The organism is Gordonia sp. YY1 (assembly GCF_009872315.1).
GTDB lineage: Bacteria > Actinomycetota > Actinomycetes > Mycobacteriales > Mycobacteriaceae > Gordonia > Gordonia amicalis.
Window position 1 is genome coordinate 1 of the sequence record NZ_WXYI01000001.1, and the last position, 57,671, is coordinate 57,671.

Below are 57,671 nucleotides of genomic sequence, written 5' to 3' on the forward strand. Positions count from 1 at the left end.
ACCGGCCACCCCGTCGAGGACAACGGCGGATCCTCACGACCCAGCGTCGCCTGGGTGTCGAACGGGATGATGTGGGAGACCGGCGAGAGCTCGCTCATGCCGTAGCCCTGCAGCATGTGCAGGTCCAGACGCTTGGCCACCGCCTGACCGAGCTCGTCATCCAGCGGCGCCGCCCCCGACATCATCGTGTGCAACGACGACAGGTCGTAGTCGTCCACGATCGGATGCTTGGCCAACGCGACCGCCACCGGCGGCGCGATGTAGGCCATCGTCACCTTGTGATTCTGGATGTTCTCCAAGAACTCCACCAGATCAAAGCGCGGCATCACCACCAGAGACGCGCGCGCGGCCAGCGCCGCATTCAGCAACACCGTCATGCCGTAGATGTGGAAGAACGGCAACACCGCGATCACCACATCGTCGGCGGTCATCCCCTGCAACGGCTTCAACTGGGCGACATTGGCCACCAGATTCCGGTGCGAGAGCGCCACCCCCTTCGGATTACCCGTCGTTCCCGAGCTGTAGGGCAGCACCGCCACATGGGTGGCCGGATCGAAGGACACCTCCGGAGCCGGCAGATTCGCGCCCAACAGGTCGATCGCATTCGGATGACCCGACGCGTCCTGCCCCTCACCGTCGAGGACGATCAGGTTCGCCTCCGCCAGACCCACCTCGTCGGCGGCCGCCTTGGCCTGCTCGAACATCGGTGAGATCGTCACCAGCATCTTCGCACCCGAATCCCGCAACTGCTTGGCGATCTCAGGTGCGGTGAACAGCGCATTGATCGTCGTCGCCGTGCCACCGGCGCGCAGGATGCCGTGGAACACCGTCGCAAACGCCGGAATGTTCGGCGACAGGATGCCCACCACGTCCCCGACCCCGATCCCCCGCGACGCGAGCGCCCCGGCCGCGGCCTCGATCTGCCCGACGAGCTGACCGTAGGAGGTCGTCGTACCCGACTTCGAGTCCACCAGGGCGGTACGCGCAAGATCCTCATCGGCGATCGACCCGAACAGGTAATCGAAGACACTCATGTCCGGGATCTCGACATCGGGGAACGGACTCGTGAAGCTCATGGCACCTCCAGTGGTGGGTGGGTTTCGCCTGCGCATCGTATCAACACTCATTGATACGATGTGACCTGGACCTCTTCGTGGACCAGTCTTCCCGAATCGCCTCCGCGGCGTCGAGTATTTCGGGACGAGTCGCGCGGCCGAGAGTTCCCGGGGCGGCAGCCCGGAAACCGCCCCTGAGATCCGCCCTCCCCAGGAAGCGATCGACGATATGTCGACGCCGCTACAGAGGGCGGTTTTCGGGGGCGGTTTTCAGTGGGAGGATTCCTCAGGCGCCGGAGTCCTCCTGGTCGCTGGAGGTCTGAGCCCCCTCGACCACGGATTCTCCTGGGACATAACGCCCTTCGAGCGGCGCGCCGGCCTCGGGCAGCGCCTCCTTGTCGATGAGGTGCTCGAAAGCCAGGAGGTTGCGCAGGGATTCGCCACGCGAGACGCGCCACGCCCATTCGCGCTGGATCGAGGTGAGGAACCCGAGTTCGAGCAGGGTGTTGAAGTCACCGTCGGCCGCCTCGAGCACCTGCCCGAGGACTCGGTCGAGTTCGTCCGAGCCGAGCGCGTCGGCCGAGATCCGGCCGACCAGGTAGATGTCCCCGGTGTTGTCGATGGTGTAGGCGACGCCGTACAGCCGACGGTTGCGCTTGAGCAGGTATCGGTAGACGCCGGCGTGGTTCTCGTCGGGCCGGCGACACACGAAGGCCTCGACCCTGACCCCGTGCTCACTGGCGGTGAGCAGCACCGTCGTCTTGAGCTTCTGCTCACCCGGCAGTTCCAGGATGACGTGGTCGACGTCGGCGCCACCACCGCTCTTCCGCGAGTAGGCGATCTCGTTCTCGGTCAGTGTCTTTTCGAGCAGGTCGACGACCTCGGTGCGACTCACGACATCCTCTCAGCTGGTGAACGGGGTTCGGCGAGACCGTTCAGACGGTCACCCGGTTACGACGCCGACGCCAGCGCCGGCGTACTCGTGCGGGCCCACCCGGGCCTTGCGCCGCCTGTTCGGCCTCTGCGTGGGCGGCATCCGACCGGGCGGCGAACGAGTGCATCGCGTGGCGGTAGCTCTCGATCAGCTGATCAACCGTGTGCTCCCAGGAGAACTTCTCGGCGTGCCGACGGGCGTTGCGGCCGAGTTCGGCCATCCGATCGGTTTGCGCGAGAAGCTTTTCCAGCGCATTCGTCCAGTCACCGACCGCGTGACCGTTGACCAGCACGCCGGTGCGGCCGTCGTCGACGGCGACGCCGAGGCCTCCGACGTTGGCGGCGATGACGGGCGTCCCACAGGCCTGCGCCTCGATGGCCACAAGCCCGAAACTCTCGGAATGGCTCGGCACCGCGACCACATCCGACGCGCGGTACACCTGGACCAGACGGTCCGACGGCTGTGGGGGGAGGAAGGTGACGGACTCGGAGATCCCGAGTTCGGCGACCTGATCCATCAGCGCGGTCGGCCGCTGAAGCCCGGAACCCGAAGGCCCGCCGACGATCAGGAGCCGCAGCTGTCGTCCGGACGCGGACGCGTCCTTGATCAGGGGCGCGATCGCCGAGACCAGTAGGTCGGGTGCCTTGAGCGGCTGGATTCGACCCACGAAGGTCACGATCGTCTCGTCGGGGTCGAGACCGAGGATCGATCTGGCCTCCGCCGACGATCCGGGGGTATAGCACTCGAGGTCGGCGCCCGGCGTCACCACGTCGATGCGGTCGGCGTCGGCGTCGTACATCGAGAGAAGTTCCACCGCTTCGGTTTCGGTGTTCGCGACCAGCCGATCGGCCTCGCCGACCACCTGCTGCTCGCCGATGACCCGCAGCTGCGGTTCGGCGGTGTCGCCCTCGGCCAGTGCGGCGTTCTTCACGGCGGCCAGGGTGTGGGCGGTGTGCACCAGCGGCACACCCCATCGGTCGCGCGCGAGCCAGCCGACCTGTCCCGACAGCCAGTAATGCGAGTGGATCACGTCGTAGTGGCCGGGCGCCTGCGCCGCCTCGGCCCGCAACACCCCCGCGGTGAAGGCACACAACTGAGCGGGGAGGTCGCGTTTGTCGAGGCCCTCGAACGGTCCGGCGACCACGTTACGGACGGTCACGCCCGGAGCGGCCGCGACCGAGTGCGCATCGGACGACGACGTCGCCCGGGTGAAGATCTCGACCTCGATACCGCGCCGCGCCAGCCGGATCGCGGTCTGCCACACGTAGACGTTCATCCCACCCGCGTCACCGGTGCCCGGCTGCGCCAACGGCGAGGTGTGCACGGAGATCAGCGCGACACGCCGCGGCAACGGGCTGGAGGTCATGGCCTCCACCTTAGAGAAATGGCGTCGACGGTGACGCGCGCCCTCCGCTTCCACCAGCGCTCACCCGAGCAGTCCCGCGGCTTCGCGTCCGGCCCGACGATCCCCTACACTGTTTTCGGTAACGATTGTCATTTGCGAAAAAGGGTGTCATGAGGAAATCGCTTCTGGCCGCGGCCGGAGTTCTGTCCGCCGCCGCGCTGGTGCTCACCGGTTGCTCGAGCGACTCCGGGAACGGAGACGGCACCCCGACCGTGGTGACGTCGACCAACGTCTGGGGCTCGGTCGCCTCCGCGGTCGCCGGCGACAAGGCCACCGTCACCGCCCTGTACACCAGCACCGATGGCGATCCCCATGAGTTCGAGCCGTCCGCCGCCGACACCGCGACGGTCGCCGACGCCGACATCCTCGTGATGAACGGCGGTCACTACGACGCCTACATGGAGCAGGCCGCGAAGTCCTCGGACGCGACCGTCGTCGATGCATTCGAACTCGCCGGCAGCGACGAGCACGATGCCGGCGACCACACCGACCATGGCGACGCAGGTCACGACCACGGCACCGAGAACGAGCACGTCTTCTACGACCTGCCGGTGGTCGCGGAGGTCGCCGGCAAGATCGCCGATGCGCTGTCCGAGCAGGACCCGGAGAACGCCGGGACCTACCGTGCGAACGCCGAGACCTTCACCTCCGGCATCGACGGTCTGCGGACCGAGCTCGCCGGCATCCGCAAGGCGCACGACGGCACGAAGGTCGCCCAGACGGAGCCGCTCGCGGGTTACCTGCTCACCGAGGCCGGCCTGGCCGACGCGGCTCCCGCCGGGTTCACCCAGGCCGTCGAGGAGGGTCAGTCGCCGTCCGCCGCGGACCGCGCCGCCATGCAGGATCTCCTTGCATCCCGCGGCGTCGCCGTCCTGATCTACAACGTCCAGGCCATCGACCCGGTAACCCAGGCGATGCTCGACGTCGCGAAATCCTCGAAGGTGCCGGTTGTCGAGTTCACCGAGACCCTCCCGGACGGCGTCACCGACTACCTCGCCTGGCAGCGCGCACAGATCGACGCGCTCGCGGCAGCCCTCGACACCGAGAAGAGGTGACCGCGATGACGGTGGGCACCGACCCGGTGGTGACGTTCTCGGGTGCGCGACTCGGCTTCGGCAACCGCGTGCTCTGGGACGACCTCGACCTGACGATCCGCCCGGGTGAGTTCGTCGCCGTGCTCGGTCCCAACGGCTCCGGCAAGACGTCCTTACTTCGTGTCCTGCTGCGTCAGTACCCTCTCGACAGCGGCGCCGTCGCGACCACCGGCGCGATCGGCTACATCCCGCAGCAACACGCCGATGACGCCGACCCCATGGCGATCCGCGGCCGGGACCTGGTCGGTTTCGGCGTCGACGGCAGCCGGTGGGGTCTCGGCCTGCGCGGCCGGTCGCGCAGGCGCGAACTCGTCGACCGGGCGCTCGCCGCGGTGGATTCGCTCCCCTACGCCGACGCACCGCTCGGCGTCCTCTCCGGCGGCGAACAGCAGCGACTGCGCGTGGCCCAGGCCGTCGTCAGCGATCCCGCCCTCCTCTTGTGCGACGAGCCGCTGGCGAGCCTGGATCCCACCAATCAGCAGGTCGTGGTCGACCTCATCGACCAGCGTCGACGTCAGGCCGGGACCGCGGTCGTGTTCGTCACGCATGAGATCAACCCGATCCTCCCCTACGTCGATCGTGTGCTCTACCTGGTCGGCGGGCGGTTCCGCATCGGCACCCCCGACGAGGTGATGACCACCGAGACGCTCAGCGAGCTGTACGGCAGCGACGTCGAGGTGCTCCGGGTCAATGGTCGACTCATCGTGATCGGCGGCGAGGACGCACACCACTGCGTCGACATCGCCGACGCCGGAAGCCAGTCCGCATGAGCGTGACCTCGCTGGCCGTCGAACGTCGGTTCAGCGACCTCTGGGACTTCTCCGAAACCGTGAACCTGCTCGGCTACGACTTCATGCAGCAGGCGCTGCTCGCGATGATGTTGCTCGGACTGCTCGGCGGGCTGCTGGGACCGCTGATCGTGGCGCGGCAGATGTCGTTCGCGGTCCACGGCTGCAGCGAGTTGTCCGTGACGGGTGCGGCGGCCGCTCTGCTGATCGGCTTCAGTGTCAATCTCGGTGGTGTCATCGGTGCGGTGATCGCGGCCGCGGTATTCGGGTTCCTCGGCAACAAGGCCCGCGAACGCGACTCCGTGATCGGTGTCGTGATGGCGTTCGGCCTCGGAATCGGTGTCCTGTTCCTCGCCCTCTACGGCCGCATCGGTACCGGTTTCGCGCTGCTGACCGGACAGGTCGTCAGCGTCGGGATCGACGGTCTCGTGGCGATCGCGATCACCACCGCCGTGGTCGTCGCGGTGCTGGCGGTGATCTATCGACCGCTCCTGTTCGCATCCACCGATCCGCGGGTCGCGCAGGCGCATGGCGTGCCCGTCCGGACGCTGTCCGTCGTCTTCGCGGTCATCATGGGACTCGCGGCGGCCCAGGGTGTCCAGATCATCGGCGCGCTGCTGGTGATGTCGCTGCTGATCACCCCGGGTGCGGCGGCGGCGCGGGTGACCGCGAATCCGGCTCGGGCTCTGGTGCTGTCGGTCGTCTTCGCCGAGATCGCCGCGGTCGGCGGGTTGCTGATGTCACTCGCGCCGAAACTCCCGGTCTCGGTGTTCGTCACGATCATCTCGTTCGTGATCTACGTCGTGTGCCGCTTCATCGGCTCACGCCGCGTGCACGCCACGCGCTAGTACTCCTGGGCGTCAGTACTCCTCGGCGAACCCCGGATTGCAGCGGGCGCCGATCATGTCCTCTTCGGTGACGACGGGGCGTCCCGGTTCGAGGTTCCAGCTCGGTTTCTCGGGTTCGACGATCCGCGCGAAGCGCCAGTGGCACTCGAACTGCGCCTGCATGCCGGGGGTGTCGGCGCCGGCGTCGAGTCCGACGACCTCCCGCCACGCCGCGGCCATGGCCGTGGGGTCCTGCGTGTACCGCCCGGAAGTGGTCGGGAACACCGAGAGGCTGGGACCGACCTCGGTGTCGGTCCATTCGACGCGTTCGATGAAGGGTGCCCGGTAGACCACCGTCGGAGTGGTCGGCGAGTCGCTCGCCCCGTGGGTCGTCGTGGCCGCCCCCGCCGTGACACCGCTGGGCGTGACACTGCCCGGCGTCGTACTGCTCGGGGTGGCGCTGATCGGGGCACCGGTACCGGCGGGTTCGGTCGAACCACATCCGCCGAGGACGATCGCGACGCCGACACCACCGGCGCAGGCAGAAGCGAAGATCCGCGCCCTCGTTTGTGCCATCGACGTACTCCTCATGACGCCACCCTAGGCGACGAGTAGCCTGCAGCTGTGAGACACCGGCGCACGATGCGGATGCTCGCCGCCGCCCTCGTCGTCGTGCTCGGCGGACTGATCTGCATGACCGGCTGCGCCCTCACCCCGCTGGCCGGTCCACCGGAGTCCACCCAATCCCACCGAGTCCGCGCCACGCCCACCGGCCTCACCCTCGACGGGAAGCCGTGGTGGCCCGTCGGTTTCAACGCCTACCAGCTCGGCACGGACTGGTCGGTCAACACCGGTTGTGGCGCGGAGGTCGATCTCGACGACTATTTCGCGCAACTGCCGCCGCGCGCGCTCACCCGTTTCAACCTGTATTCGTCCTTTGTCGTCGACAAGCGCAGTGGGCTTATGGATTTCGGACCGCTCGACCGGGTCTTCGCGGCCGCTCCCGTCATCGGCAGCTGGTGTTGCCGGTGCTCACGGGCGGATCGGGAGACTGCGGGGACGGCCGGTTCAAGGACCGTGGCTTCTATGTGAACGGCTGGCGCACCCAGAAGTCGCGAAGTCACCAGACCTATGCCGAGTGGGTGCAGACGGCCGTGACCCGGTGGCATGACGAACCGTCGATCATCGGCCGGGAACTGGTCGGCGAACCGGAGGCCAGCAGCTGCGGCACCGCCTGCGACTGGCGGAACCGGGTGTGCCCCGACGACGCCACCGCGGTGCTGCGAGGCTTCTTCGATCAGGCCGGTGCGCACCTCCGTTCCTTCGACGACGCACGACCGATCTTCTCCGGACTGGTGGGTGGCGACCAGTGCGGAATCGCCGGGAACGCCTATGCGGAGGTCGCCGGGTCGAGCGGGATCGATGTCCTCGACTTCCACGACTACAGCTCCGGCACGCACTCCGGACCGCGCGGCAGCAATCTGCCCACACGCATCACCCAGTCGCGTCAGCTCGGAAAACCACTGGTGGTCAACGAGATCGGCGTCGAAGCCGGATCGTGCCTGCCGCTGTCCACCCGGGCGCGGCAGCTCGACGCCATCATCACCCGCCAGCGCGACGCCGGAACCGCGGGCGCACTGCTGTGGTCGTATGTACCCGACCCCGCACCTCGGAATGCACCTACGACATCGGCCCACACGATCCCGCGTGGAAGGTCGTCCGCGACCATGCGCGCTGATCGTCGTCATCTCATGATCTGATAGACACGCCAATCCGGCAGGTCCGCACCGTCGTTGCGCGCCTCGAGGACGAGCGCCCCGATCTGGGCACCGTTCTCGTACATGGTCGGATAACGCTGGTTGATCGCATCGGCCACACCTCGACCCTCGACCGGAGCGGTGAGGAAGTACCTGACACCGAGGTCCGCGGGAGCGTTGAGCCGTTGGGCGAAGTCCCGGTCCGACGGGATGACGAACTGTCGCGGCCGCTCGGACTGCACGACCACCGCGAATCCGTAGACGGTGTCACACAGGACCGAACCGTCCGGTAGGGCAAGCCCGTCGAGGTACTCGGCCAGTGCACGTTCGGTGGAGAACGAACGGACCACCCGTTGCTCGTACGAGGTGTTTCTGCTGAACCGACTGCGGTTGCGGGTTCACCACCGATCCCAGCGCGAACTCCTGCGGGGCGTACTTCGGTGACGTCATCCCCATCGCGGTCACGGGCAGCGCCGACGCCATCACCACGATGGCCACCGTGCACGCGATCGTGTACCCCCCACCGCGATGCGTAGGGCCGCACAGGCGCCGGGTCCGCGTGGGCGCCCGCGCGACGCATCGGGATCGGCCGGCGCAGCGGTACCGACATCAACGCCACGATGGCGGCCAGGAGGATCACCGTCATGTAGAACCGCAGGAAGCCGAAGGTCGAACCCCGCGCGTAGCCGAAGACCTGGAAGGCCAGTACCGCCACGATCATGAGCCCCGGCAACAGGGGTGACAGCCGGTGGCGCCGCGCACGCACGCCGATCAGCCCCACGACGAGGATCGGCAACAGCGGCGCGAGAATGGCCAACTCGGTGATGGAGAACCAGATGGCTTCGCTCGTCGTCGACGATCCGCTGCCGCCGGATTGCGCGATGATGGCGGCGTTGCCGTACTCGGAGGTGAACTGTGCGAACGCGTTCCCGGTGATCAGCCAGCCGGTCGCCGCCCAGGCGAGGAAGGCCAGCGCGCTCGGGGCGACGACGAGGGTGATGTCGACGAGGCTTCGCGACAGACGTTTTCGCCCGTCGCGGCGGCGGTAGGTGACCCATCCGACGACGCATCCGGCGGCCAGCGCGGCCGCCCCGCCGTCGTAGCGGGTGAGGTAGGACAGTGCGAGCGCGATTCCCGCGACGACAAGCTCGTGTACGTCATCGGTGGAGACCCAGCGGATCAGGCGGCGCGACGCCCAGGCGAGAAAGAACAGGTACGGCGCCTCGCTCATCCCGTTGGCGCCGTACAGCACGACCATCGGATTCGCTGCGTAACAGATCGTGAAGACCGCGGCGACAACCGGATCGAGACCCCGATCGCGAGCGATACCCGAGACCTGGACGACCGAACCGGCCATGAACATCGACGACATGATCACCGCCGACAGCGCGTGGGTGGTCATCTCCGGCCACCACGGGCTCAACGCGACGAGGGGCAGTTGCACCACCGCGGTCAGCGGGGTGAAGACGAAGCCGATGGCCGACAGACGCGGTGTCCGGCTGAACAACACGCTCTGCGCCGACTGGACCCTGGACAACGCGTCACCGAAGAAGAGATGCACCTCGGTCGCCAGGTACACCCCGACGACCAGATACGGCAACCAGGCGGCCAGGAAGATCAGGACCCCGACCCGAAGCCGCCGGTTCACGTGGCGCCTCCGGGCTCTTCCCCACTCGTGCCGTGTGCGCCCTGCTCACCGGGATCGTCCGCCGCGGATTCCTGATGGCTGGTCGACAGGCCGTGGAAGGTCTTCTCCCAGTACGACGGATTGACCAGGATCTGCCACATGCCCTTGATGGCCGCGACGCTCATCATCAGCCAGTACAGCGGGATCAGCAACGCCGAGAACAGCAGTTCGCTCCGGTCGTCCTCCCGGATCGCGATCAGGTTCATGTATATCGCCGCACCGTTGCCCAGCAGCATCGAGACGAGCGCGAGGTAGTAGATGGGTCCCGGGAAGAGGTCGACGACGATCAGCGGCTGCCCCGCGATCCACAGCGCGAGGATCAGCCAGAACACCATGTTGACGCACGCGATCACCGGCGTGCCCGCGATGAGCAGCGTGAAGCGGACGAACGCAACGGGTCCGAGGATGTGCCACAGCTTGACCGGGTGACGCATGTGCACGAGCCAGGTCTGCATGCAGCCCTTGTACCAACGGGATCGCTGGCGCACCCAGTTGATGGCGTCGACGTTGGCCTCTTCCAGCGTGATCGAGTCCAGCACGACCGTGCGGTAACCGTGGTCGGCGATCCGCACCCGAGGTCGGCGTCCTCGGTGACGTTGAAGGGCTCCCACGCCCCGATCCGGTCGAGCACATCGCGTTTGAAGTGATTCGACGTGCCGCCCAACGGAATCGGCGCCCGACTCACCATCATCCCGGGCAGCAGGAAGCCGAACCAGATCCCGTAGTCCGCGGTGAACCACTCGGTGAGCATGTTGTCGCGGACGTTGTGGAAGCTGAGCTTGCCCTGGACGCACACGACCGACTCGTCGTCGGAGTTGTTCAGCACGTAGACCGCACGACGCAGTTGCAGGGGATCGGGTTTGTCCTCGGCGTCGAAGATGGTGACGATGTCACCGGTCGCGAAGTGCATGCCGAAATTGCACGCCTTGGGTTTGGTTCGCGGTTGTGCCGGCGGTGTGAGGACCACGGTGACAAGGCCATTCGCCTCGACCCCGCGTGCGGCTTCGATCGTCGGCTCGTCGTCCTCCTCGAGCAGCAGGAGGACCTGGAGCTTCTCGCGGGGGTACTCGATGGTCTCCATGGCGGCGACGAGGTCGCCGACCACTTCGGGCTCACCGTATGCGGGGACGAGGACCGTGTAGCGGGGAAGTTCCTCGTCGGGGATCGACCGGGCCTGCTCGTCGCTGACCCGGATTGCCCCGTTCACCGGTCCCCGCCGGAAGATCACCAGCCGATCGGCGAGAGTGACGACGTAGGCGACGGTCGCCGTCGACACCAGCGCCGCGCAGGTGCCCACCGGGAAGAAGACCATCAGCACGGCGATGACGCCGAGCAGCGTGAACCCGATGATCTTCTGAATCCGGTTGAACGCCACCGATGCCGACATGTCCGCATCGGCCTCGCGCAACCGGTCGACGGCGTCGCGGAGCGCTTCCGCACGGTAGTCCTCGTCGGCGAGCAGTTCGGCGACCGGCCGCCGGGGCCGCGTGCTGCGCGCCACCCCCCGGCGCGTCGGCGTCGCGTTCGTCGATGGTCACGGCTCGGCCCTCGCGACCTCGACGAGTTGTGACCGCACCAGCCCGCCGGCGAGCCCCACCAGGAGATCGCGATCCTTGTACTGCGGGTCGGTGTCGAGGAGAACCGCGTTGCCGCGCAACAGGATCGTCATGAGCGAGGTGAGGTTTTCCAGGAGGGTGATCCGCGGTTCCGGGAAGTACGCCGCCGGCTCGTGATCGTCGACGGCCCAGATCATCACCTGTTGCGTGCGGCGCCCGTTGTTCCACCACCACGAGACCACCGTGTACGTCAGGTATCTCGCATCGTCGACCACGCTCCACATTTTTCCGCGAACCCCGAACGGCAACGCCACGTCGACGGGTTCGTTCGAGCGTTCGTCGGACAGGTCGTAGCGGAAGATGTCGGGATACACCTCGAGCGCGAGCGGTCGCCGGCTGTCGACGCTGTCGACGACGACGCGGCGGGGTCGGGCGAATTTGTCGAATGCCCGTGTCCCCCGGCTCTGGACGAGCACCTGGCGGGTGAGGACCGCACCGGGACCGTACAGGCGGGACACCCAGCCGTAGACGCGAACCGATTCCTGACGCCAGCCCGGTGGGATGTTGAGCTGCCCGCCGATCTCGAGCTGCGGGTATGTGTTGCTCTGCCAGGTACTGCCCACCGGCGGGGTGGGGATGAATGCCAGCAGGATGGCCGCGAGGACCACCACCAGCACGGGCCGCCCGACGAAGCCGACCGTCGGATCCTTGACCTCCCCTCGCACCGGCGGTGACCATCTCCGCCCGCCGCGTCGCCGGTAACTGACCAGCATGATCCCGGAGGTCGCGACGGCCGCGATCAGAGCCGGTCCGGGGACGAGCACATTGCGCGGCGCCTCGAGGGCGTTGAGCACCAGCAGTGCGAGAAGGCCCACCGCACCGGCGATGAGCGCCGCGACCGCCTTGCGCCGCCAGGTACGTCCCACCGCGACGACCGTGGCGGCGACGGCCATCAGCACGAGGGCGAATCCGGCGGCCATCGAGGTGCCGCCAAGCGCCAGCACCAACCCCCGCACCGGGATGGGGAAGATGAGCAGGAACACCAGCCAGGCCCACTTGTAGCGGGAGACCGGCCGCAGACCGAACAGCAGGATCGACGCTCCGAGCACGAACATCCACAGCGCCAGCAGATCCATGTGCGACGTCAGATAGGCCCGCCCGTAGCGCGGCGTGACGAGAAGTTTGCCCGTCACCGCCAGGACGATCACCACGATCCCGACGATCACGTCGGTCTGCCGGTCGTGGATGGGTGGCTCGTCGAAGTCGCGCCACGAGACCCCGACGACGGCGATCAGGCTCAGGACCACCAGCACCGGCACGTACAGGATGAGTGTCTGGGCCCGCAGTTCGTCGATCACCGCCGCGATGGTGTTCCAGAAGCCCAGCACCGTGCACGCCACCAGCAGCACCCACCGGAACGCGATGACCCGCCACGGGTGACCGCCGAACAGCGGCGTCTCGGGACGGGAGAGTGTCGCCATGGCGACGACCCGTGAGGCGGTCACGGCCATGCGCGCTCAGCCCCCGGAAGAGGTCCGCCGCCGGCGCCGCAGCAGGAAGGTCGCCAGTGCTGCCACCGCCACGACACCCACCGCGGCGACCGCGACGATCACCCACGAGGTCCCGGCCGACGACTCGGATCGATCCGGTGCCACTGCGTCGGCGACCACGACGACCGGTTGCTGGCCGGCCACCTGCAGGACGGCGTCGCCCGCGAGCGACGGCCACCGGTCGGGGTCGGCGTCCAGCCAGGTCAGTAAGGCATCGAGGTCGGCCGCGGTCCCGGTTGACGTCGCCAGCAGGACCGACCGTCCGTCCTGCCGCGCGACCTGCAGCGAGCCGAAACGTACGGCCGGGTTGAGGACGACGTTCGAGCGTTCGCCGTCGGCCCCCAGCACCGAGAGCGTGCCCCCGGTCGCCTCGACGGGCAGCGGCAACTCGGGTACCCCCTGCCCGTCGACGGCGACGATCACTATCGGACCGTTCGAGGACATGGCGTCGGCGACCGGCATGACGTCGATGCCGAGTCGGACCGCCGACAGCCGTTGCAGTCCGGTCATCAGCACCACTGCGCGGCGGACGTCGTCGACGCCGCCGTCGGTCCAGGCCAGCGCTGTACGGGGCATGAGTGCCTGCGGGAGGGAGGCGAAGCCGGGCGGCTGCGGCGGGTCGGCGCTCTCGGATCGGACCTCACCGGTCGACGCGAGGCTGAGTGAAGTCCGTGTCCCGGTGCCGCATCCCTCGCCGACGTCGGGATGGTTGTAGGTCACCGTGACCTCGGTGAACCGCGCCAGGAGATCCGGCGGGATGTCGACCCACGTGTTGTACCTGCCGGACGGGTCCGCGGGCACGGAGGCGATCACCCGCGGCCCGACGGTCACCGCGATCTGACCGCCGAGCGGGGTGTAGGTGCCCGACAACTGGACTCGGACGTCCTCGGAAGGTCGTCCCAGTCTCGCCTGGTCGATCCCGAAGGAGATCGACGGCCATCCCGCGGCGGCGGTGACCAGTTGATCGCCGACACCCAGGTCGGCCAGCGTGTTGACCGCCGGCGCGAGTTGCGGTGCGGCAAACGGAGCTCCGGCCACGGCGGCCGAACTGATCGCGATGCTCGACAGTTCCGAGGTGAGGAACTGCACCTGTGTCGCCAGCTCCTCGGGGTTGCCGCCGATTCGCAACACCGGCCATCCTGCTCCCGGTCCGAGGCTCAGGCCGGCCGGCGCATCGATACTGATGACGACCTGCCGTTCGAGCGGGCCGACGGCAGCGGTCGGCCTGGTCTCGTTCCGGGGCAGCGACGCGGTCCGGATGTCGACGGCCGCCGAACCGTAGTTCGCGACCACCGCGGTCGCGAGTTGCACGGCCGCGGCGCCTTCCGCGGGTTTCACATCCTCGGGGACGTAGATGGTCAGGGCGCGCAGGATCGGGGGTAGGAATCCGGCGACTCTCGCCGGTGTCGCCTCGCGTCCGCCGTAGGCCACGACCGCGTTGACGATCCGGAATCGGTTGTCGGCGTCGAAGTCACAGGAACCGGCCGTGCGCAGGTAGGTGCGCAGGACGATGTCGGCGGAATTCCGGTCGAGGCGCACGCCTCGAAGGGGCAGGGCGATCGGCGAATTCACCGCCGGGTCGATCGGCGTCCGCGAGATGAGTCGATCACCTTGCAGCACATCGACATTCCCGCCGGTGACGAACGACGGGAACTGGGCGGTCCCGCGGATCTCGGTGGGGGTGAGGTTCGGCGGCACGGCGAGCGAGAGGCTGACCTCTCCCTGTTGTCCTGGAAAAGCGATCGTCGACGACGAGCCGAGATATCGAAGACTCAACGGCGGTGGCGGGTCACCGGGCGCGGCGGCCGCAGGTGGCGCAGAGAGGGCCCCCACCAAGGCGCTACCCGCGATCAGCAGGCCCGCCAACCCGACGCCCACCGCATGTTTCCAGCGACTTACGCAGGACACGTGCAACTCTCACTTCTCCTCACGTGACCCCAACCACTCACATCACACCACCCCTGAGTACAGAAGCTAACGCAGGGAGTCCGTTTCGATACCTTTTCGCCCGATCTGAGCACCGATGTCGTTGCGAGTCGCGAACGTTCCACGGGGCCGCACCGATGTCTGCGACGATGGCCTCAAAGCACCCGAGAACACCCGACCCGAGGGCCAGCATGCGCCCAGTTCACGTCGGCGACGAGATCGACGGCGGCGTGTATGTGGATGTCGCCGGGACGACGCTGTGGCACTTCATCGAAGGCAACCCTCAGGGCGCCCCAACCGTGCTCCTGCACGGCATCTTCGCCTCGGCGGCGTCCTGGGGCGCGCAGGTCCCCGATTTCCTCGATGCCGGGCTGTTGCTGTTCATGCCCGAACGGCCCGGTCACGGGCACAGTCCCGACACCGACAGCGATTTCACCTGTGCGTCCATCGCCGCACGCACGATCGCCTATCTCGAAACGGTCGTCGGACGTCCGGCGAATCTCGTCGGCTGGGGCGACAGTGCGGCCGTCGCACTCGTCATCGCGCGGGACCGTCCCGATCTGGTGAACCGCGTGGTGGCCGTCGGCGGTTACCTCAATCCCGGTGGTCGCCGGATCGACCGATTCGTCGAACTGGTGATGGACCGCAATCCGGTGACTGTCGAGTACCTGCGTACCCACCACGACGAGATATCCCCCGATGGTCCCGAGCACTTCACCGTCGTCTACGACAAGACGATCCGGATGCTCGCCTCCGAACCCGACTATGCGGTGGCCGATTTCGCCGACGTACCGGCATCGGTGCTGCTGGTGGTCGCCGATCGTGGGCTGGTACGCATGGAGCACGCGCTGGAGATCGTCCGAACGCTGCCGCACGCTCGGCTCGCGGTGCTGCCGGGGACCCACATCCTCCCGGTGGAGGCACCCGAAACGTTCAACCCACTGGTGCTGTCGTTCCTCGCGGCCGATCCGCCCACCGAGTGGCTAACGGAGTGACCGGTCGCGTCGGCGGTCAGGCCTGCGATGGTGCGTGCACCCGGTTCCAGGCCTGGCGCCGCAGGGTGTCGGGATCGGTGACGACGCGGTCCGGGTCGTTGATGACCAGGACCTTCCGCTCGGCGGTCGTGTAGGCCGGCCAGCCGAGACCGGGGTCGCCGGTGCGGGCGAAAGCAGCCCAGCGGCCCTGCACGCTGTCGGTGACACGACGCGTGCCCGGCCAGTCCGCGATCGCGAGTCCCGCGCCCATCGGCGCGCGGTAGGCACCGAACACGGTGAACAGTTCCGTCGCGTGGGTCGCGCCGAAGCCCGTCGCGTCCAGGACCTTGGTCCGATAGTCATAGCGGTACACGTAGGTCGGCGCGACCTTGCTGTGCCCGTCGGCGAAGGCACTCATCGGCGCCCAGAAGATCGAGTCACCGGCCAGGCGGATCCGATCGCGGTCGCCGTTGGAGTAGTGGGCGGCGATCTCGCGGCGGACCTCCTCGTCCTCCACCCGCATCAGCATGCGTTCGGAATCGGGCAGGACGTTCCAGAGTTTCGCGAAGAGTCTCCCCTCGTCCTTGTTGCTGCCGATCACCAGCGGCACCGGCAGCGTCAGGCCGTCGGCGGCCGCAGCGAGCGGCGAGCGCGGCAGCAGATCACCGTCGACGACGGGCGCGAACGGGATGGACCCGCCCGAGGACTTGGTCGCGAACCGCATGAGACGATTGCCCGCTTCGAGCAGCAATGCGGGATTGGGGGTGGTGAGAAGGCGTTGCGCCTCGGCCGGGTCGAGGGGGTCCTCGGTCCGCTCCATCGAGGTGTTCCGACGTTGCGGATCGCGGAGGATCCGGACGAACTCGTCGGCGTAGACGGTCGCGGCGTCCTGCTCGACCACGAGTTCCGGGGCGGGACTCTGCGCGATGGCGTGATGGAACAGGCCGGTGGCCTCCGGAGCGGACAGCAGGGCGAGCACCGACGACCCACCGGCGCTCTCGCCGAAGACGGTCACGTTGTCGGGGTCACCGCCGAACGCGGCGATGTTGTCCTGCACCCATCGCAGCGCGGCGATCTGGTCGCGCAGACCCGCGTTGGTGTCGAACGGCCGGTCGTCAGTGGCGAACTGCGAGAGATCGAGGAAACCGAAGGGACCGAAACGGTATTGGATCGTCACGACGACGACGTCCTGGGCACGGGCCAGGAAGGCGCCGTCGTAGAGCGGGGTCGCGGCGGTGCCGAGGATGAAGGCGCCGCCGTGGATGAAGACCATCACCGGCCGCGGCCTCGACGACGCGACGTCGGGTGAGAAGACGTTGAGCGTGAGGCAGTCCTCGGCCATCGGCGCGAACTTCCCCGGCGCGACGGCGGTGAACCGCTTCTCCTGGATGGCGGCCTTGGCGAGTTTGGTGCAGTCACGCACGCCGGGCCAGTCGTGGGCCGGTTCGGGTGCGCAAAACCGGCGGTGGGCCACCGGGGGCGCGGCGAACGGAATGCCTCGCCAGCTGATCGTGCCGCGGCGCAGCCGCCTTCCCCGTGCGCCACCGACGACGCCGTTGACCGTGGTGACCTTGGTGTCGAGCAGTGCCATACCCCCACCGTAGACGAATCGCCTGTTACGTCTGCTCAACCGGCGCAGATCTAGAATGTGGCCCATGACCGCCGACAAGGCCCGCTCCGACAAGGCCACCGTCGAACCGGCACGCGCTCGCATCGATCTCAACGCCGACCTCGGCGAGGGAGTCGGCGACGACGAGACGATGCTGACCATCGTGACCAGCGCCAACATCGCGTGCGGTTTCCACGCGGGAACTCCCGCAGACCTGCTGGCGACGTGCCGGGCGGCCGTGGCCGCCGGTGTCCGCATCGGCGCGCAGGTCTCCTATCCCGACCGCGCCGGCTTCGGCCGCCGGTTCATGGAGATGTCGACGCCGGACCTGATCGCCGATCTCGTCTATCAGATCGGCGCGCTCGACGCCCTCGCCCGATCCGTCGGCGGGTCGGTGACCTACGTGAAACCCCATGGCGCGCTGTACAACACGGTCGTCCACCACGAGCAACAGGCCGACGCGGTGGTCGCTGCGGTGCGCGACGTGAACCCGGGTCTGGCGATGATGGGGCTACCGAACTCGGAGATTCTGGCCCGTGCCGAACGCGCCGGGCTGCGGGTCATCACCGAGGCCTTCGCCGACCGCGCCTACACCCCCACGGGGACACTCGTTCCGCGCACCGAGCGTGGGGCCGTCCTCTCCGACAGCGCGGAGATCGCACGGCGGGTCGTCGAGATGACCACCACCGGACGCCTGACGGCGATCGACGGCACGGTGGTCGCGGTCGACGCCGATTCGATCTGTCTGCACGGCGACACCCAGGGCGCGGTCGGCCACGCCCGTGCGGTTCGCGAAGCACTCGCGCAGGCCGGTGTCGAGGTCGGTCTCACCCGGTCGTGAACCGGCGCGCGGACTACCGCCGGCGCTGGCGTGCGAATTCGGCGAGCACGACGCCCGCCGCGACCGACGCGTTGAGGCTCTCGACCTCCCCGGCCATGGGGATCGACAGGATCGAGTCGCAGCTCTCGCGCACGAGGCGCGACAGGCCCTTGCCCTCCGATCCCACGACGATCACCGTCGGACCGGTGCCGTCGTAGTCGTCGAGGGTCACGTCGCCGCCGGCGTCCAGACCCACGAGCTGGGCCCCGGAGTCGGCCCAGTCCTTGAGCGTCCGGGTGAGGTTGGTGGCACGCGCGACCGGGAGTCGTGCGGCGGCACCGGCGCTGGTCCGCCAGGCCACCGCGGTCACGCTCGCGCTGCGTCGCGCCGGGATCACCACGCCGTGCCCGCCGAAGGCGGCCACCGAGCGGATCACCGCACCCAGGTTGCGCGGGTCGGTGATGTTGTCGAGCGCCACCAGCAGCGGCGGGGTGCCGCTGGCCTTGGCGTCGGCCATCAGATCGTCCGGATGGGTGTACTCGTACTCCGGCACCTGCAGGGCGATGCCCTGATGCATTCCGTTGGTGGACAACCGGTCCAGCTCCGGCTTGCCGACCTCGAGGATGGAGATCGCCTGATCGCCGGCGATCTTGACCGCCTCGGCGACACGCTCGTCCGGTTCGGAGTTGGTGGCGATGTAGAGCGCCGTCGCGGGCACGCCCGCACGCAGGCACTCGACGACGGGGTTGCGGCCGAGCACGTACTCGGGACCCTCGTCCTTCCCGCGCACGCCGCCCCGGCCGGTGCCCGACTTCGCCGCGGCCTTCGCCCGCTTGTGAGCGGGGTGGTACGGGCGGTCGACCGCCTTCGGGGTGGCGCCCCGGGCCTCGAGACCGCGTCGCCGCTGGCCGCCGGACCCGACGACCTGCCCCTTCTTGGTGCCCGACTTGCGGATCGCACCCTTACGCTTGGAATTTCCTGCCATCACGCCTCACCCTTCAATGCCCACTGTGCACCATCAGGGGTGTCGGTCACCTCGATGCCGGCCTCGGCCAGACGATCCCGGACCGCATCCGCGGTCGCCCAGTCCTTGGCGGAACGCGCGTCGGCGCGCCGTTGCAGTTCGGCGCGCACCAGCACGTCCAGTGCAGAGGTGGCGGCCGAGTCGTCGGCCGCACCGGCCCACTGATCGTCGAGCGGGTCGACGCCGAGGATCCCCATCATGCCCCGCACCGACGATGCGGCGGCCAGCGCGGCCGCCCCGTCACCCGATTCGAGTGCGGTGTTGCCCTGACGGACGACGTTGTGCACGACCGCGAGAGCCGCCGGGACGCCGAGATCGTCGTCGAGCGCGTCACCGAAATCGGGGTCGATGTCGCCGACGACCACATCGCCCACGCGGGCGGCGACACGTTCGACGAAGGACTCCACCCGCCGGTAACCGGCGGCCGCCTCGGTGAGCGCACCCGGCGAGTACTCCAGCATCGACCGGTAGTGCGCACTGCCGAGGTAGTACCGCAGTTCGACGGCACGGACGCGCTGCAGCATCGCGGGGATCGACACCACGTTGCCCAGCGACTTGCTCATCTTCTCGCCACCCATGGTGACCCAGCCGTTGTGCAGCCAGTACCGCGCGAACGGGTCTCCGGCACCGTGCGCCTGGGCGATCTCGTTCTCGTGGTGCGGGAACACCAGATCCATTCCGCCGCAGTGGATGTCGAACTCGGCCCCCAGCAGGCTGGTGGCCATCGCCGAGCACTCCAGATGCCAGCCGGGGCGTCCGGGACCCCAGGGGGTCGGCCACGACGGCTCATCGGGCTTGGCCGCCTTCCACAGCGTGAAGTCGCGGTGATCGCGCTTGCCGGTGCCCGCGCTCTCGCCCTGGTGCACGTCGTCGAGCTTGTGCCCGGACAGTGCACCGTAGTCGGGGAGGCTTCGGACGTCGAAGTAGACGTTGCCGTCGGCGACGTAGGCGTGGCCACGCTCGATCAGGCGCTGCATGTACTCGACCATCTGGGTCACGAACCCGGTCGCCCGCGGTTCTGCCGACGGCGGCAGGACGCCGAGCGCGCGGTAGGCGTCGTCGAAGGCGCGCTCGTGCGTGGCGGCCCACTCCCACCAGGGACGGCCCGCGTCGGCGGCCTTGCGGAGGATCTTGTCGTCGATGTCGGTGACGTTGCGGACGAACAGCACGTCGAGGCCCTGGTGGCTCAACCAGCGGCGCAGGATGTCGAAGGCGATACCGCTGCGGACGTGGCCGATATGGGGAACACCCTGCACCGTCGCGCCGCACAGGTACACCGATGCCTGGCCTGGGCGCAGCGGCACGAAGTCGCGCACCTCTCGGGAGCTGGTGTCATAAAGGCGCAGGGTCACGACCGGCCATCCTACCGGACCACGGACGGGCCACCGACCGCCCGAGTGGCCGGACCAGACCCGTTCCGCAGCCGGAATGCCATCAGCCCGCGTCGGCGGCGAGAACCGGCTCGAGGACGGTGCCGACCAGCGCTTGCATCGTGTCGAGTGTGTCGGTGAGGACCGCCACGGCCCGGTCGGTGTGCGGGTACCGCACCCGGACGTGGATGCCGTCGCGGTCACGCCAGAACCACCACTGGGCGGTGTCGGTCGGCTTCTGACTCGATATCTGCCGGACGACGACGTCGCCACGCGGCATGGGCAGCCGCGTGTAGTCGACGTAGGACATCATGAAGACGTCACTTCGGCCGGGGCGCAGGCGATCGCCGAAGGCCGCGTATACCGGCGTCAGTCCGATCTCCGCCAGCGGGAGCGCCGCCGCGAGGCGTCGCGTGTTCCGGTACATGGCCGCGTACAGGTCGCCGGTCGCGCTGATCAGCATCGGCGCGTTGCCCACCGACCAACTCACGCAGCCCGGCCCCGCCCCGGCCCCGGTGGGCACCACGGTGGCCACCTCATCGGGTCCGCCGGCGGCGTTGATGGCCATGCCGGCACAGGTGAGCACGGCCGGATAGGTACGGGCCCCGCGCCGGTGGACCGTCGAGCTGAACGTCGCGGCGTCGTCGCCGGACATCAGCGTCCGGACCATCGTGTGGACGGGGAGGCTCTCCCCGGCGGCGACCCCGAGGTCGAGCGGGAATTCGGGAACCGTCCAACCGGTCGCGGCGAGGAACTGCTCCCAGCCGCTCAGGCGGGGATCGTCGGCGGTCACCGATGCCTCGGCTTCCGCGACGATCCGGAGTGCGTCGAGGCCGGACTCCGCCGGTGCCGGCGCGCGACCGGCGAGCAGCTCGCAGATCTCGGTCGACACGACGGCCAGTGATCGCGCGTCGACGTAGCAGTGGTCGAAGGCGCACACCAGCGTCGTGCCGCCGGGGCGGGTCACCGCCGCGAGGAAGTGCGGCATCGGTTCGAAGGGATTGCAGGTCGCGCCGATGTACCCGGCCAGTCGCGAGGCGAATGCCGATGCCGAGAGCCCGTCGTCCGCCTGCCGGAACTCTTCTTTGACGTCGACGCCCGGATGCAACAGGCGGGTGACGACGTCACCGGTCTGCACGTAGTGACTGCGGAGCGCGTCGTGGCGGGCGATCATCGTCCCGACGGCCTCGCAGATCTGGTCGAGATCGATTTGTTCCGGGAAATCCAGGGTGAGCGCCATCCAGCCCGGCTGCCCCGCGGCGATCGACGCGAGGTGGAATCGCTCGTTCTCCGACACCGGTACGCTCGACCGGGCGGCCGCCCCGCCCGGTACGGCACGCCAGCACACCAGTTCTCCCGGCTCGACCGCCCACGATTCGGAACTCGAGAGCTTCATCGCACAACCGATTCCGTCGCGTACCCGGCCGCATCCGCGTACTCGGCCAGGATTTCGCGCAGGGTCGCGAACTGCTCGAGGATCGACGTTCGCGCCACGTCGTTGTCGGGGATCTGCGACACGACGTCGAGTCCCGTCGCCGTCCGCGTGAACCAGAGGTTGGCGTTGCGCGTGGGACCGAGTCCGGTCAACAGCTGTGTCCCGTTCAGAACCGGGTCGTCACCGATCGGCAGGCGGCGGAGGTCGGTGTAGGACACCATGTACGGACTTCCGTCGAGTCCGCGGAAGACGCCCTCTCCGGCGAGTTGCGCGAGCACCGCGTGCGCGGGGATCTCGGCCGCGCCGCGGGCGAGTCGAACGCTCTGGGCGGCCGCGCGCACCAGGTCGTCGAAATCGACGTCTCCGATGTTCGGTACCTCGACGGAGATCGGCGCGAAGTTGCACAGCCAGCCCTGCGTCCAGAAGTGCTCCGGCGCACGGGTGGCCAGCACGGTCGACACGAAGAACCGGTCACGACCGGTCATTCGACGGTGCCATTCCGCGAGCGCCGCGTAGATGAGCCCGGAGAAGCTGCCGCCGGTCGCGGCGATCCGGGCATCGCAGCGGGCGAGAGCGTCGGCGTCGAGCAGCACTGTCTGTGCCGTGACCGACGGCTTCGGCAGTCCGTCGGTGAGACCGAGGTCGAGCGGACAGCTCGGCGTACGACCGTCGTTGTGCACCAGTGCGTCCCGCCAGACCGCGACACGATCGTCGGCGGGGTCGAGTGAGGCGGCGATGCGGCGTTCCGCCAGTACCGCGTCCCCGAAGGATCCGGCCGGCGCCAGCTCCGCGGGCTCGCCGGCACAGTGGCCCCGGTACAGCTCGACGATCTCGAACATCGCGAGGACCAACGAATAACCGTCGCCCCGGACATGATCCGTCGAGACGAAGAACGTGAAGCCGTTGTCGTCGCAGGTCGCGCCCCACCACGAACCCGGAACCAGATCGGACCAAGCGGTCTCGGCGGCCCGGCCGCCCACCCAGTCACCGAGTTCGGCGTCGTCCACGTGGACGGATTCACGGTCCGCGGTGACGATCTCGACCTCGTCCGGTGGCAACACCCATCGCTCGTGCCCTGCCGGACCCGAGCGATAGTGCGCGCGCAACTCCTCATGGCGCCGAACGAAGTCGGTCAGCGCGGCCGACATGGCATCGGGTACCAAGGGAGTATCGAATCGTGTTGCGGCCACGATGAATCCGTGGTGCGCCTCGCCCTCCCGGCGTTTGGCCGCCATCGTCGCCAGATGGTCGGATTGCAGGAACGACACCCCGTCGCCCCAGCGTTGCGCTGCTTTCGCAACACGGTCCGGATCGCGCAGCTCCCACTCGACGGCCCGCCCACCGGTCAGGTGTGGGCGGAGCCGAGCGACCAGCGACCCGGAATCGCTGAACCGGGGAGGGATGTCGCGTGACTGCAGCGTTCCCGACATCAGCTGCCGAGGACCCCTGTCGGGCTTCCGGCGGACAGGACCGCGCGGTCGATACCGGTGGGTCCGTCCACCGCACCCGCACGGTAGGAATACTCGCAATCGCCCTCGGCGACTATCTCCATCAGCGTCGCGTGGAACGTCGACAGGAAGACCTCGACAGCGGGTGCGTTCGCGGCCGGGAAACGGGCAGACACGTTGACGCCGGTGGGGATGCGGTTGATCCAGAAGTAGACCTCGTCGGCGTCGCGGGTCGCGCTGCGCAGCACCCGTGCCGCACGCGGCTCCCACTCGGTCGAGCCCTCCGCGTGTCGAAGGTCGATGTAGGACACCACGAATCCCGGAGGTGTCACGTCCCCACCGATCAGCTCGGCGACCGGCGCGAACGGGGCAGCGCCCACATCCTTGTACTGGGCCGCGGTGGCCGCGACGGCGGTCAGCGCGTCGGTGAAATTCAGCGGCCGGCCCGGGCGGACGGCCACCGGGATGATCCCGACGAACCAGCCCACCGCCTCGCCCCACTCGATCGCGTTGCGGGTGTGGATCGGACTGATGAAACGGAGATCCGCGGAACCGGTCAGGGCCGCCGACGTCATCGACAGCGCGGTGTAGATGCCGGCGGTCATCGACGATCCGGCCGCCTTGCAGATCGCGTCGAATCGCTTGGTGTCGGCGGCGTCGAGCAGCCAGTGCGACAGCGTGGCCTGGAAGCCCTCGTCCGGGGTCCGCTGAGCCGCGATGGTGCGCGGTGCATCGGCGGGGACGTCGAACTGCGGGAACCGCGGGATCGACTCCGGCTGTACGGCGGTGGTGGTGTCGTCGAAGAAGGTGCGCCACTGGCTCACCGCGGCGTTGTTGGCGTCGATCTGCTCACCGAGACGACGCTCCGCGTCACTGAAGTCCAGGTAGCTGCCGAACGCCGCGAGTCCGTGCGGTTCCCCGGTGACCTCGGCGAGGTACAGCGCGGTCAGTTCGCGGATCGCGAACACCTGGGTGTAGGCGTCCATCACCGTGTGATCGGCGGCGAACACGACGAGGAACCCCTCGTCGTCGCCGGGCGTCTCGACCGTCACCGCAAGGCAGTGCGGCCACGTCAGCGGGGTGACGGTGGTGTTGAAGTATTCGGTGATGAGTTCGGAGACCTCGGCGGGTTCCAGATCGGACCCGAAGGCCCGCTCGCGCACCGAGATCGTGTCGGCGGCGACGGTGATGCGGGTCAGGTCGCCCTGCGGGTGCCCGGCGTCGTGGACGCGCACCGAGGTCCGGAATGCCTCATGCCTGCGGTACCACGCAACGAGCGTGCGCGAGAACGCATCGCGATCGAGCGGACGCTGAATCCGGAAAGCGGTCCCGATCCACTGGCTGTACCAGTCGGAGCCCTCACGAACCGCCCGTCGGGCGTGCTCGAGGTGCATGTACGACAGTTGTCGCGAATCGCTCTGCCACTCGGACGCGTCAACCGCGGGCTCCCAGGCGGTGACGGTTCCGCCGGGCATCGAGTAGTCGGTCAGTTCGGTGTATTCCATCACAACCTCTCGTGTTGTCACACGTTCTGGCCCCCTGATGGTTCATGCTCGGCTCCTCCCCTGAAGCCGCCCCGGCGCATCGAGTACCGGTCAGTTCCGCCGGCGACAGCCGTCGGAGACCCACCTCCTCATCCGGTCCATACGGGATACGCGCACGGTCACAAACCCAATCCGCGGGCAATCGTGGGCCAGGACTGGCGCTGCTGGTCCACCCAGTACGGCCACGAGTGCGTGCCGGGATCGACATATCGGATCGTGGCGGGAATCTTCAACTGTCCGAGTCGGGCCTGCAGCTGCTGCGTGCACCACAGCGCGCCGAGCTCGATCGCACCACCCACGACCTGACGATCGGTCGGATTGTCGTTGCCAGGATAACCGGGAGCGTCGTACTTGCCAGGCCGTCCGGTCCCGGTGGAGACGTAGACCTCGGTGCCTCTCAGACCGGCGGCCCGCAAGAGAACGTCGTGCGCGGCCCATGCGGGGTCGGACGGCGGCCCCCACATGTTGTCGGGGTTGCCACCGAAGGCGGTCACGATACCTCGCGGGTATGCCTGACCAGCAGGTCCGGTGGTCGTGAAGCACCCGCTGTAGGCGGCGACCGCGTCGTAGAAACCGGGGTTCCGGACGGCGAGGACCAGCGCGGCGCCGGCCCCCATGGACAGTCCGGCGAGACCACGTGCACCGTTGCCGTCGAAGCGTTCGTCGATCAGCGGGGGCAACTCGCGGGTGAGAAATGTCTCCCATTTGTAGCGACCGAGCACAGGATCGTCGCGCTGCCAGTCGGTGTAGAGACTGCCGTTGCCCGCGATGGGCATGACGACGTTGACGTTCTTGTCGGCGTAGAAGCCCGCGACGTCGGTCTTCAGAGTCCAGATGCTCTTCTCCGGGTTCTCCTCACCCAGACCACCGAGCAGGTACAGCGACGGGCGGGGCCCAGCCGATGCCTCAGGTGTCACGACCTGCACCTTGACGGTCTTCTGCATGGCTGCGGAGTAGACGTACACACCGTGGGAGTGCGGGCCTTCCGCCACGACGCGCTCGATGGTCGAACGAGTCGGCGCCGCATTCGCCCCGCCCGCCTGCGCCAGACCGGCAAAGGCCGTCAGCGCGGCCGCCAGTACGGCGATGAGAGCGGTGGTCTGCGATGCCACGCGGCGATCTGATGTACGGCGGGCGGCACCCGTCATGTCGTCGCGTCCTCCGGATTCTGCGAAAGGATCAATGAAATGACCCGTTGGCAACAAGATGCTGAAGCCCACCGAAGTTAGGCGCGCCTCACAGTGATGACGACAGTAACCTGCTTCGCATCGAATTGATAGTTGGACAAACGAAAAAACGCCCGGCGGATCGGCGAAAATCAGGGACGTATCGCCCGCTCGGCGTGATTCGACGCCGTGCCACCGTGGCCCCCGCGAACCCGAGGGCCTCGGGTATGGTTGCGGTGTCCTGTCGGTCTGTACGGCGGTGTGCCGCACCGCAACCGCCGGGACCGATGACCTTGATTTCTGGACCATCGTCTACATCGATCACCGACTTTTTGCATGCACGAACGGCAGCTGCAGACATGAAACTCGCACCCCTTGGCTGGTTCACTCACGTCAGCCGGGACGCCCCTGTGGATCGGCTCACACCCGACGACGATCTCTTCCTGAAGATGGACGCCGTGCTCGATCTTCCCGTCGTCACGCAGACGCTCTGGCGGTTCCCCGGCACGATCGACGTCGACGCCATCGCGTCGGTGGCCGAGCGACTGCATCGTGGCCGTCTCGGCCGCCTGGTCGGGGGCCGCCGCGGGCCGGGACGCGCCTACTGGCGCTACACGCCCGACGCAGGCCATTTCGCCATCGACACCGAGCCCCTGCCGGCCGGCGGAGAAGAGGCGTGGGGTCGCACCCGGGCTCTCGACCCGCTCGACATCGTGAACGGTCCCTCCTGGCGGCTGTCCGTCGCCCGTACCGTCGACGATGCCTCGGTCGTGGTATCGCTGACAATTGCTCACGTCATCGCCGACGGCGGTGCGGGCACCTGCGCGATCGTCGAGGCGGTCAACTCCACCCCCTATCTCGCCGGCACCACGCCCGGGATCGCCGACGACGTGCTCGACGCAGCGGACCTGCTCCGTACCGCGGGCACGACCGCCTACCGCGTGTGGCGCGAGAGCCGAGGGGGATCACCGGAATCCCCCGCCCGGGTGACGGGCAACCCCGCCCCCGACACCGACCTGGCCGGGGCCGAAGCCACGCCGAACGTGACCGTGCTCATCCCGCACGCCGACTACGCGGCAGCGGCGACGTCGCGCGGTGGCACGGACAACAGCCTGTTCGCAGCATTGATGGTCGGCATCCTGAAACGCTGCGGCCGGGTTTCCGACGGCGACGTGGTTCCGGTGTCGCTGCCGGTCTCCACCCGTACGGATGGCGACCGACGCGCCAACGCGACCTCGGGTGCGACGGCTTTCGTCGAGGTTGCGCCCGGCCGGTACGAGGACTTGACCGATGTCCGCGTCGCCTGCAAAGAGGCCTACGGCCGTCTGACGGAGAAGTCCAGCGCGGTGGCCAACAGCGCGGTCATCCTGCAGGCAGTGAACGACTCCATCGCCCGACGCCTCGCGGCCAACGCCACCACCCCGCTGTGTCTGGCGTCGAACTTCGGTCCGATGCCCGACGAGTTCGTCACGCTCGGCACCGGCACCCGCGCCACGATGGCGATCCGGGCCGTCACCGTGACCGAGGACGTGACCCAACTGCGCGACCGCAAGGGGGGTATCAGCGGATGGCTCGGGATCAACGACGACCACGTGATGTTGAGTGTCAGTTCGCTCGACCCGGTGCGCATCCCCGACGCCTCGATGATGCGCAGCCTGCTGACCGACGAGCTCGCAGCCTGGGGGCTGCACGGAACCGGTTGGGGCGCATGAGGATTTCGTTCACGGTTCACGGCAGCCGCGGCGATATCCAGCCGGCGGTGGCCGTCGGCGCCGAACTCGCCCGGCGCGGGCACGAGGTCCGGTTCGCGGTCCCCGAGGATCTGGTTGAGCTGACAGCAGCCACCGGCCTGGACACCCGGGTGCTCGCGCCCTCGACGGGCGAGTTGTTGGCCAGTCCGCTGGTCAAGCAGCGACTGAAGTCGAAGAACCCGAAGGTGCGACTCGCGGCCCTGCGCGAGGTCGCCGACCACGGTCGCGCCACCTCGGAGCAGGTGATGAGTGAACTCGCGGATGTCTCGGACATTCTCGTGACCGGCCCGCTGGCACAGGATCGCGCCGATGCGATCGCCGAGAGCCGCGGGATCCCGTTCGCGCCGTTGCACTACTGCCCCTTGCGGCCCAATGCGGGAGTGGACGTCGGATACCGAAGCAACCCGCGCCCGGTCTCCCGGGCGTTGTGGTGGCTGGCCGATCAGACGTACTGGATGACCACGCGCTCGGCGGATCGCCGACTGCGCACCGAACTCGGCCTCCCGCCGGCGAAAGGCCCACTGGGAAGCCGACTTCGGCGCCAGGGCAGACCGGAGGTCCAGGCCTACGATGCCGCCCTCTTCCCCGGACTGGAGAGCGACTGGGGGCCGCAACGTCCGCTCGTCGGATTCCTGCTGCCGGACAAGGACACTCGTGCGGCGCTCCTGAACGGCGACGACGCCACCTCACATGCGGTCGAGTGGGCGACCGCCGGCGAGGCACCTGTCTACGTCGGCTTCGGCAGCATGAAGATCACCGCCGAGCAGATCGGCGGCATCGTGACCTCACTTCTCGATCGTGGACTCCGGGTCATCGGGCACACCGATCACACTCTCCCCCAACATGATCGCCTTTTGCACCTCGACCAGCCGGTGGACCACGAGACCCTGCTGCCGCGGTGTCGCGGCGCGGTGCACCACGGGGGCGCCGGCACCACTGCGGCGGCGACCCGGGCGGGTATCCCGTCGGTGATCGCCTGGCTCAGTGCGGATCAGCCGATGTGGGCGGCAGCCCTTCGGCGGGCGGGCGCCGGTTCCGGGAACAAGCTGGCACGTTTCGGTCCGTCCGACCTCGACCCGCTCACCGATCCCGCGGTGGCCGCGGCGGCCGCGCGTCTCGGCCGAGAACTCACGCCGGCGGCCGATGCCGTCGACCGTGCCTGCGAGATCTTGCTGGACACCGCGTCACGCTGAGCCGACTCCCCGCGCTGCGATCGACGAACCGAACCAGGCGTCGTCGAGAAGCGCGGTGGCGACCGCGGCGATCCCCTCGCCCCGACCGGTCATCCCGAGACCATCGGTGGTGGTCGCCGACACGGACACGGGTCCGCCGACGGCCGCCGACAGCACTTCCTGCGCCTCCGCACGACGCGGACCGATCTTGGGCCGGTTGCCGATCACCTGGACGGCGGCATTCACGACGCGAAGCCCTTCGGCGGCGATCAGCTCGGCCACATGGGTGAGCATCGCGACTCCCGAGACGCCCTCCCATTCGGGCCGCCCGGTGCCGAACACCGATCCGACGTCGCCGAGTCCGGCGGCCGAGAGCACCGCGTCACACAGGGCGTGAGCGCCGACGTCACCGTCGGAATGGCCCTCACAACCGGGCTCGTCGGGAAAGTGCAGGCCGACCATCCAGCATTCGGCCGAGGAGTCGACCCGATGCGCGTCGGTACCGATCCCGACCCTCATCGTCGGGCCTCGGGGCCGGAGGCAGGTTCGCCGACGACGCTCCGGACGATACGGAGGTCCCACGGTGTGGTGATCTTCATGGCGAGAGGGTCTCCCGGGACGACGTGAACGGGGATTCCGCAGCGTTCGGCAAGGCCGGCGTCGTCGGTCGCGAGACCGGAGTCGTCGGCGTGTGCCCGCAGCAACGCCTCGCGGGTGAAACCCTGCGGGGTCTGCACCGCGCGGAGTTCTTCGCGGTCGACGGTCCGGGTCACGAATTCGAGTCCGTTCGCGTCCGGCGCGACCTGCTTGAGGGTGTCGACGACGGGTACCCCTGGCACCACTGCGGGGTGACCGGCGGCCACGGCTTGCACGACGCTCGTGAAGACATGAGCGGGTGTGAGCGGCCGCGCCGCGTCGTGGACGAGGAGAATCTGTGCAGCGTCGGCGGCGGCGATACCCGCGCGCACCGAATCGGACCGGTGGGCGCCGCCCGATACGACGACGACCCCGGGGAGCAGCTCTCGAGCACGCTCCACGAGGTCGGCCGGTACCACGACGACGATCGAGGCCCCGAGCGAGTCCGGGATGTTGTCGACGCAACGCTCGATGATGGTGACGCCGCACAGGTCGACGAAAGCCTTGGGAACCGGCTCGCCGAGTCGGGTTCCCGACCCGGCAGCCGGGATGATGACGCAGACTTTTGCGCCGGAATCGTCCGGCGTGGTGGTCAATTGGTTTCCTGAGCCAGGCACGCCCCGACGTCAGGAGGCGGCAGCGAGGACCTCGTCCAGAATGCTGGTCGCCTTCTCGTCATCGGTGTTCTGCGCGAGCGACAGCTCGTCCACGAGGACCCGACGGGCACGGGTCAGCATCCGCTTCTCACCGGCCGACAGTCCGCGGTCCTGCTCACGACGCCACAGGTCGCGCACGATCTCGGCGACCTTGATGATGTCGCCCGAGATGAGCTTCTCCTGGTTCGCCTTGAAGCGCCGTGCCCAGTTGGTCGGCTCTTCGGTGTGCGGGGCCCGCAGCACCTGGAAGACCTGGTCGAGACCCTCCTGCCCGACCACGTCGCGGACGCCCACGTATTCCAGCTTCGTCGAGGGAATCTGAACGGTCATGTCACCGTCGGCAACCTTGAGAACAAGGTATTCGATCTGCTCACCCTTGATGGTCCGGGTAACGATGTCTTCGACCCGAGCAGCACCGTGATGGGGGTAAACGACGGTGTCGCCAACTTTGAAATTCAATGTTCCTTGCCCCTTTCGAGTGAACCCAGTCTAGCACGGGCGTTCCGAGGGCCCCACCCAACGGTGCAGGTCAACGCGGTGAACCGGTTTCAGTGCCGCCTCTTGCGAGGTGGCAAGGGGTGCCGTAGCAGCGTGTTGGGCATCACGCAACACCTGGCCCGGGGCAGCCGTCCGGACCCCTTCGCCGACCCGGTGGACACGCCCGTGCGGACACGAATCGGGCACCCGGGCGGACTTTTCCGCACGGCCCCCACTACGCTGCGTAGTGCAGGGTTTCGCGCGCTGCAATTCGACTTCGTTTGACCTGGGAGGATCGGGTGTCAGTGCTTCCACTATCCGCACGGCGGTCGGCGGTTCGGCCATCTCGTCTGGCCACCGCAGTAGCCACGATCGGCATCGCCGTTGCCCTGGGCACCACCGGTTGCGGTGCGGGGCAGATCTCGCAGACCGCCAACCAGCTGCCCGCCGTCAACGGCGCGAACGTCAACATCGACTCGCTGCAGCTGCGGGACGTGCAGATCGTCTATCCGGAGAAGGACGCACCGACCGTCTTCGGCAACGGCGGGCCCTTCGAGATCGCGTTCGTCGTCGCGAACTCCGACCCGACGGTCTACTACCGCCTGAAGGAGATCAAGCCCGAGAAGGGGTCGATCGAGTTCGTCGAGGGCAGCGACTCCGCCGATCGCGTCATCCCGCCGGGCCAGGCCCTGCGCGGCGGCACTCCCGTCGGCGCCACGCGTGACGGCGAGAAGAAGGTCACCGCCGAGCTGACCAACGCCGGTGACACCGTCGCCAGCGGACTGACCACCGATCTGACGTTCGTCTTCGAGAAGCGCGAGGACAACGGCTCATGGGTCCCCGCCGGTGAGACCACCGTCCAGACCCCGGTCGATGCCGGCGCGAAGCTCGAGCGTCAGGACGTCGCCCGCAACGCGGAGCCGACGTTCTACAACCAGCATCACGGCGAGGCCGGCCCCGGGGACTCCGAGGGCGGCACTCCGGAGACCGGAAGCGAAGAGGGCGGCGGGCACTGACCCCTCCCCGGAACACACACGACGAGGCCCTGGCATCCGCCGGGCCTCGTCTGTTTTGTCGGTGCGCCCGCCTAGGCTGACCGGGTGGCAAAACCCAAATCCTCGTATCGCTGCACCGGTTGCGGTCACCAGGTCGCCAAATGGGTCGGACGCTGCCCCGAATGCGGCGAGTGGGGATCGATCGACGAGGTCGCCGGCGTGCCCACATCCTCGCGGACGACCGCCGCGGTGGCACCGTCGAGCCCCGCCCTGCGCATCACCGAGGTCGACGCCGAGTCGTCGGCGGCGGTGCCGACCGGTATCGGTGAGCTCGACCGCGTCCTCGGGCGCGGCGTCGTCCCGGGGTCGGTCATCCTGCTCGCCGGAGAACCCGGCGTGGGCAAGTCGACGCTGCTGCTCGAAGCCGTCAAACACTGGGCCGCCAAGGATCGCGTCGCGCTGTACATCACCGGCGAGGAATCGGCCGGACAGGTCCGGATGCGGGCCGAGCGCACCGGCGCGGTGCACCCCAACGTCTACCTCGCCGCCGAGACCGATCTCGCGACCATCCTCGGCCACGCCGACACCGTGCGCCCGACGCTGATGATCATCGACTCGGTCCAGACCGTCGTGGCATCCGGCGCCGACGGCGTCACCGGCGGCGTCACGCAGATCCGTGCCGTCACCACCGCGCTGGTCTCACTGGCGAAGAACCGGGGCATCGCGGTGATCCTGGTGGGCCACGTGACCAAGGAGGGCGCGGTCGCCGGCCCCCGCTCACTCGAGCACCTCGTCGATGTCGTACTCGCCTTCGAGGGCGACAAGCACTCGACGCTGCGCATGGTCCGGGGCGTGAAGAACCGCTTCGGTGCCGCCGACGAGGTCGGTTGCTTCGAACAGCGCGACGACGGCATCCACCAGGTTCCCGATCCGTCGGGAATCTTTCTGCACCAACGGGATTCGGATGTGAGCGGCAGCGTCACCATGGTGACGATGGACGGCAAACGCGCGCTCGTCGGCGAGGTCCAGGCACTCGCCAACGGCACCGAGATGTCCAACCCCCGTCGGGCGGTGTCAGGTCTGGACTTCAACCGGGTGGCGATGGTCCTCGCCGTCCTCCAGGCTCGCGCCGGCCGCAAGGAACTGGCGAAGTCCGAGGTCTACCTCTCGACGGTCGGCGGCATGCGTGTCACCGAACCCGCCGCCGATCTCGCGATCGCGCTCTCGGTCTATTCCACCCTGACCCAACGACCGGTCCCCCAGTCGACCGTCGTCATCGGGGAGGTCGGTCTCGGCGGCGAGATCCGTCGGGTCTCCGCGGTCGCTCGCCGCCTGGCGGAGGCCAAGCGACTCGGTTTCCGGGAGGCGATCATCCCCGCGGCCACCGACGAGGAACTCCCGAAGGGCATTCGCATCCTCCGGGTCGCCAACCTCGGCGACGCCGTTCACCTGCGCGACTCCGACCCGGTGGACGCGCCGTTCTGACCCCTCGTCAGAGCTGCGGTTTGCCGCCCAGATACTCCGCCGCCTTCGCACTGTTCTCGACGTGCTCGGCGAAGTGCTCCCGGACGTCGACGGTCACGAACACACCGTTCGCACGCGCCACCGGCCTCTCCGGATCACCCAGGTGCGCAACACCTTCGGTGTAGATCTTGCGCCGCTGCCGGCCCAGGATCTCCGCGCGGAGATGAAGCGTCTTGCCCACCGGGATCGGCTGCAAGAAATCAACCTGGAGGTGGACGGTCACCCCGGGCGGGCCGAGGAGTCGCGGCGTCATACCCATGACGTCGTCCAGCGCACTGGAGAGGATGCCGCCGTGGATCACGCCCGGCCCACCCTCCATCCACTGCTCGACAGGCATCTTCGCCTCCACGGTGAAGCCCTCGCCGGCGTACATCTCGAGGTGCAGACCGTGCGGGGATTCCGCGCCGCAGCCGAAGCACATCAAGTTGTGTGGTCGCATGACCTCACCGGGCTTGGCCGTCTTCGGATGACGCTCGAGCACGTCGAGCTCGTCGGGCACCACAAAACTGCTGCTCTTCACATCCCGGTACCCTAGTCACCGTCGACGACCCGCGCAGACGCGAGTCGCCCGTCCCGGGGAGACTCGGCTGCCGAAGGGGAAACAGTGCTGACCGATGCGGTGAAGTCCGAGCTCACGCGCGAGACCTTGGCGCGCGTCGCGCCGGGCACCCCGCTGCGCGACGGCCTGGAACGGATCCTGCGCGGCGGCACCGGCGCCCTGATCGTGATCGGGCACGACTCCGACGTGGAGAAGATCTGCGACGGCGGCTTCCACCTCGACGTCGAGTTCGCCCCGACGCGGCTGCGCGAGCTGGCGAAGATGGACGGGGCGGTGGTGCTGTCGACCGACGGCAAACGCATCGTGCGCGCCAACGTCCAGCTCGTGCCGGATCCGTCGATCCCCACCGAGGAGTCTGGTACCCGGCACCGCAACGCCGAACGCACCGCGATCCAGACCGGCCATCCGGTGATCTCGGTCAGTGCCTCGATGTCGATCGTCAGCGTCTACGTCGACGGCGCCCGCCGCGTCGTGGAGAGCCCCGACCCCATCCTGTCGCGCGCGAACGTCGCCCTGGCGACCCTGGAGCGGTACAAGGCACGCCTCGACGAGGTCATCGCCGCGCTGTCGCGAGCCGAGATCGAGGACTACGTGCTGCTGCGCGACGCCATGTCGACCGCACAGCGCATGGAGATGGTGCGGCGCGTGTCGGTGGAGATCGAAGAGTATGTCCTCGAGCTCGGCACCAACGGCCGGCAGGTGAGCCTGCAGCTCGAGGAGCTCATCAGCGACAACGACACGATGCGCGAACTCCTCGTCCGCGACTACTTCGCCAGCCCCGAACCGGCCACCGCCGAGGATGTGCGCCAGGCTCTCGAGGTCATCGAGGGACTCAGCGACGCCGATCTGCTCGACCTCACCCAGCTCGCCGGCGCCTTCGGCTACCCGACGACCATCGAGGCCCAGGACAACGCCATGAGTCCGCGCGGCTACCGTCTGCTCGCCCGCATCTCACGGTTGCAGTTCGCGCACGTGGACCGGCTCGTTCGCAGCTTCGGCACCCTGCAGGCGCTGCTCGCCAGCACCTCGGCCGACCTGCAGGCCGTCGAGGGCATCGGGAGCATCTGGGCGCGGCACATCCGCGAGGGACTGTCCCGCCTCGCGGAGACGAGCATCGAGCGCTACGACTAGCGGCCCGACGAGAACGATCAGGGCTCTTGCGCCGGGGCGACCACGTTGAAGGTGATCGGGAACGACTCGCGCTCCCCGATCTTGCCGATGGCCGAGTACGAACCGGCGGGCACCTGGGTCCGCGGACGCTCACAGCCGGGGCTACTGGTGGTACCCGACCAGGTGATGGTGTCCTTGACCTGCTGTGCGGGCTTGAGGACCACGTTGTTCACCGTGTCCAGCGGCGAACAGTCCCGCGCCGACCACAGGGTGCGCGATCCGTCGAGAGTCCGGACGATGACGTTCTGAACCGACTTGCCCACGTCGCGGGTGCATTCGGACAGCCCGGCATTGGTGGTGACGATCGTGAAGACCGGTTGCTGACCGATCGTGTATGTCGGCTTGTCGGTGTAGAGGACCACCGAGATCGCCTGATCCGGGCAGAGGTTCGGTCCCGCGGGACCTCCCGGCGCACCGGCCGGACTCGCCGATTCCGGAGGTGAGGACGCCGATGCGGGCGCACCGCCCGGTGCTCCTCCACCCGCGGGAGCATTGCCGCCCGGAGCACCCCCGGCACCGGCGTCGCCGGCGGCGGACGGTTCGGACGACGGCGGTGCCGACTCCGAGGACGGAGCCGCACTGCTCGACGCGGACGAGGTGGCCGCGGTGTTCTGCGGAGCGTCTCCACCGGAGGTCATCCACACGATGAGGGCGACGACCAGCCCCACGATGACCAGCGCACCACCCCCGGCGACAACGCGTCGTCGCCAGTAGATCTCGGGTGGCAGCGGGCCCTGGGGTTCGATCACGCCCACAACGCTAACGGCCGGGTCTTGACTTCCGGCTGATCACGTGCGGCGTGTCGCGGCCGAAAAGCGGCCCCGAACAGGCAAAGTCTAGAGTTCGCCTTCAGGCTCGAGGCCGCTTGGAGGGTCAGGCGCTCTCGGGCACCGCTTCGGCCCGGGGATGTTCGCCGATGTCGCCGAACACGCCCTGGAGGCTCACCCGGCCCTCGCTCAGCTTGTATGTCAAGCCGACGATCGCCAGTTTGCCGGTGCTGATGCGATCGGCGATGATCCGGCTGCGCTGCATGAGCAGCCGTCCGGTCTCGACGACGTGACGGGCCTCGAACTCGTCGACCCGGGTCAGGCCCTCACTGCGTCCGGCCAGAATGCTCGGCGTGACGCGTTCGACGACGTCGCGGATGTAGCCGCCGGGGATCTGGAGGTCGTCGAGGGCGTCGAGGGTCGCCTTCACCGCGCCACAGCTGTCGTGGCCGAGGAGGACGATCAGCGGGACGTCGAGAATCTCGACGGCGTACTCGAGCGAGCCCATCACCGCCGAGTCGATGACGTGACCGGCGGTGCGGACCACGAACATGTCGCCGAGTCCCTGGTCGAAGATGATCTCGGCGGCCAGGCGGGAGTCCGCGCAGCCGAACAGGACCACGTGCGGGTACTGCCCGTCGGCGAGTCGTGTTCGATCCTCGATACCCTGGCTCGGATGTTGAGATTCTCCGGCCACAAAACGGTCGTTTCCATCGCGCAGAATGCGCCAGGCCTCACGTGGTGTCTTTCCGATCATGCTCAATAGTGTGCCACCCGAACGATTGATCGGTTGGTTCGATACCCATGAGCGCGACCTGCCGTGGCGGGATCCGGCATGTACCGGGTGGCAGATCCTCGTCAGCGAGATCATGCTCCAGCAGACCCCGGTGTCCCGCGTCCTGGAGCCGTGGCGGGCCTGGGTCGAGCGATGGCCGGTGCCGTCGGCGATGGCTGCCGAGTCCGCCGGCGAGGTTCTCCGTGCCTGGGGCAAACTCGGCTATCCCCGACGCGCGCTACGCCTCCATGAATGCTCGAAGGTCCTCGCGAGCGATCACGACGACCGGGTGCCCGAGGACGTCGAGACGATGCTGACCCTCCCCGGAATCGGTGACTACACCGCACGGGCGGTCGCCTGCTTCGCCTACGGTCAGGCCGTTCCCGTCGTCGACACCAACGTCCGCCGGGTGATCGCGCGGGCGGTGCACGGTCGCGAGCAGCCGGGTAACCCGTCGCGCCGCGACCTCGACGACGCCGAGGTGCTCCTCCCCCGCTCCGCCGCCACCGGCTACGCAGCCAGCGCACCGCGGTTCTCGGCGGCACTGATGGAACTCGGCGCGCTGGTGTGCACGGCCCGGAACCCCAAGTGCGACAACTGTCCTCTCGTCGACTGCACCTGGGTCCGACGCGGCCGGCCCGCTCACACCGGCCCACCGCGGAAGACCCAGAAGTTCGCCGGCACCGACCGCCAGGTCCGTGGCCTGCTGCTGGATGTGCTGCGCGGTACCACGGGTGCGGTGGAACGGGCGAAGCTCGACGTGGTGTGGACGAGCGACACCGCACAACGCGACCGCGCCCTCGACTCCCTGCTCGTCGACGGTCTCGTCGAGATCACCGCCGACGGTCGCTACTGTCTGGCGGGCGAGTGCTGAGTCCGCCCGACCACCGGCGTCACCGCAGGTCGGGAAACACCGGGCGACGCCGAGAAGACAACTCGCCCACGAGCGCCCATAATTCGTGCCAACATCGATGACCAGTCATTTGATCGTTCGGGCATAGTCTCCCGCTACGCCTGAATCGTTGCTAATGTCCCGATCCATGAGTCAGCCGCCGTATCCTCCTGTCCCGCCGTCGGACCCGAACCAGCCGGGCCAGCCTCCGCAGTACGGTCAGCAGCCCCCGACCCCGCCCCAGTACGGGCAGCAGCCCGGGTACGGGCAGCAGCCCGGGTACGGGCAGCAGCCCGAGTACGGCCAGCCGCAGTACGGTCAGGCACCGCCCCCGCCGCCCCCGGGTGCACCGCAGTACGGGGAAATGGGCGCCTACCCCGGCGGTGCGGGCGTCCCCGGCACCAAGGTCGATGTGGGCGAGGCGTTCTCCTGGGCCTTCAACAAGTTCAAGAACAACGCCGGGGCGATGATCCTGCCCGGTCTCGTGGTGTTCCTGCTGGGTGCCGCACTCATCGCGGTGGGCTTCTCGGCCGTCGCGCTCTTCGGCACCACCGAGACCCGTACCGACTCGTACGGGTTCACCTACACGGAGACCTCGCTGGGATTCGGCGGCTCGGTCCTCTTCGGCCTGGTGTATCTCGTGTTCATCGTGGGCCTGCTCTACATCCAGGCGAGCATCATCTCGGGCGCGGTCCGCGTCGCGAACGGTGAGCCGGTAACCGCGAAGTCGTTCCTGACGCCTATCCGTTTCGGGCCGGTCGTCGGCACCGCGATCCTGGTCGCCATCGTCACCGGAATCGGCTACGTGCTGTGCATCATTCCCGGCATCATCGCCATGTTCTTCCTGATGTTCTCGGTGGTCGCGACCATCGACAAGAGCCTCTCGCCCATCAACGCGATGAAGGCGTCGTTCGAGCTGACCAAGTCGAAGGTCGGCGACTCGATCATCACGTTGCTCGTCACCTACGCCATCAACCTCGTCGGCGTACTCGTCTGCTACGTCGGACTGATCGTCGCCGCCCCGGTCGCCCAGCTGTTCCTGGTGCACTGCTGGCGTCGACTCAACGGCGCACCGATCGCACCCGCCGATCCCGCCTGATCCTCATCCACCTCTCGGGGCGCGCACGAGCCATCGTGTGCGCCCCGACCCATCTGGCGGATCAGGTGTCGAGCCCCGACAGAAACGCCTCCACCGCACCGCGATACACGTGCGGCGCATCGTCGTGGACGAGGTGTCCGGCACCGTCCACGCGCAGATACTGCGCGTGCTCGTTGACCTCGCACATGCGACGCATCTGGCCGGGCGGTGTCACCGTGTGCTCGGCTTCGATCACCAGCGACGGCACCGCGACCTCCTGCCACTGCGACCAGAAGTCGCGGACCCCCCACTCGTCGGCGATCGCTCGCCACAACGGGATTCGGCCATGGAGCCGCCCGTCGTCGAAGGCCTCGTAGAAGTACCGGCCGGCGACCGGGCCGAACATCGCGATCGCCTCGTCGACGGAATCGAAACGCTCGGGCCACGACTCGAACCACGGCGTCCAGTTGGTGGTGGTCCGGCCACGGAAGTCGGGGGCCATGTCCTCGACCACGAGAGCCGTGACGAGCTCCGGGTACTCGGCCGCCGCGCACCAGGCGTGGAGCGCCCCCATCGAGTGCCCGATGAGGACCGCCGGCCCGCGGTCGATCCAGATGAGGATCTCGGCGAGGTCGGCGACGAACCGTTCGGTCGCGAGTTCCGTTGCGTTGCCGGGCTCTTCGACGTCAGCCCCGGTGTGGAAGGCGGCGTCGTAGGTGAACACCCGACCGTAACGACGCAACCACGGCACCTGCCTCCGCCACGTGCGACCCCGTCCCATCAGCCCGTGCAACAGCACGATCGGCCGCGCCGGCGTATCGACGTCGAGCGAACCACGTGCGTCATCCGCGACCCTCGGCCCGCCGTGGTCGCGGAGCCCGATCTCGCCGATCGCCTGGATGTCGAACATGGCCGAAACTGTAGCCGCCCGAACCACCCTTCGGAGCCGGGCAACACCGTCACGGCCGCAACCACAACGCCTATGGTGGACGCATGTCTGTTGTGAAGATCAATGCAATCACCGTTCCCGAAGGCGCCGGACCCGAGCTGGAGAAGCGGTTCGCCAACCGCGCCCATTCCGTCGACGGGTCCAAGGGCTTCCTCGGTTTCCAGCTGCTCCGTCCGGTCAAGGGCGACGACCGCTACTTCGTGGTGACGCAGTGGGAGTCCGAGGAGGATTTCCAGGCGTGGGCATCCGGCCCGGCCCGCGAGGCGCATGCCGGAGAGCGGGCCAAGCCCGTCGCCTCGGGTGCCGACCTGCTCGAGTTCGAAGTCGTCCTCGACGCGCGCCCCAAGGCCTGACGGAGTAGCCCTCTGAGCCCGTCCATTCCGGCCGGCGAGCGATTCGTCTCGCCGATCTTTCCGCTCGGCACCGCATTGCTGCCGGGCGGCGAGCTGCCGCTGCGCGTCTTCGAGCCGCGCTACCGGCAGATGCTGACCGACCACATCGAGGAGTCCGACGGGCGATCGACCGTACGTTTCGGCGTCGTGTTGATCGCCCGCGGCTCCGAGGTCGGCGGCGGCGAGGTGCGTCGCGGGGTCGGCACGATGGCGCGCGCCGACGTCACCGAACGGCACCCGGACGGCCGGGCCCTGCTGTCCGGCAGCGGCACCCATCGTTTCCGGGTCGTCGAATGGCTGCCCGACGATCCGTATCCGCTGGCTCGTGTCGAAGTGCTACCCGAGCCCTCCCCCACCGACGCCGATCTCGCACGCCTGCATTCGATCGACCAGCGCCTCCGCGCGGTCATGCGCCAGGCCTTCGAGGCCGCGGGCAAGGACGTCGACACGATCTTCGCCGCACTCGACATCATCGACGCCGATCCGCTCACGGCCGACATTTCACCCGTGTACCGCTGGGCCAACCGGCTCCAGATCGAACCACACGATCAGCAACGACTCCTCGAGGCCGTCGATCCGTCCGGACAGCTGGACGTCCTCGACGACGTCATGGAGGGCCTCGAGGCCCGCGCCGCGTTCGGACGGGGCTGATTCCGCGACGCCCCTGGCGCCAAAGTTAGAACGTGTTCTAGTATTGCGTGTGCCGTAGTTCACACTTGCCCGCGCGGCCTGAATCCGCTGCTGACCGGCAAGGCCCCGTCCTCCTGAGGAGCACACGCGTAATGACCGAGACCGTGGAGTCCCACACCGCACCACCCACCGGCGGCGGGGATCAGCCCCAGTTGCTCATCGGCGGCCGATGGGTCGACCCGCATTCCGGCGAGACCCTCGAGGTCTTCTCCCCCGCCACCGGCGAACGTGTCGGATCGGTGCCGAACGCCGACGCGACCGACGTCGACTCCGCCGTACGGGCGGCCCGCGCGGCCTTCGACTCCGGCGTCTGGAGTTCGACGCCCCCGGCACAGCGCGCCGACATCATCGCCAAGGTCGCCGATCTCATCGACGAGCGCGGGGACGAGATCACCGCCCTCGTGTCGGCCGAGATGGGTGCGCCGCCCAGCGCCATCAGCACCCTGCAGCAGCTGCCCGGCACCGGCGTCCTGCGCGCGTATGCCAACGCCGCCCGCGACTACCAGTGGGAGGAGTACCGGACCGGCCTGTTCGGCACCACACGCATCACCCGCGAGCCGGTGGGCGTCGTCGGCGCGATCTGCGCCTGGAACGTCCCGCTGTTCATCACCTGCAACAAGATGGGCGCGGCGCTCGCCGCCGGCTGTTCGGTGGTACTCAAGCCCGCCCCGGAGACGCCGCTCACTGGTAACTACGTGGCCCAGCTCTTCATCGAGGCCGGCGTGCCCGCCGAGGCCATCTCGGTCGTCACCGGCGGCACCGAGACCGGCCAGGCACTCGTCGCACATCCCGACGTCGACAAGATCACCTTCACCGGGTCGACCGCCGCGGGCAAGGCCATCGGCGCCGCGTGCGCCGAGACCCTGAAGCGCTGCTCACTGGAGCTGGGCGGCAAGTCCGCGGCCATCGTGCTCGACGACGTCGACATCGCCGCGAACGCCTTCATGCTCACCTTCCTCGGCCTGTTCAACACCGGCCAGGCCTGCGTGGCGCAGACCCGAATCCTGGTGCCGCGCAGCCGCCAGGACGAGATCGTGGCGGCGATGGTCGATGCGGCGAAGGCCATGAAGGTCGGCCTGCCCTCCGACCCGGAGGCCCAGCTCGGCCCGCTGATCACCGAAAAGCAGCGCCAGAAGGTCGAGGAGTACATCGAACTCGGCAAGAAGGCCGGTGCGACACCGGCTCTCGAGAGTGAACGTCCCGCCGGACTCGACTCGGGATACTTCCTCACCCCGACGATCTTCACGGGTGTCACCAACGACATGGCCATCGCCCAGGAAGAGATCTTCGGTCCCGTCCTGTCGGTGATCGCCTACGACGACGTCGACGAGGCCATCGCCATCGCCAACGACTCCAGCTACGGACTCGCCGGCACGGTGTGGACCGACGACGTCGAGCGCGGTATCGAGATCTCCACCAAGATCCGGACGGGAACCTTCGGGATCAATTGGTACGCAATCGATCCCGAGTCACCGTTCGGCGGCTACAAGAACTCCGGCATCGGCCGCGAGAACGGCCGTGAGGGCTTGGAGTCCTTCCTCGAGCACAAGTCGACGATGCTGCCGATGGGTTACGAGGTCGCGAGCAGCTAGACCCTCCCCTCTCACAGGAGATCCGGGGCCGGACGCCATGCGTCCGGCCCCGATTCCGTTGTGGACACGGACCGCGACGACCGGCAGACGTGAACTCGACCGCCAGACCTCGATCGAAGTCTGCAAGTCGAGATGAGGTTCGTCGGTCAGGAGTCGCGTGCCAGGGCGGGTGCCAGCTCCACGACCTGCGCGTCGCCCGCGTCCGCGGGCAGCTGATGCGTGACGACCACCACGATGCGATCGGGACCGAAGAGATCGTCGTCGACACCGAGGAGGCGCCGGAGCAAGCCGGTGGCGTCGTCGGCCGAGAGGTGTTCGGTCGGTTCGTCGAGCAGGACCATCGGAGCCGGGTGGAGCAGCGCGCGAGCCAGCAGCAGGCGCCGGCGCTCGCCGCCGCTGACAGCTTCCGCCCCGCCGGACAGTGTGGTGTCCAGACCGTCCGGAAGCCGCGCGACCCAACCGTCGAGCCCGACCGTCGTCAAAGCGTCGAGAATCTCTTCGTCGGTGGCGTCACCCCGCGCAACCCGCAGGTTCTCGCGGACCGACGTCGAGAAGATGTGCGCCTCCTCCGCGAAATAGCAACCGGCCGAACGTAGCCCGACCGGCGAACGGCTCGACACGTCGACACAGGTGACGTTCCCGTCCACGGGGTTGAGCAGGCCCCCGAGGGTGAGCAGCAACGTGGATTTCCCTACGCCGCTGGGTCCGACCACGGCCAGCCGCGACCCCGGTCGCAGATCGAGGTCGAGGCCGCCCGCGGGTCCGAGAACGTTCCGTTGCGCGCGCCCCCATCGCAGTCCGTCGGCAGATACCTCGACCATCCCGCGGTGTACGGCCACGTCCGCCCCGGAGGGTTCGGACCCCGTCGGATCGGCATGGGCGCCGTCGACGAGCGCCATGACCCGCGCCGCGCTCTGGCGACTGCGTTCGATCTGGAGTCCGGCCTCGGTCAGCGGCGCGGTCGACTCGAAGGCCGACAGCGGCAGGAGGACCAGGACGCCGAGGATCATCGGGGTGAGCCCCTCACCGGACGCCACGTCCGCGAGCGAACCGGTTGTCTGCGAGGCCAACTGGATGGCGATCACACATGCCGCCACCAACGACGCTCCCATTGCGAGCGGGGTCGCCGCAGCGGCCGCCGCCTCCAGTCGTCGACCCCGGTCGGTGGCGGCGAGATGCTGGTGGTCGGCGTCGACGGCGGTGGCGAGCAACGCACCGCGACGACGCGCGACGACGAGTTCTGATGCGTGCCACAGCGTCGTCGTCGTGGCCTCCGCCGACTCCGTGGCAGCGCGCGAGCCGTCCCGGAGCGCGGAGGCAGCACCGCGCGCCGCGAGCCACGGGGCGACACCGCCGCTGATGACGAGAGCGACCGCGAGCACCCCCGCGGCGGGCAGCGACACCAACGCCATCACGACGACCGCGGCCACCGCCGTCGTCACGCCCACACCGATGGGGATCAGACCGCGGATGATGGCATTGCCGATCTCGTCGATGTCATCGCCGGTGCGGGTCAACAGATCTCCGCGCCGGAGCGTGACCGAGTAGGCCGGTGAACCGGTCGCGAGGGCGGTGTACACCCGTTCGCGGGCGGTCGTCATCGCGCGTAGGGCGAGGTCGTGGGTGGCGAGACGTTCGAGGTAGCGGAACAGACCGCGAGAGATGCCCAGTGCGCGAACAGCGGTGATCGCGACCGACAGGAACAGCACCGGCGGCATCTGCCAGGCACGGGTGATCAGCCACGCCGACAGGGCCGCGAGTCCGAGTGCGGACAGCGAACCGCCGACGCCGAGCAGCAGGGCCTTGGTGACCGCACCCCGGCGCAGCCCGAGGAATCCCAGCGCCCGGATCAGTGGGTCGTCGCGCATGGCACCCCTCCGTCGAATTCGACCACCTGGTCGGCGAACTCACGTGCGACGCCGCGATGGGCCACCACGATGACCGTGTCCCCGGCGCGTGCACGCTCGCGCAGCACGCCGAGCACCGCGCGTTCGGAATCCTTGTCGAGGTGGGCGGTCGGCTCGTCTAGCAGCAGCAGCGGGGCCGGCGACGCCAGGACGCGGGTGAGGGCGAGACGCTGTCGCTGTCCGGCGGAGAGGCCGACGCCGCCCGCACCGAGCCGGGTGTCGAGCCGTTTCGGCAGTTCGAGCACCACGGAGTCGAATCCGCTTGCCACGGCCGCTCGTTCGGCGGCGTCGCGGTCCAGCGCCCCGAAGAGTTCCACGTTCTCGCCGACCGTGCCCGGCACGATGACCGGTTGCTGGGGCAGCCAGGCGATCTGCTCGTGCAGGATCTCGGGATCGGCATCGGCGACCGGGATGGACCCGATGAGCACCGACCCGTCGTCGGGTGTCAGCAGACCCATGATCGCGGCCAGCGTGGTCGATTTGCCCGAGCCGTTCGGGCCGGTGAACAGGGTGAGCGAGCCGGGCTGGATCGTCGCCCGCAGGGACTCCGGCGCCCAGCCGTCGCGACCGTGCACCCCGAGGTCGAGGATCGTGATCGGCGCGCCCGCGACCGTGACGCCCCGGCCACCGGTGACCGGCATCGTCGCCGACCCCTTGGGCGAATCGATCAGCTCCAAGACCTCACCCGCAGCGGTCAGACCGTCGGTGGAGTTGTGGAACTGTGCGCCGACGCGACGCAGTGGAAGATAGGCCTCCGGCGCCAGAATCAGCGCGAAAACGCCTGCGTAGAGGGACATCTCGCCGAACACCAGACGCAGGCCGATGCCCACCGCGACCAAGGCCACGCACAGCGTCGCGAGCAGTTCGAGAACCGCGCCGGACAGGAAGGCCACCCGTAGCGAGCTCATCGTGGAACGCCGGTGCGCCTCGCCGAGTTCGGCGACCTGGGCGGCCGGGGCCTCGGCGCGGTTCAACGCCCGCAGCGTAGGCAGACCCGCGATGAGATCGAGCAACTGCGCCGTCAGCCTGCTCATCGTCGCCAGCTTGCGGCTGGTGCGATCCCTGGTCATCAGGCCCACCAGGATCATGAAGATCGGGATGAGTGGCAAGGTGATCAGGATGATCAGCGCCGAGGGCCAGTCGGCGAAGGCGATCACCACGGTCACCGTGGGGGTGAGGATCACCGCGGTCACGAGCGCGGGCAGATAGCCGGAGAGGTACGGCCCGAGCGCGTCGAGTCCCCGCAACAACACGGTGGCCGCCTGCTCGCGCAGGGTCAGCAGCGTTCGCGGCGAGGTACGACGCGGATCGGTGAGCACGTCCAGCGCCTCGGCGCGCAGTTCCGCGATCGCCTGTTCGGCCGCGCGGTGCGCGTACCGGTCGTGCCCGTAGGCCATTCCGGCACGCGCCGCCATGGCCGCGATCAGTAGCGCCAGATGCGCCCATTGCGCATCGAACGACCGCAGATCCGGGAGGACGATCAGCTCCGACAGGATCGAGGCCGCCATCGCCGCCGCGACGATGATCGCGATGACCTCGGCGATTGCGAACACCGCCGTGACCAGGACGTAGCGCTGCGTGGTCGGCGAGTACCGCAGCAGGCGCGGATCGACGGGCGGCCGGGCCCGCCGCCGCGTGTCCGCCGACGGTTCCTGCGGCGTCACTCGCCGAAGGCGCGCAGGGATCGCAACCCCGCCGGCTTGGGCATGATCTCCACGGACAGACGCTTGCGGAACACCCAGTAGGTCCAGGCCTGGTACGCGATCACGACAGGTGTGACCAGAGCCGCGGCCCAGGTCATGACGACGAGGGTGTAGTGACTCGACGACGTGTTGTCGATGGTCAGGTCATATGCCGGGTTGAGCGTCGACGGCAGCACCTCGGGGTAGAGCGACCCGAACAGGGCCGCCACGGTGCCCACGATGGCGATCGAGGTGGCGGCAAACGCCAGGCCCTCCTTGCGCACCTGCGTGGCACCCACCATCACCAGGGCGGCGACCGCCGCGATCAGCACCGGAATCCAGGTCCACGCACTGCCGTAGGCGAACTGTGTCCACAGCAGGAACGCCCCCGCGACGACCAGCGTCGGGATCGACAACCGCGACGCGTAACGCATCGAGTCCTCGCGGAGCGCGCCGTCGGTCTTCAACGACAGGAAGACGGCGCCGTGCGTCAGAAAGGCCAGCAGCGTGGTCAGGCCGCCCAGCAGGGCGTACGGGTTGAACAAATCGAAGAATCCACCCGTGTACTGCGCGTCGGCGTCGATCGGCAGACCGCGGACGACATTGGCGAAGGCGATGCCCCACACGATGGCCGGGATCCAGGAGCCGAGTCCGATCCCGACGTCGCACCACATCCGCCATCTCGGGTTGTCGATCTTGCCGCGCCACTCGATGGCGCAGACGCGCGTGATGAGGCCGATCAGGATCAGGAACAACGCGAAATAGAAGGCGGAGAACATGGTGGCGTACCAACCGCCGAACGCGGCGAACAACGCTCCGCCGGCGGTGATCAGCCACACCTCGTTGCCGTCCCAGACGGGGCCGATCGTGTTGAGCAGCACCCGCCGACGGGTGTCGGGATCGGCGGCCGGTTCATCGGGCGCCACCCGCGCATCGCCGCCGGTGTGGCTGCGGCCCAGGAAGGGCATCAGCATGCCGACGCCGTAGTCGAACCCCTCGAGGACGAAGTAGCCCACGAACAGCACCGCGATGATCAGGAACCAGAACTCCGGAAGTCCCACTGGTCTCTCCTATGGTTACGTGGCCGTCAGTACGCGAACGAGAGCTGTTTGGGCTCATCGCTGTCCGCGTCTGGGTCGGAATATCCCGGCGGCCTGGAGTCGTAGGTCGCCGGCCCCTCGATGACGTATCGCCGCTGGAGCATGAACCACACGACACCCAGCGCGCCGTAGAGCAGGGTGAAGCCGATCAGCGTCACCCACACCGTCGCCGACGTGTGGTTCGAAACACCGTTCTGGACGAGCATGTTGATCCGCAGCGGGTCGAGGTCGTTCTCCCAGTTGGGTGCGACGACCCACGGCTGACGTCCCATCTCGGTGAAGATCCAGCCGGAACTGTTGGCCAGGAACGGTGTCGGGATCATCCACAGCGCGAGAGTGCCGAACTTGCGGGATTCCACGACTCGCTTGCGACGCGTGAGCCACAGCCCCCCGAGCGCCACCACGACCGACCCGAGAGCCCAGGTGATCATCGCCCGGAAACTCCAGTAGGTGACGAACAGGTTCGGGGCGAAGTTCTGTCCTGCGGGCACACCCGGTTGTCCCGCGAGCGCCTCGGTGTACTGCTGTTGCAGCTCCTCGACGCCCTTCAGGGTGCTGTCGAAACTGTGATCGGCCAGGAACGACAGCATCCTCGGAATCTCGATGACGTGATCGATGTTGTCGCAGTTGTTCTGTCGTCCGATGGCCAGCACGGAGAACCCGGCACCGGTCTGGGTCTCACACAGTGATTCCGCTGCAGCCATTTTCATCGGCTGCTGGTTGAACATGATCTGCGACTGGATGTCGCCGGTGATGAACAGACCGACGCCGGAGACCATCACGACCCAGAGAGCCAACCGGGTAACCGGCCGCCAGAAGCGGCGGGCGTCGAGTTCGAGATCCTCGGGCGTGGCGTCGATGTGACTCGGCGAGGTCGTCTTGGGCATCTCCGAGGTGTCACCGGTCTCGATGGCCTCACGAAGTTTCTTTGCGCGCCACATGTTCCGGGCCATCCACCAGCAACCGATGGCGGCGACGAAGGTGCCTGCGGTGAGGAAAGCACCGGCGATCACGTGCGGGAACGCCGCCAGCGTCGTGCTGTTCGTGATCACCGCCCAGAAGTCGTTCATCCTCGGCCGGTCCCGCGTCTCGTCCCACACGACGCCCACCGGGTGTTGCATGAACGAGTTCGCCGCGATGATGAAGTACGCCGAGGCGATGACTCCCGCCGAGGCCAGCCAGATGCACGCCAGGTGGACCCTACGCGGCAACCGGTCCCAGCCGAAGATCCAGAGTCCGATGAAGGTGGACTCGAGGAAGAACGCGACGAGCCCCTCCATCGCGAGCGGGGCGCCGAAGACGTCCGCGACGAATCGGCTGTACTCGCTCCAGTTCATGCCGAACTGGAACTCCTGCACGATGCCGGTCGCGACGCCCAACGCGAAGTTGATCAGGAAGAGCTTGCCGAAGAACTTCGTCGCGCGAAGCCACTGTTCGTTACCGGTGACATGCCACACCGTCTGCATCACCGCGATCATCGGCGCGAGGCCGATGGTCAGCGGCACCAGGATGAAGTGGTAGACGGTCGTGATACCGAATTGCCATCTGGAGACGTCCAGAGCGTCCATATCTGCCTCGAATCAGGTCACCGGCTCAGCCGGCAGGTGCCGAAGTCTCCTACTACTTCCGGTAGTAGGCACTGAACGCGACGTTACGCCTGGTCATCGGCCACTTTCAAGCGCCAAAGGTCCCATCGTGCCGCCGCTCCTGGTGCATTCGCTCTCACCCGGGACCCGGTGTGACCCGGACCCGGGATCAGATATGAGTGACCGGGATCAATTGTCTTCCACGGCAATGGCGCGGTCCACCAAACCGGAGAATCTGTCCGCGTCGGTCGGCACCGGCATCACGTACCGGTTGAGGTGGGTGACCCGGGCCGCGAGGGTCACACTGCTGACGAGCCAGACCGAGTCGGCCGCCACGAGATCCTCCGGACGCAGGATCTCGATCTTCGTCTTCCAGCCCTCCGCGTCCGCGAGGTCGAAGACCGCGCGAGCGGTCGTCGAGGCGAGGATGCCGATCTCCGTCGGCGGGGTCACCAGCGTGTCCCCGTACACCGCAACCACGGTCGACCGCGGGCCCTCGAGAATCGCTCCCTCGCTGCTGACGAAGATGACGTCGTCGTAACCCTCGGAGGCCGCGTGACGCAGGGCGGCCATGTTGGTGGCATAGCTCAGGGTCTTCGCACCGAGCAGCTGCCACGGCGCCTTGGCGGCCAGGTCGATGGAGAAACCACGCTCGAGGGTGATCACCGAGACACCGTCGGCCCGCGCGGAAGCGACACGTTCGGGCACCGCTTCCACGGTCAGGTAGGCCGTCGGGGCATATCCGTGTTCACGCCCGCGGGTGTAGACCAGCCGCACCAGGGCCTCGTCCGACGTCCCGTGCTCCTCGCTCCACAGCTCGGCCGCCCTGTCGATGGCGCCGCGCCACTGGTCGAGATCGGGCGCCGGTAGCTCCATCGCCGTCGCGCTGTGGGCGAGACGTTCGAGGTGCAGGCGGACACCACGCGGCCGGCCGGCGCGGATGAGCAGGGTCTCGAAGACGCCGTCGCCGCGGACCACCGCGAGGTCGTCGGCATGGAGAAAAGGTGCTTCGGCATCGTGTTGGGTGCCGTCGAGAGTGAGCAGGATCGAATCCGACATGGGTATGAGGCTCCCACGAGGGCCCGCACCCTGCTCGACACCCCTGGCGCCCAGCAGACCCGTAGAATCGACCCGTGAGCCGTTCACCCATCCTGACCAGGCATTCCGAGGGCGGGGCGGTCCCCGGCCCCGGCGAGTTCCACTCGTCGGAGACCCCGTGGCACTTCGGTGATCCACTCGGCGAGCAGCGAACCGCCGCCACCGGGGTCATCATCGTCGACCGCTCCGACCGTTCGGTCATCGAGATCCCGGGCGACGAACGCCTGAGCTGGTTGCACACCATCTCGAGCCAGCACATCGCCACACTCCCCGACCGCCGGAGCGCGGAGAACCTCTCCCTCGACGCGAACGGCCGTGTGGAGGAGCACTTCGTCCTGACCGACATCGACGGCGTCACCTGGATCGACACCGAGGGCGCACGGGGCGAGGCGCTGATCGCCTTCCTCACCAAGATGGTGTTCTGGGCCAAAGCCGAGCCGGCCGCACGAGCCGACATGAAGGTCCTCACCCTCGTCGGTCCCGGCGCGGTGACCGGACCGGTCGCCGAGCTCCTCGAGATCGACGCCGACGCGGAGATCTACCAGGCGGACAGTCTGCCCGAGACGCATCACGAGGACGAGCCGCTGGGTTTCTGGCGACGCATGCCGCCGCTCGGCGAGCACCGCGATCTGCCCGTGGTCGACCTCGTCGTACCCGAATTCGTCCTGCTCCGCTGGTGGGACGCACTGACCGAGGCGGGCGCCCGGATGGCCGGCAGCTGGGCATACGAGGCGCTGCGCGTCGCCGCCCGTCGCCCCCGCCTCGGCGCCGACACCGACGAACGGACGATCCCGCACGAGGTCGACTGGATCGGCGGACCGGCCGAACAGGGCGCCGTCCACCTCGACAAGGGGTGCTACCGCGGCCAGGAGACGGTCGCCCGTGTCCACAATCTCGGCAAGTCCCCGCGCCGCCTGGTGCTGCTGCACCTCGACGGCAGCTCGGATCGGCGCCCGACGACCGGCGACCCGGTCACCGCGGGCGGCCGGACCGTCGGACGTCTGGGCACCGTCATCGACCATTACGAGTGGGGTCCCATCGCGCTCGCGCTCGTCAAGCGCAACGTCGGCGCCGACACCGAGCTCATGATCGGGGCCGAGGAACCGGTCAGTGCGCGTATCGACCCCGACTCCATCCGCGAGGACGAACACGTCCAGGCCGGCCGCGCCGCCGTCGAGCGATTGCGCAGCGGCGTCACCGGCCCCGGCCTCTGAGGCGCGTGGGCACCGGTACCGTTCTGGCCGTCTGCGCGGCCGGCCAGGACGTCGTCCTCGACGGCATCGGCCCGTCCGCCATCGACAAGCGTCCGCTGACCGGCCGCGCCGAAGTGCACGAGTTGGGGCTCGCCGCCGACCACCAGCGCAACCGCAAGTACCACGGTGGCGTCGACCAGGCGGTCTACGCATACGCCGAACGCGACGCACGACGCTGGGCCGGCGAACTCGGACGTGACCTTGCTTACGGCTGGTTCGGCGAGAACCTCCGCATCGATGGGATCGACGTCACCGACGCCTTCGTCGGCGAGCGGTGGCAGGTGGGTGAGGACGGTCTCGTCCTCGAGACCACCATTCCGCGCGTCCCGTGCCGCACCTTCGCGGTGTGGGCGGGCGAGCCCGGGTGGGTCAAGCGGTTCATGGAACAGGCCGATTTCGGCGCCTACCTGCGGGTTCTACAGCCGGGAACGGTGGCTGCCGGCGATTCGGTGACCGTCATCCACCGTCCGGACCACGGCGTGCGTGTCCGGCATCTCCTCGCCGACGGCGATCCCGAGGCGATCCGCGGGCTCCTCGAGCACGACGATCTGCCGGCCAAGGTGCGACGTGAGGCACTACGCGTCGTGACCAGGACGGACAGACGCCGCGGCGTGGCGAGGCAGGGCGAGGCACACAAATCCTAGAGGCGCGCTAGACTGGTCAGCACGACAGAATTTCTTCAAGAGAACGGGGCCGCCAAATCGTTGGCCGCCCCGTCATTTTGCGAGGGGGTCCCGAATGGGCCGCGGCCGGGCAAAGGCAAAGCAGACGAAGGTTGCTCGTCAGCTGAAGTACTCCACTCCGAACACCGATCTCGAAAGCCTGCAGCGCGAGCTGTCCGGGCAGACCAGCTCGGTAGATCGTCCGGATCCGGTGGATGAGTGGGTGGACGAGGACGAGTGGCGACGCGCCTGAGGCGCGCCACTCGTGGATGCCGTCCTCATCAGCGGCACCCGACCCCACCCCACGCACGACCTCTCCGCTCAGCGGACCCGCGGTAACGCGGGTTGATGATTTCGTACGTATCAGACGGCCGCATGTGAACTGCGGCCGTCTGGTGCGTGCGGGGTCGTTCTGGAGCCAGACAGCGGTGCTCGCCGCGGTGACAACCGACGATGCGCATCGTTGCTGTGTGCTGCCCTCGGCGTGGGGGTGATGACGCGCCGACACACCACGACAAACCAGAAGCGGCGGGACCCGGAAGGTCCCGCCGCTTTGGCGTTGTCGTGCGAGAGATGTTGGGAGTCCGCGACTCTCAGAAGCGCGGGTGCTCGCCGACCAGGGAGACGCGCGCGCCGGCCTCGGTGTTCTTGGGTTCGCTGGAACGCTTGATCGTGCCCAGCACCCAGTTGTCCACGTGCCGCGCCGTCAGAACCGCCTGAGCGCGATCGGTGTCCTCCGGGGCGACGACCGCGACCATGCCGACACCCATGTTGAAGGTGCGCTCCATCTCGAGCTGCTCGACGCGTCCGCGTTGCGCGATGAGAGCGAAGATCGGGGCAGGGGTCCACGTGTTGCGCTCCAGCTCGGCCACGAGACCCTGAGGGATGACGCGCGCCAGATTCTCCGCGAGTCCACCGCCGGTGATGTGCGCGAAGGTGCGCACGTCGGCCTCGGCGATCAGCGCCAGGCAGTCGCGGGCGTAGATCCGGGTCGGCTCGAGCAGTTCCTCGCCGAGCGAGCGACCGAATTCCTCGACGTGGCCGAACAGATCCATGTGACCCCACTCGAGCAACACCTTGCGGGCGAGGGAGTATCCGTTGGAATGCAGGCCCGACGACCCCATGGCGATGACGACGTCGCCGGCCCGGACGCTGTCCGGCGTGAGGACCTTGTCGGCTTCCACGACACCGACCGCGGTGGCCGAGAGGTCGTAGTGGTTGTCCTGCATGAGCCCGGGATGCTCGGCGGTCTCGCCGCCGAGCAGCGCGCATCCCGCCTCCACGCAGCCGTCGGCGATGCCGGCGACGATCTCCGCGACGGTCTCCGGGAGGACTTTGCCCACGGCGATGTAGTCCTGGAGGAACAGCGGTTCGGCGCCGCAGACGACGAGGTCGTCGACACACATGGCGACGAGGTCACGTCCGACGGTGTCGTGCTTGTCGATGGCCTGCGCGACCGCGAGTTTGGTGCCCACCCCGTCGCTGGCGGCGGCGAGGACCGGTTCGCGATAGTTGCCCTTCAGCGCGAACAGGCCGGAGAATCCGCCGAGCCCGCCGAGGACCTCGGGGCGCGAAGCCCGCTTGGCATGCGGAGTGATGAGCTCAACAGCCCGCTCACCGGCGTCGATGTCGACTCCGGCCGCCGCGTACGAGGCCTGCGGAGTACCGCCGGTCTTCTCGTCGGCAGCCGCATCCCGCTCCGTCATCTCCGCAAGCACCCCTTGGTCAAAAGTCGTTCTCGGCGTGTTCGCCGACGATCACACGGTACCGGAGTGCCCGGCCCCCGAATTCAGGGACGCATCACTGCGCTGACGTTGTCGTTGGGCTTGGTCAACGGGTCGACCGTTCCGTCGTGGGCAGCGGAGGCAAGCATCTGCTCGAGGACCGCCTTGCCCATGGAGGTCTCCTCGGGCAGTTCGATCGGGTAGTTGCCGTCGAAGCAGGCCGCGCAGAGCGCCGAGGCGGGCTGCTCGGTCGCGCCGATCATCTCGTCGATGCTGATGTAGCCGAGCGAGTCGGCGCCGATGGCCTGGCGCACTCCCTCGACCATGCCCTCCTCGGACTCCATGCCGTTGGCGATGAGTTCGGCCGGGGAGGCGAAGTCGATGCCGTAGAAGCACGGCCAGCGCACCGGGCTGGAGGCGATCCGCACGTGCACCTCGGCGGCACCTGCTTCGCGCAGCATCCGGATGAGGGCGCGCTGGGTGTTGCCGCGCACGATCGAGTCGTCGACGACGACGAGGCGTTTGCCGCGGATGACCTCACGCAGCGGATTGAGCTTGAGGCGGATGCCGAGCTGACGGATGGTCTGCGACGGCTGGATGAAGGTGCGGCCCACGTAGGCGTTCTTCATCAGGCCCTGCCCGTAGGGGATGCCGGAGCCCTGGGCGAAGCCGACAGCCGCGGGCACACCCGACTCCGGCACCGGGATCACCAGGTCGCCCTCGGCGGGATGTTCCTTCGCCAGCCGGCGGCCGATCTCCACGCGAGTGGAGTGCACCGAACGCCCGTGGATGTTCGAATCCGGGCGGGCCAGGTAGACGTACTCGAAGACGCAGCCGCGGGGTGTCGGCTCGGCGAACCGCTTGGTCCGGACACCGTCGGCGTCGATGGCCAGCAGCTCACCGGGCTCGATGTCGCGGACGAACGAGGCGCCGACGATGTCGAGGGCGGCGGTCTCCGAGGCGACCACCCAGCCCCGGTCGAGGCGGCCCAGCGAGAGCGGCCGCACGCCGTGCGGGTCACGCGCCGCGTAGAGGGTGTGCTCGTCCATGAAGGTCAGGCAGAACGCGCCCTTGAGGGTGGGCAGCAGTTCCATCGCGGCCTGCTCGATCGAGCTGTCGGCGGCACCGTGCGCCAGGAGGGCGCCCACGACATCGGAGTCCGATGTCGCCGCAGAGCTCTTGATGCCCTTCTCCCGGGCGCGGGCGGCCAGGTCGGCGGTGTTGACGAGGTTGCCGTTGTGCCCCAGCGCGACGCCGGTCCCGGCATCGGTGGTGCGGAAGATCGGCTGCGAGTTCTCCCAGGTGGTCGAGCCCGTGGTGGAGTACCGACAGTGTCCGATGGCGACGTGGCCGCTCATCGCACCGAGTGTCTGTTCGTCGAACACCTGGCTGACGAGCCCCAGGTCTTTGAAGACGACGACCTGGCTGCCGTCGCCGACCGCGATACCCGCGGCTTCCTGTCCGCGATGCTGCAGCGCGTAGAGGCCGTAGTAGGTGAGTTTGGCGACATCCTCGCCGGGCGCCCAGACACCGAAGACGCCACATTCCTCGCGTGGCTCGTTCTCGGGTTGGTCCGACGGAGCCGGGCTGGGCGCGCAAGCACCAGACGCAGCGCATCCGCCCGCCGGGGTGGGAGCGAGCAGGTTCACGTTGGCGATCGGATGATCAGTCATCGACTAGCTCCCCTGGGCTGCGAATCGGACTACACGTCAATGGGCTGGGAGACAACTCGGAGTTTACGTGCCGGTTGCCTCGCAGGGCGAATCTTGCAGCGGTGTGGGAACGGGCGTAATTCCACGTCGGGGTCCGGGAGTGACCGATCACACTCGCCCGATCAGTCCTCTCGCCGGCCACCGGGTCCGAGCGGGATCAGGGGTAACAGCTCGGCTATCAGCTCGGCGCGGTGTCCCGAGGCGTCGACCCGACCGGCGGCCAGCGCCGCGTCGTAGGTCAGCAGCCCGGTCACCAGCAGCAGCCAGGTGCGCGGCGAGGTCTCCACGACGTTGGGTGGCGTCCCTCTCGTGTGCCGCGGTCCCTCGATGCACTGCACCGCCACGAACGGCGGGACCCGGACCTCGACCGAGTTACCCGGGGCGAGATGTTCGAGCGTGCGGGCGGTGAGGCGGACGGCAGCGGCGAGGGCGGGCCGCGGCGGTGCGGGTGACGCCTCGTCGGCGAGCCAGTCCGCCACCGCGAGAACTGCGGCACGGACCTCGGCCGGGTCGGATCTCTTACGCGGGGGCACGCCAGTCATCTTGCAACAAGGTTCACGACGCCCGGATTGGGGCAGTATGTGACGCATGGGCGCGGAAGTGACCAAACAGGAGTTCACCGGCGAGGATCGCGTGAGGTTCCGCCGTCAGGTCAGTCGGGGGACCGACGCGATCGCGCGGATGCTGGCCGAGGGGTTGTTCACCGACCAGGGGCGCCCACCGAAGCCGCTGCTCGGCATGGAGGTCGAACTCAATCTCATCGACGAGCAGATGCGTCCGGCCATGGCGAACGCCACCGTCCTCGAGGCGATCGCCGACCCCGACTATCAGACCGAACTCGGACAGTTCAACATCGAGATCAACGTCTCGCCCCGACCTTTCACCATCGATGACACGATCTCGCTGGAGCAGGCGTTGCGGACGTCGCTCAACCGCGCGGAGGAACGCGCCGCCCGCACGAACAACCACCTCGTCATGATCGGGATGCTCCCGACCCTGAAGTCCGAACACTTCGCCCACCACTGGATCTCGGCCAACCCGCGCTACGACCTGCTCAACGAGCAGATATTCAACGCCCGCGGCGAGGACATCGAGATCGACATCAGCGGCGTACCGCTGGGCGACGGCCATCACACCGAGCGTCTGCACACCTCCACCGATTCGATCCTGCCCGAGGCCGCGTGCACCTCACTGCAGCTGCATCTGCGGGTGGCCCCGGAGGATTTCGCCGCACACTGGAACGCCGCCCAGGCGATCGCCGGGGTGCAGGTTGCGCTGGCCGGCAACTCCCCTTTTCTCGCCGAGACCGCACTGTGGCACGAGAGCCGCATCCCGGTCTTCGAACAGGCCACCGACACCCGGCCGCTGGAGCTGAAGAACCAGGGGGTCCGGCCACGCGTGTGGTTCGGCGAACGCTGGATCAACACCATCTTCGATCTCTTCGAGGAGAACACCCGGTACTTCCCCGCACTGCTGCCCGTCTCGACCGACGTCGACCCGCTCGCCGAGCTCGACGCGGGTCGCATCCCCACTCTCGACGAGCTGCGGCTGCACAACGGCACCGTGTACCGCTGGAACCGGCCGGTGTACGACATCCACGAGGGGCAGGCGCATCTGCGCGTCGAGAACCGGGTGCTGCCCGCCGGGCCCACGGTCGTCGACACCATGGCCAACGCCGCCTTCTACTACGGGGTCGTGCGGGGGCTCGTGGAGTCCGACCGTCCCCTGTGGTCACAGATGTCGTTCAACGCGGCCGCGGAGAACCTGCAGTCCGGCGCCCGTTTCGGGATGGAGGCGCAACTCTATTGGCCCGATGTGGGCTGGGTGCGCCCGGACGAACTCGTGCTCCGTCGCCTGCTGACCCTCGCCGAGAAGGGCCTCCGCGCGTACGGCGTCTCCGACAAGGCGCGCAAGAGGTACCTGTCGGTGATCGAGGGACGGTGTGTCACCCGCCGGACCGGGTCGGTGTGGCAGCGCGAGGCCGTCGCCGCCCGGGAGAAAGCCGGCGAGAGCCGGGCGGAGGCACTGACCGGCATGCTGTCCGACTATGTGACGCTCATGCACGAGGGCGAACCCGTTCACACGTGGGAGGTGTGACAGCGCAACCTATTCGGCGACCAGACCCCGTCCGGTGATGAGCGGCAGATCCAGCGCGGTCACCAACCCCGGTTTCGCATCGACCACGGCGGCAACCGAATTCACCAGCCGCATGGCCGTGACGATCATCCCCGACACGTTGTGGTCGCCGTTCTCACCGTGATGACCGAACTCGACGGTCATCTCCGGTTCGCCGGAGATGGCGATCCGGTAGCAGCCGTCGCCCTCGTGCGGGGTCGGCCAATCGGGGCACTGGTCCGCATGTGTGCGCGTGTAGTGCTCCAGCACAACACGATCCACGCCATTGACCTGCCCGGCGACCTCGAACCGCAACGCCGCCATCGTGCCCTTCGGAATCTCCACCGACACCGTCGAGTAGTCGCGGTCCGCCTCGACCCGCTCGACCCGTTCGACGAGCGGCTCGTCGAGGGTGAGGTCGAGTCCGGCGGCGATCTGCCGCACCACACTGCCCCATCCCATCGACAGGATTCCGGGTGACAGCAACAGCGGCGTGGTGTCCATGGGCTGCCCGAATCCGAAGAGGTCCCGCATGACGACCGGCTGGTAGTACGTCGAGTAGTCGGCGATCTCCTGGCACCGCACCTCGTCGATGCGCTGCGAGAGGCTCGTCATCGACAGCGGCAGCACATCATTGGCGAAACCGGGATCGATACCGTTGACGTGAAGACTGGCACCGCCGGACGCGCCGGCCGCGGCGATCCGCTCCAGCAACCCGTCCGGCAGGATGCCCTGTGGGAACTGCAGCACCACCGGACCGCTCGACACCACGTTGATCCCGCTCTCCA

48 protein-coding genes and 3 pseudogenes (1 of these 51 running past the window's edge) are annotated in these 57,671 nt (G+C 68.3%); 20 read left to right on the forward strand and 31 right to left on the reverse strand.

The genetic code is table 11. The features are described 5' to 3' along the window. The 3 genes from BPODLACK_RS00005 to mshA all read right to left on the reverse strand — a co-directional run. The coding region (locus BPODLACK_RS00005) for an AMP-binding protein (RefSeq protein ID WP_159404436.1) at positions 1-1,076 on the reverse strand (1,076 nt) is incomplete at its 3' end. Positions 1,077-1,341: 265 nt separating this feature from the next. Next, positions 1,342-1,950: a YbjN domain-containing protein gene (locus BPODLACK_RS00010; RefSeq protein WP_159404437.1), complete on the reverse strand. Its 609-nt coding sequence runs from the start codon at positions 1,948-1,950 to the stop codon at positions 1,342-1,344. Positions 1,951-1,990: 40 nt separating this feature from the next. Next, a complete protein-coding gene (gene mshA / locus BPODLACK_RS00015; RefSeq protein WP_159404438.1) occupies positions 1,991-3,355 on the reverse strand; it encodes a D-inositol-3-phosphate glycosyltransferase in 1,365 nt (454 codons plus the stop codon). A gap of 149 nt (positions 3,356-3,504) precedes the next feature. On the opposite strand from mshA, the gene BPODLACK_RS00020 reads away from it, so the two are divergent. From BPODLACK_RS00020 to BPODLACK_RS00030, 3 genes are read left to right on the forward strand one after another with little or no spacing between them, the layout of a single operon-like run. Then, a complete protein-coding gene (locus BPODLACK_RS00020; protein ID WP_159404439.1) occupies positions 3,505-4,449 on the forward strand; it encodes a metal ABC transporter solute-binding protein, Zn/Mn family in 945 nt (314 codons plus the stop codon). A gap of 5 nt (positions 4,450-4,454) precedes the next feature. Beyond that, positions 4,455-5,258 (forward strand): metal ABC transporter ATP-binding protein, encoded by an 804-nt coding sequence (locus BPODLACK_RS00025; protein ID WP_159404440.1) that lies wholly within the window; start codon positions 4,455-4,457, stop codon positions 5,256-5,258. Next, a complete protein-coding gene (locus BPODLACK_RS00030; RefSeq protein ID WP_006435650.1) occupies positions 5,255-6,124 on the forward strand; it encodes a metal ABC transporter permease in 870 nt (289 codons plus the stop codon). The genes BPODLACK_RS00025 and BPODLACK_RS00030 overlap by 4 nt, the downstream gene beginning before the upstream one ends. A 12-nt stretch (positions 6,125-6,136) precedes the next feature. Here BPODLACK_RS00030 and BPODLACK_RS00035 read toward each other — a convergent pair whose 3' ends face one another. After that, complete coding sequence (locus BPODLACK_RS00035) at positions 6,137-6,679, reverse strand: DUF2599 domain-containing protein (protein WP_006435651.1); 543 nt, start codon at positions 6,677-6,679, stop codon at positions 6,137-6,139. A 72-nt stretch (positions 6,680-6,751) separates the two neighbouring features. Between BPODLACK_RS00035 and BPODLACK_RS00040 the strand changes: the two are divergent. Beyond that, positions 6,752-7,841: pseudogene (locus BPODLACK_RS00040) on the forward strand (beta-mannosidase). A 6-nt stretch (positions 7,842-7,847) separates the two neighbouring features. On the opposite strand, the pseudogene BPODLACK_RS00045 reads toward BPODLACK_RS00040, so the two are convergent. The 4 genes and pseudogenes from BPODLACK_RS00045 to BPODLACK_RS00060 all read right to left on the reverse strand — a co-directional run bounded on the left by BPODLACK_RS00045 (position 7,848) and on the right by BPODLACK_RS00060 (position 14,531). After that, positions 7,848-9,508, reverse strand: a pseudogene (locus BPODLACK_RS00045) (ABC transporter). Further along, positions 9,505-11,085, reverse strand: a pseudogene (locus BPODLACK_RS00050) (glycosyltransferase). Before BPODLACK_RS00050 ends, BPODLACK_RS00045 begins: the two co-directional pseudogenes overlap by 4 nt. After that, entirely contained in the window at positions 11,082-12,614 is a 1,533-nt protein-coding gene (locus tag BPODLACK_RS00055; protein WP_159404441.1) for a hypothetical protein, read from the reverse strand. The pseudogene BPODLACK_RS00050 and the gene BPODLACK_RS00055 overlap by 4 nt, the downstream one beginning before the upstream one ends. A 6-nt stretch (positions 12,615-12,620) precedes the next feature. After that, complete coding sequence (locus BPODLACK_RS00060; RefSeq protein ID WP_159404442.1) at positions 12,621-14,531, reverse strand: hypothetical protein; 1,911 nt, start codon at positions 14,529-14,531, stop codon at positions 12,621-12,623. 239 nt (positions 14,532-14,770) lie between these two features. Here BPODLACK_RS00060 and BPODLACK_RS00065 point away from each other — a divergent pair, with 239 nt between their 5' ends. Further along, a complete protein-coding gene (locus BPODLACK_RS00065; RefSeq protein ID WP_159404443.1) occupies positions 14,771-15,574 on the forward strand; it encodes an alpha/beta fold hydrolase in 804 nt (267 codons plus the stop codon). Between the two features lie 16 nt (positions 15,575-15,590). On the opposite strand, the gene BPODLACK_RS00070 is transcribed toward BPODLACK_RS00065, so the two are convergent. Continuing rightward, complete coding sequence (locus tag BPODLACK_RS00070; protein WP_024500062.1) at positions 15,591-17,144, reverse strand: carboxylesterase/lipase family protein; 1,554 nt, start codon at positions 17,142-17,144, stop codon at positions 15,591-15,593. A 64-nt stretch (positions 17,145-17,208) separates the two neighbouring features. Between BPODLACK_RS00070 and BPODLACK_RS00075 the strand changes: the two genes are divergently transcribed. Next, a complete protein-coding gene (locus tag BPODLACK_RS00075; RefSeq protein ID WP_159404444.1) occupies positions 17,209-18,003 on the forward strand; it encodes a LamB/YcsF family protein in 795 nt (264 codons plus the stop codon). A gap of 13 nt (positions 18,004-18,016) precedes the next feature. Here BPODLACK_RS00075 and rlmB read toward each other — a convergent pair whose 3' ends face one another. The 6 genes from rlmB to BPODLACK_RS00105 all read right to left on the reverse strand — a co-directional run bounded on the left by rlmB (position 18,017) and on the right by BPODLACK_RS00105 (position 25,951). Next, a complete protein-coding gene (gene rlmB / locus BPODLACK_RS00080) occupies positions 18,017-18,967 on the reverse strand; it encodes a 23S rRNA (guanosine(2251)-2'-O)-methyltransferase RlmB (RefSeq protein ID WP_006435661.1) in 951 nt (316 codons plus the stop codon). Further along, positions 18,967-20,358 (reverse strand): cysteine--tRNA ligase, encoded by a 1,392-nt coding sequence (cysS, locus tag BPODLACK_RS00085; protein ID WP_159404445.1) that lies wholly within the window; start codon positions 20,356-20,358, stop codon positions 18,967-18,969. Before cysS ends, rlmB begins: the two co-directional genes overlap by 1 nt. A gap of 82 nt (positions 20,359-20,440) precedes the next feature. Beyond that, positions 20,441-21,772 carry a condensation protein gene (locus BPODLACK_RS00090; RefSeq protein WP_096273156.1) on the reverse strand — a complete coding sequence of 444 codons (1,332 nt, stop codon included), beginning with the start codon at positions 21,770-21,772 and terminating at the stop codon, positions 20,441-20,443. Then, a complete protein-coding gene (locus BPODLACK_RS00095; RefSeq protein ID WP_159404446.1) occupies positions 21,769-23,241 on the reverse strand; it encodes a condensation domain-containing protein in 1,473 nt (490 codons plus the stop codon). The genes BPODLACK_RS00090 and BPODLACK_RS00095 overlap by 4 nt, the downstream gene beginning before the upstream one ends. Beyond that, the gene (locus BPODLACK_RS00100; RefSeq protein WP_159404447.1) at positions 23,241-24,764 is read right to left on the reverse strand and encodes a condensation domain-containing protein; all 1,524 of its coding nucleotides are present in this window, start codon (positions 24,762-24,764) and stop codon (positions 23,241-23,243) included. Before BPODLACK_RS00100 ends, BPODLACK_RS00095 begins: the two co-directional genes overlap by 1 nt. Positions 24,765-24,922: 158 nt before the next feature. Beyond that, positions 24,923-25,951, reverse strand: coding sequence for an alpha/beta hydrolase (locus BPODLACK_RS00105; RefSeq protein WP_201450576.1), 1,029 nt, complete (start codon positions 25,949-25,951; stop codon positions 24,923-24,925). Positions 25,952-26,328: 377 nt separating this feature from the next. Between BPODLACK_RS00105 and BPODLACK_RS00110 the strand changes: the two genes are divergently transcribed. Beyond that, positions 26,329-27,681, forward strand: a complete 1,353-nt coding sequence (locus BPODLACK_RS00110) for a hypothetical protein (RefSeq protein ID WP_159404448.1) — start codon at positions 26,329-26,331, stop codon at positions 27,679-27,681. Further along, complete coding sequence (locus BPODLACK_RS00115) at positions 27,678-28,913, forward strand: nucleotide disphospho-sugar-binding domain-containing protein (protein WP_159404449.1); 1,236 nt, start codon at positions 27,678-27,680, stop codon at positions 28,911-28,913. The genes BPODLACK_RS00110 and BPODLACK_RS00115 overlap by 4 nt, the downstream gene beginning before the upstream one ends. On the opposite strand, the gene ispF is transcribed toward BPODLACK_RS00115, so the two are convergent. The 3 genes from ispF to BPODLACK_RS00130 are packed head-to-tail and all read right to left on the reverse strand — an operon-like array spanning position 28,905 to position 30,643. Further along, positions 28,905-29,411, reverse strand: coding sequence for a 2-C-methyl-D-erythritol 2,4-cyclodiphosphate synthase (gene ispF / locus BPODLACK_RS00120; RefSeq protein ID WP_159404450.1), 507 nt, complete (start codon positions 29,409-29,411; stop codon positions 28,905-28,907). The two genes, BPODLACK_RS00115 and ispF, sit on opposite strands and share 9 nt — an antisense overlap. Next, complete coding sequence (gene ispD / locus BPODLACK_RS00125; protein WP_159404451.1) at positions 29,408-30,124, reverse strand: 2-C-methyl-D-erythritol 4-phosphate cytidylyltransferase; 717 nt, start codon at positions 30,122-30,124, stop codon at positions 29,408-29,410. The genes ispF and ispD overlap by 4 nt, the downstream gene beginning before the upstream one ends. Before the next feature lie 30 nt (positions 30,125-30,154). Further along, the gene (locus tag BPODLACK_RS00130; protein ID WP_006435671.1) at positions 30,155-30,643 is read right to left on the reverse strand and encodes a CarD family transcriptional regulator; all 489 of its coding nucleotides are present in this window, start codon (positions 30,641-30,643) and stop codon (positions 30,155-30,157) included. Positions 30,644-30,966: 323 nt separating this feature from the next. Between BPODLACK_RS00130 and BPODLACK_RS00135 the strand changes: the two genes are divergently transcribed. Together BPODLACK_RS00135 and radA are read left to right on the forward strand one after the other, a co-directional pair. Beyond that, positions 30,967-31,677 (forward strand): hypothetical protein, encoded by a 711-nt coding sequence (locus tag BPODLACK_RS00135; RefSeq protein WP_159404452.1) that lies wholly within the window; start codon positions 30,967-30,969, stop codon positions 31,675-31,677. Positions 31,678-31,761: 84 nt separating this feature from the next. Beyond that, the gene (gene radA / locus BPODLACK_RS00140) at positions 31,762-33,141 is read left to right on the forward strand and encodes a DNA repair protein RadA (RefSeq protein WP_159404453.1); all 1,380 of its coding nucleotides are present in this window, start codon (positions 31,762-31,764) and stop codon (positions 33,139-33,141) included. Between the two features lie 7 nt (positions 33,142-33,148). Here radA and BPODLACK_RS00145 read toward each other — a convergent pair whose 3' ends face one another. Further along, positions 33,149-33,679: a PaaI family thioesterase gene (locus BPODLACK_RS00145; protein WP_159404696.1), complete on the reverse strand. Its 531-nt coding sequence runs from the start codon at positions 33,677-33,679 to the stop codon at positions 33,149-33,151. Positions 33,680-33,784: 105 nt separating this feature from the next. Here BPODLACK_RS00145 and disA point away from each other — a divergent pair, with 105 nt between their 5' ends. Beyond that, positions 33,785-34,870, forward strand: a complete 1,086-nt coding sequence (disA, locus tag BPODLACK_RS00150) for a DNA integrity scanning diadenylate cyclase DisA (RefSeq protein ID WP_159404454.1) — start codon at positions 33,785-33,787, stop codon at positions 34,868-34,870. A 17-nt stretch (positions 34,871-34,887) separates the two neighbouring features. Here disA and BPODLACK_RS00155 read toward each other — a convergent pair whose 3' ends face one another. Continuing rightward, positions 34,888-35,658 (reverse strand): hypothetical protein, encoded by a 771-nt coding sequence (locus BPODLACK_RS00155; protein WP_159404455.1) that lies wholly within the window; start codon positions 35,656-35,658, stop codon positions 34,888-34,890. 124 nt (positions 35,659-35,782) lie between these two features. Continuing rightward, positions 35,783-36,433: a carbonic anhydrase gene (locus tag BPODLACK_RS00160; RefSeq protein ID WP_024500072.1), complete on the reverse strand. Its 651-nt coding sequence runs from the start codon at positions 36,431-36,433 to the stop codon at positions 35,783-35,785. On the opposite strand from BPODLACK_RS00160, the gene BPODLACK_RS00165 reads away from it, so the two are divergent. Further along, on the forward strand, positions 36,432-37,325 hold the full coding sequence (locus tag BPODLACK_RS00165) for an A/G-specific adenine glycosylase (RefSeq protein WP_159404456.1): 894 nt from the start codon (positions 36,432-36,434) through the stop codon (positions 37,323-37,325). The two genes, BPODLACK_RS00160 and BPODLACK_RS00165, sit on opposite strands and share 2 nt — an antisense overlap. 166 nt (positions 37,326-37,491) lie before the next feature. After that, positions 37,492-38,442, forward strand: coding sequence for a hypothetical protein (locus tag BPODLACK_RS00170; RefSeq protein WP_159404457.1), 951 nt, complete (start codon positions 37,492-37,494; stop codon positions 38,440-38,442). Positions 38,443-38,503: 61 nt separating this feature from the next. On the opposite strand, the gene BPODLACK_RS00175 is transcribed toward BPODLACK_RS00170, so the two are convergent. Next, positions 38,504-39,331 carry an alpha/beta fold hydrolase gene (locus BPODLACK_RS00175; RefSeq protein WP_024500075.1) on the reverse strand — a complete coding sequence of 276 codons (828 nt, stop codon included), beginning with the start codon at positions 39,329-39,331 and terminating at the stop codon, positions 38,504-38,506. An 83-nt stretch (positions 39,332-39,414) separates the two neighbouring features. Between BPODLACK_RS00175 and BPODLACK_RS00180 the strand changes: the two genes are divergently transcribed. From BPODLACK_RS00180 to BPODLACK_RS00190, 3 genes are all read left to right on the forward strand, one after another. Continuing rightward, the gene (locus BPODLACK_RS00180; protein WP_024500076.1) at positions 39,415-39,723 is read left to right on the forward strand and encodes an antibiotic biosynthesis monooxygenase family protein; all 309 of its coding nucleotides are present in this window, start codon (positions 39,415-39,417) and stop codon (positions 39,721-39,723) included. Between the two features lie 54 nt (positions 39,724-39,777). Beyond that, positions 39,778-40,413, forward strand: a complete 636-nt coding sequence (locus tag BPODLACK_RS00185) for an LON peptidase substrate-binding domain-containing protein (RefSeq protein WP_024500077.1) — start codon at positions 39,778-39,780, stop codon at positions 40,411-40,413. Positions 40,414-40,544: 131 nt separating this feature from the next. Beyond that, positions 40,545-42,044, forward strand: a complete 1,500-nt coding sequence (locus tag BPODLACK_RS00190; RefSeq protein WP_024500078.1) for an aldehyde dehydrogenase — start codon at positions 40,545-40,547, stop codon at positions 42,042-42,044. A gap of 146 nt (positions 42,045-42,190) precedes the next feature. On the opposite strand, the gene cydC is transcribed toward BPODLACK_RS00190, so the two are convergent. From cydC to BPODLACK_RS00215, 5 genes are all read right to left on the reverse strand, one after another. Then, on the reverse strand, positions 42,191-43,912 hold the full coding sequence (gene cydC / locus BPODLACK_RS00195) for a thiol reductant ABC exporter subunit CydC (RefSeq protein ID WP_159404458.1): 1,722 nt from the start codon (positions 43,910-43,912) through the stop codon (positions 42,191-42,193). Continuing rightward, a complete protein-coding gene (cydD, locus tag BPODLACK_RS00200; protein ID WP_159404459.1) occupies positions 43,894-45,615 on the reverse strand; it encodes a thiol reductant ABC exporter subunit CydD in 1,722 nt (573 codons plus the stop codon). Before cydD ends, cydC begins: the two co-directional genes overlap by 19 nt. Further along, a complete protein-coding gene (gene cydB / locus BPODLACK_RS00205; RefSeq protein WP_024500081.1) occupies positions 45,612-46,694 on the reverse strand; it encodes a cytochrome d ubiquinol oxidase subunit II in 1,083 nt (360 codons plus the stop codon). Before cydB ends, cydD begins: the two co-directional genes overlap by 4 nt. Before the next feature lie 26 nt (positions 46,695-46,720). Next, entirely contained in the window at positions 46,721-48,301 is a 1,581-nt protein-coding gene (locus tag BPODLACK_RS00210; protein WP_024500082.1) for a cytochrome ubiquinol oxidase subunit I, read from the reverse strand. Positions 48,302-48,508: 207 nt separating this feature from the next. Next, the gene (locus BPODLACK_RS00215) at positions 48,509-49,378 is read right to left on the reverse strand and encodes an aminodeoxychorismate lyase (protein ID WP_159404460.1); all 870 of its coding nucleotides are present in this window, start codon (positions 49,376-49,378) and stop codon (positions 48,509-48,511) included. A gap of 74 nt (positions 49,379-49,452) precedes the next feature. On the opposite strand from BPODLACK_RS00215, the gene ygfZ reads away from it, so the two are divergent. The 3 genes from ygfZ (at position 49,453) to BPODLACK_RS00230 (ending at position 51,585) form a co-directional block, all read left to right on the forward strand. Beyond that, complete coding sequence (gene ygfZ, locus BPODLACK_RS00220; protein WP_159404461.1) at positions 49,453-50,631, forward strand: CAF17-like 4Fe-4S cluster assembly/insertion protein YgfZ; 1,179 nt, start codon at positions 49,453-49,455, stop codon at positions 50,629-50,631. A 5-nt stretch (positions 50,632-50,636) separates the two neighbouring features. Beyond that, a complete protein-coding gene (locus tag BPODLACK_RS00225; protein WP_159404462.1) occupies positions 50,637-51,314 on the forward strand; it encodes an MOSC domain-containing protein in 678 nt (225 codons plus the stop codon). Positions 51,315-51,408: 94 nt separating this feature from the next. Then, positions 51,409-51,585 carry a DUF3073 domain-containing protein gene (locus tag BPODLACK_RS00230; RefSeq protein ID WP_006435696.1) on the forward strand — a complete coding sequence of 59 codons (177 nt, stop codon included), beginning with the start codon at positions 51,409-51,411 and terminating at the stop codon, positions 51,583-51,585. Positions 51,586-51,925: 340 nt separating this feature from the next. On the opposite strand, the gene purM is transcribed toward BPODLACK_RS00230, so the two are convergent. From purM to BPODLACK_RS00245, 3 genes are all read right to left on the reverse strand, one after another. Next, entirely contained in the window at positions 51,926-53,038 is a 1,113-nt protein-coding gene (purM, locus tag BPODLACK_RS00235; protein ID WP_159404463.1) for a phosphoribosylformylglycinamidine cyclo-ligase, read from the reverse strand. Positions 53,039-53,121: 83 nt separating this feature from the next. Then, positions 53,122-54,729 (reverse strand): amidophosphoribosyltransferase, encoded by a 1,608-nt coding sequence (gene purF, locus BPODLACK_RS00240; RefSeq protein WP_159404464.1) that lies wholly within the window; start codon positions 54,727-54,729, stop codon positions 53,122-53,124. Between the two features lie 161 nt (positions 54,730-54,890). Next, complete coding sequence (locus BPODLACK_RS00245; protein WP_096273136.1) at positions 54,891-55,310, reverse strand: sterol carrier family protein; 420 nt, start codon at positions 55,308-55,310, stop codon at positions 54,891-54,893. 46 nt (positions 55,311-55,356) lie between these two features. On the opposite strand from BPODLACK_RS00245, the gene BPODLACK_RS00250 reads away from it, so the two are divergent. Next, complete coding sequence (locus BPODLACK_RS00250; RefSeq protein ID WP_024500089.1) at positions 55,357-56,865, forward strand: glutamate--cysteine ligase; 1,509 nt, start codon at positions 55,357-55,359, stop codon at positions 56,863-56,865. A gap of 9 nt (positions 56,866-56,874) precedes the next feature. On the opposite strand, the gene BPODLACK_RS00255 is transcribed toward BPODLACK_RS00250, so the two are convergent. Further along, positions 56,875-57,671: the 3' portion of an NAD(P)H-dependent amine dehydrogenase family protein gene (locus BPODLACK_RS00255; protein WP_159404465.1), read on the reverse strand. Its footprint extends 280 nt past the window's final position; 797 of the gene's 1,077 nt are visible here — the last part of the coding sequence; its start codon lies off the right edge, out of view; its stop codon occupies positions 56,875-56,877.

Bases quoted from the DNA above. Each gene is read 5' to 3' on its own strand.
- mshA (WP_159404438.1), bottom strand. From the start codon at position 3,355: ATGACCTCCAGCCCGTTGCCGCGGCGTGTCGCGCTGATCTCCGTGCAC.
- BPODLACK_RS00020 (WP_159404439.1), top strand. From the start codon at position 3,505: ATGAGGAAATCGCTTCTGGCCGCGGCCGGAGTTCTGTCCGCCGCCGCG.
- BPODLACK_RS00025 (WP_159404440.1), top strand. From the start codon at position 4,455: ATGACGGTGGGCACCGACCCGGTGGTGACGTTCTCGGGTGCGCGACTC.
- BPODLACK_RS00030 (WP_006435650.1), top strand. From the start codon at position 5,255: ATGAGCGTGACCTCGCTGGCCGTCGAACGTCGGTTCAGCGACCTCTGG.
- BPODLACK_RS00035 (WP_006435651.1), bottom strand. From the start codon at position 6,679: ATGGCACAAACGAGGGCGCGGATCTTCGCTTCTGCCTGCGCCGGTGGT.
- BPODLACK_RS00055 (WP_159404441.1), bottom strand. From the start codon at position 12,614: ATGGCCGTGACCGCCTCACGGGTCGTCGCCATGGCGACACTCTCCCGT.
- BPODLACK_RS00065 (WP_159404443.1), top strand. From the start codon at position 14,771: ATGCGCCCAGTTCACGTCGGCGACGAGATCGACGGCGGCGTGTATGTG.
- BPODLACK_RS00070 (WP_024500062.1), bottom strand. From the start codon at position 17,144: ATGGCACTGCTCGACACCAAGGTCACCACGGTCAACGGCGTCGTCGGT.
- BPODLACK_RS00075 (WP_159404444.1), top strand. From the start codon at position 17,209: ATGACCGCCGACAAGGCCCGCTCCGACAAGGCCACCGTCGAACCGGCA.
- rlmB (WP_006435661.1), bottom strand. From the start codon at position 18,967: ATGGCAGGAAATTCCAAGCGTAAGGGTGCGATCCGCAAGTCGGGCACC.
- BPODLACK_RS00090 (WP_096273156.1), bottom strand. From the start codon at position 21,772: ATGAAGCTCTCGAGTTCCGAATCGTGGGCGGTCGAGCCGGGAGAACTG.
- BPODLACK_RS00095 (WP_159404446.1), bottom strand. From the start codon at position 23,241: ATGTCGGGAACGCTGCAGTCACGCGACATCCCTCCCCGGTTCAGCGAT.
- BPODLACK_RS00100 (WP_159404447.1), bottom strand. From the start codon at position 24,764: ATGGAATACACCGAACTGACCGACTACTCGATGCCCGGCGGAACCGTC.
- BPODLACK_RS00105 (WP_201450576.1), bottom strand. From the start codon at position 25,951: ATGACGGGTGCCGCCCGCCGTACATCAGATCGCCGCGTGGCATCGCAG.
- BPODLACK_RS00110 (WP_159404448.1), top strand. From the start codon at position 26,329: ATGAAACTCGCACCCCTTGGCTGGTTCACTCACGTCAGCCGGGACGCC.
- BPODLACK_RS00115 (WP_159404449.1), top strand. From the start codon at position 27,678: ATGAGGATTTCGTTCACGGTTCACGGCAGCCGCGGCGATATCCAGCCG.
- ispF (WP_159404450.1), bottom strand. From the start codon at position 29,411: ATGAGGGTCGGGATCGGTACCGACGCGCATCGGGTCGACTCCTCGGCC.
- BPODLACK_RS00165 (WP_159404456.1), top strand. From the start codon at position 36,432: ATGCTCAATAGTGTGCCACCCGAACGATTGATCGGTTGGTTCGATACC.
- BPODLACK_RS00160 (WP_024500072.1), bottom strand. From the start codon at position 36,433: ATGATCGGAAAGACACCACGTGAGGCCTGGCGCATTCTGCGCGATGGA.
- BPODLACK_RS00170 (WP_159404457.1), top strand. From the start codon at position 37,492: ATGAGTCAGCCGCCGTATCCTCCTGTCCCGCCGTCGGACCCGAACCAG.
- BPODLACK_RS00175 (WP_024500075.1), bottom strand. From the start codon at position 39,331: ATGTTCGACATCCAGGCGATCGGCGAGATCGGGCTCCGCGACCACGGC.
- BPODLACK_RS00180 (WP_024500076.1), top strand. From the start codon at position 39,415: ATGTCTGTTGTGAAGATCAATGCAATCACCGTTCCCGAAGGCGCCGGA.
- BPODLACK_RS00190 (WP_024500078.1), top strand. From the start codon at position 40,545: ATGACCGAGACCGTGGAGTCCCACACCGCACCACCCACCGGCGGCGGG.
- cydC (WP_159404458.1), bottom strand. From the start codon at position 43,912: ATGCGCGACGACCCACTGATCCGGGCGCTGGGATTCCTCGGGCTGCGC.
- BPODLACK_RS00210 (WP_024500082.1), bottom strand. From the start codon at position 48,301: ATGGACGCTCTGGACGTCTCCAGATGGCAATTCGGTATCACGACCGTC.
- BPODLACK_RS00215 (WP_159404460.1), bottom strand. From the start codon at position 49,378: ATGTCGGATTCGATCCTGCTCACTCTCGACGGCACCCAACACGATGCC.
- BPODLACK_RS00230 (WP_006435696.1), top strand. From the start codon at position 51,409: ATGGGCCGCGGCCGGGCAAAGGCAAAGCAGACGAAGGTTGCTCGTCAG.
- purM (WP_159404463.1), bottom strand. From the start codon at position 53,038: ATGACGGAGCGGGATGCGGCTGCCGACGAGAAGACCGGCGGTACTCCG.
- purF (WP_159404464.1), bottom strand. From the start codon at position 54,729: ATGACTGATCATCCGATCGCCAACGTGAACCTGCTCGCTCCCACCCCG.
- BPODLACK_RS00245 (WP_096273136.1), bottom strand. From the start codon at position 55,310: ATGACTGGCGTGCCCCCGCGTAAGAGATCCGACCCGGCCGAGGTCCGT.
- BPODLACK_RS00250 (WP_024500089.1), top strand. From the start codon at position 55,357: ATGGGCGCGGAAGTGACCAAACAGGAGTTCACCGGCGAGGATCGCGTG.